Raw genomic sequence first — 55,272 nt, forward strand, 5'->3', positions numbered from 1 at the left:
CCATGCACAATTGCTGAAACTGATCGAGGCGGAAAAAAGCCGCTAAGGCCGCCCGCGCGACGACAGTGCGCCGCGCGGAAAACCTGAGCGCTTTAAGCCGCTTCAGCGGCGTGTTTTGAATAAAAACCCCGCCCTGTATCCGCCATCTGCCGCAGCATGGCCGGTGTCGTGAATCGCGGGCCAAAGCGTGCCGCCAGATCGTCACTGACAGAGGCTGCGAATTCAGCGCCCAGCATGTCCAGCCAGCTGAATGGCCCGCCCGACCACGGCGCAAAGCCCCAGCCCAGAATCGCGCCCACATCGCCTTCGCGGATATCGGTCAGAACACCCTGTTCCAGTGCGCGCACGGCTTCCAGCGCCTGTGCGAACATCAAACGATGCTGAACTGTCACCAGATCGGGCTGATCCTCTGCTTGGGGAAACTGCGATGACAGCCCTTCCCATAGCCCCTGACGTTTGCCCTTGTCGTCATAGCTGTAAAACCCGGCCTTGGCCTTGCGCCCCAAGCGCCCCTGCCCGACCATCCAGAACACCACCTCATCGACATCGCCATCGGGGTAATCGTCGCCCATCGCGGCGCGTGTCGCGCGCGCAATCTTGGCCCCCAGATCAAGCGAGGTTTCATCGACCAGTTGCAACGGCCCCAGCGGCATGCCCATCAGCCGCGCCGCATTCTCGACCAGCGCAGGCGCCACCCCTTCGCGCACCATCCGCATCCCCTCATTCAGATACGGGATAATGCAGCGATTGGCATAGAAAAACCGCGCGTCATTCACCACAATCGGCGTCTTGCGAATCTGGCGGACGAAATCCAGCGCCTTGGCAACGGCCCGCGCGCCTGTCTTGCGCCCTTTGATGATCTCAACCAGCAGCATCTTGTCCACAGGGCTGAAGAAATGGATGCCAATATAGTTTTCAGGCCGGTTTGACGCCTTGGCCAGTTCGGTAATCGGCAGGGTTGATGTGTTGGTGGCAAAAATCGCCTCTGCGCCCAACACGGCCTCGGCCTGTGCGGTGACATCGGCTTTCACCTTGGGGTCTTCAAACACAGCCTCGACCACCAGATCACAGTCGCGCAACGCGGCGTAATCGGTTGTCGGCGTAATCCGCCCCAAGACTTCGGCTTTCTTTTCTTCGCTGAGTTTGCCCCGCTTCATGCCCTTGTCGAGAATCCCTTCGGCATGGGCCTTGCCCTTCTCGGCAGAGGCAAGTTCTGCATCTATCAACACCACCTCAATGCCTGCATTGGCCGCGACATAGGCAATGCCCGCGCCCATCATGCCTGCGCCAAGCACGCCCAGCTTGCGCACTGTTTCATCTGCCACATCGGGACGGTTCGCGCCCTTTTCCAAGGCTTGCTTGTTAATGAACAGCGACCGGATCATGGCGCTGGATGTGGGGTTCATCAGCACATGCACAAACCAGCGCGCCTCGATCCTCAGCGCGGTGTCAAACGGCACCAAGGCCCCTTCATAGACCGCCGACAAAAGCGCCTTGGCCGCCGGATAGGCCCCTTGCGTCTTGCCGTTCACCATGGCCGATGCGCCCACAAAGGTCATGAAGCCTGCAGGGTGATAGGGCGCGCCGCCGGGCATTTTATAGCCCTTCGCATCCCACGGTTTAACCAGATCGGCATCTGTTGCGCCCAGCACCCACGCTTTCGCACGGGCCAGCAGGTCGTCAGCTGCAACAACCTCGTCAATGATCCCGGCCGATTTGGCCTTTTTCGGGTCGGACAGTTTGCCCTCCAGCAAGAAGGGGGCCGCACCCATCGCGCCCAGCTTGCGCGCAAGCCGCGTGGTGCCGCCTGCACCGGGGAATATGCCGACCAGAATCTCTGGCAGGCCAATCTTGGCCTTGGGGTTATCCGCCGCGATGATCCGGTGACAGGCCAACGGAATTTCCAGCCCGATCCCCAGCGCGGTGCCGGGCAGCGCTGCAACAATCGGCTTGCCCCCTTTCAGGGTCTTTGGGTCCATGCCCGCGCGTTCAATCTTGCGCAGGGTGTGGTGCATCGACATGATCCCCTCGAACAGGCCCTTTTCCGGCTGGTCGCCCGCCATTTCCTTCATGCGGGCTATGACATTCAAATCCATGCCACCTGCGAAATCGGCCTTGCCAGAGGTGATGATAACCCCTTTGACAGCATCATCGCCCAGCGCCGTTTCAATATGGGCATCCAGTTCGCGCAGCCCCTCCATCGACAGCACATTCATCGATTTGTTCGGAATGTCCCAAGTGATCGTCGCCACACCGTCTGCGTCTGTGGAATAATGAAAATCGCTCATATGTCCTGCTCCCTTTTACACGCGCTCGATGAGGGTTGCGGCCCCCATGCCGGATGCGACACACAGTGTCGCCAGCCCCGTGCCCTTGCCCGTGCGCTCCAACTCGTCCAGCAGCGTGCCGATGATCATGGCACCTGTCGCACCCAGCGGATGGCCCATTGCAATGGCTCCACCATTCACATTCACGCGGTCATCGCTGACATTGAACGCCTGCATGAAGCGCAAGACAACTGCGGCAAAAGCCTCATTCACCTCGAACAGGTCAATGTCGGAAATCTGCATGCCTGCCTCGCGCAGGATCTTCTCTGTCACAGGCACAGGGCCGGTCAGCATGATCGTGGGGTCGGTGCCGATCTTGGCGGTGGCACGAATGCGCGCCCTTGGTTTTAAACCATATTTTTCGCCAAACTCTTTACTGCCGATCAGCATGCCTGCTGCGCCATCAACAATGCCGGAAGAATTGCCCGCATGGTGGATATGTTCGATTTGTGCAAGATGCGGGTATTTCATCAGCGCGACTTTATCGAAGCCCGGCATCACCTCGCCCATATCCTTGAAGGCGGGTTTCAGCGCGCCAAGGCTTTGCATGTCAGTGCCGGGGCGCAGGTATTCGTCACGGTCCAGAATCGTCAACCCGTTGATATCGGTGACCGGCACGACCGAGTTCACAAAGCGCCCCTCGTCCCAAGCACGCGCCGCGCGGCGCTGGCTTTCAACGGCCAGTGCATCGGCCATCTCGCGGGTAAAGCCATATTCGGTTGCAATAATATCGGCGGCAATCCCTTGGGGCACAAAATGCCCTTCCATCGCAACGGATGGGTCAACCGCCACCGCCGCCCCGTCAGACCCCATGGCCACGCGGCTCATCATCTCGACCCCGCCTGCGACATAGGCCGCGCCAGAGCCGCCACGCACCTGATTGGCGGCGATATTCACCGCCTCCATGCCCGAGGCGCAAAAGCGGTTGATCGCAAGACCGGGCACCTGTTCGTCAAAGTCAGAGGCCATAACCGCCGTGCGCGCAAGGCATCCGCCCTGCTCGCCCACTTGGGTGACATTGCCCCAGATCACATCCTCAATCGCGCGCGTGTCCAGATCGTTGCGTGCTTTCAGTGCGTTCAGCATCAGCGCGGACAGGCGCACAGATGTCACTTCATGCAGGCTGCCATCGGCCCTGCCCTTGCCACGCGGTGTGCGAATGGCGTCGAATATATAAGCGTCTTGCATTGCTGCTCCTCCTCAGGTGCGGTCCGCGGGCGAACCGGGCATCAGGTCATAGGGGTGTTTCCAGCCGGGCAGACCTTCGATACGGTCCAGCCAGCGGTCAATCGCAGGCCATTCAGCGCGGTTGAATCCAAACGGCTCGGGGTAAAACAGATAGCCGCAACAGGCGAAATCCGCGAGGCTGGGGGCGGCCCCAACAATCCAGTCGCGCGCGCCAAGGTGTTGGTCAAGCACCTTGTAACTCGCCCCAAGCCGCGCCTGCTGAAAAGCGATCACAGCATCGGGGCGTTTGTGTTCGGGCAGGAAGTTCATCAGAAATCGGGTAGAGCCTGCAAGGGCCGACAACTTGTGATTGTCCCAAAACAGCCAGCGCAGAACCTCTTGGCGCTCTTGCGCCCTCTCGCCCAGAAACCGGCCTGTCCGCTCGGCACAATGAAGCTGGATGACAGCGGATTGGGTCAGGACAAGCCCCTCATCTTCCAGCACAGGCACCTCTCCCATCGGGTTGAGGGCGCGGAACTCGGGGCTGCGGGTTGCGCCACCGAAGAAATCCACCCAGACCGGCTGCCATGCAACCCCTGCCAACTCCAATGTCAAAGCCGCCTTATAGGCGTTTCCGCTTTCTCCGAAACAGTGCAATTTCATCGCGCATCCCTTCTGACGTGGCACCCGGCTTCATGCGGGGGAATTGAGTATTTTCAGCAAGAAAATGCCTGCATCCTTCATTCTCTCTTACCCCCCGCGCGTTAAGGTTAATGCACGGTACAGGCTGGAGAGCCGATGACCGTGCAAGGAAATGCCCCGCCTGCCGACCGCCCGGAAACGATGATTTCCAAGAGGGGCCGCCGGTCAGGCGGGGTACGCGCATGGTTGCATTTTCTTGCCTCAAATACTCCCGCCGGAGGCGGATTTGGTTATTTCTTCCGGTCTTCAAGGTCCGAATTGAACAGCCGCAGGCGGTGGCCCAGATTGTCGGCATCGGTCACAGACTCGAAATTCTCGAACAGGAAAGAGAGCGCCTCGCCCTCATCCAGCCCGGCGTCTTGTGCGAAGCGGCGCAGGCGGCGGTAGCCATCTTCGGTCATGGCAAGAGCGACACGGCGTGTCAGTCTGAACCGCTTTGGCATGGTCTGTTTCCTCTGGCAGCTATCAAAGGGGGGGCGGCATGCGCCGCGCCCCAGTGTTGACTTAGAAATGCGCAGCGTCCAGTGCCATGACCGTTTCCGCCCCGCTTTGGATGCGCGCCAGATGCAGTGCCGTGGCAGGCAGGTGACGTGCCATGTAATAGCGCCCTGTTGCGATCTTGGCGTCATAGAAATCGCGGTCAGATGTGGAGCTCTCCAGCGCCGCATAGGCCGCCTTTGCCATCCGCGCCCAGACCAGCCCAAGGCAGACATGCCCGAACAGATGCATGAAATCGGTCGAGCCTGCCAGCGCGTCATTGGGCGCTTTCATACCCCGCTGCATGAAGAACATGGCCGCCGCCTGAAGATCCTTGGACGCAGCTTTGAGGGGCACAAGGAAACCTTCCAGCCGCGCATCATTTTCGTTTTCCTTGATAAAGGTCTTCACGATCTCGAAAAACGCCATGACATGTTTGCCGCTGTCCTGCGCCAGTTTGCGCCCCACAAGGTCCAGCGCCTGCACGCCATTGGCCCCTTCATAGATCATGGCGATCCGCGCATCGCGGGCAAACTGGGACATGCCCCATTCCTCAATATAGCCATGCCCCCCGTAAACCTGTTGGGCCTGTATGCACATATCGAAGCCCTTATCAGTCAGGAACCCTTTGATGACCGGGGTCAGCAGCGAGATCAGGCCATCGGCGTCCTTGTCCTGCATCCGGTGGGCGCGGTCAATCAGGCTGGCCCCCCAGAGTGTGAAGGCGCGCGCCCCTTCGACAAAGCTTTTCTGGTCCATCAGCATGCGGCGCACATCGGGGTGCACGATCAGGGGGTCGGCGGGGCCATCGGGGTTTTTCGCGCCCGTGACATCGCGCCCCTGAAGGCGGTCCAGCGCATAGGCGCGCGCGTTATCATAGGCCACGGCCGCTTGGGCATAGCCTTGCAGGCCCACACCGATGCGGGCCTCGTTCATCATGGTGAACATGGCGCGCATGCCCTTGTGCAGATCACCGATCAGATAGCCGGTCGCCGCGTCGTAATTCATCACGCAGGTGGCATTGGCATGGATACCCATTTTCTCTTCAATGCTGCCCACGGATACGCCATTGCGTGCGCCAAGGCTGCCATCCTCGCCCACAAGGAATTTGGGCACGATAAACAGCGAGATGCCCTTTGTCCCCGCGCCCCCGCCCGGTGCCTTGGCCAGCACCAGATGGATCACGTTTTCGGCCATGTCGTGATCACCTGCCGAGATAAAGATTTTCTGCCCTGTAATCTTGTAGCTGCCATCGGCCTGCGGTTCGGCCTTGGTGCGCATCAGGCCCAGATCTGTGCCGCAATGCGGCTCTGTCAGGTTCATGGTGCCGGTCCAGTCCATAGACACCATTTTGGGCAGATATGTCGCCTTCTGGGCATCTGATCCATGCGCAAGAATGGCCGAGATCGCGCCATGGGTCAGCCCCTGATACATGTTCAGCGCCATATTGGCCGAGACGAAAATCTCACCCACAGCAGAGCCTATCAGATAGGGCAGGTTCTGGCCGCCAAAGTCTTCGGGCAGGTCCAGCCCGTTCCAGCCCCCTGCCTTGATCTGATCGAAAGCGTGTTTGAACCCCTTTGGCGTATAGACCATGCCGTTTTCCAGTCGGCACCCTTCGGCATCGCCGCTTGCGTTCAGCGGGGCCATGACATTTTGCCCGAGTTTCGCGGCTTCCTCCAGAATGGCAGAGGTAAAATCGGCATCCAGATCGGCATAGCCGGGCACATCGGATGTGCTGATCTGCAACAGATCATGCAGCACGAAATGCAGGTCTTTGGTGGGGGCAGTGTAGCTTGGCATGGGGGACTCCCGTTATTCAGCGGCCTTGGGGCTGTCTGCATTGCGCAGCACAGCGTCACCCCAGGCGAGTTCCTGTTTCAGATCGGCAATCGCCTCATCAAGTTCGGCGCGCTGGCGCTCCATATCGGCCAGTCTTTGGCAGGCAATGTCATAGGTTTTGCGCAACTGCTTGAGTTCGCTGTCATCGCGGTCATACATATCAAGAAGCTGGCGCAATTCTTCGAGGCTGAAGCCAAAGCGCTTGCCGCGTAAGATAAGCTTCAACCGCGCCTGATCGCGGCGGCCGAACAGCCGGTGTTGACCGTTGCGCTTGGGGAACAGCAGTTCCTTCGCCTCATAAAACCGCAAGGTACGGGGGGTTACACCGAAATCTGCGCACATCTGGCGGATGTTCTTATATTCCAACTCCATTCCAAACCTCCGAAACACTGCGCCACACCTGTGGTGGGCGGGTACATGAACATCGGTATACTGAAGTTGACGTGAACGTAAAGTTAAACGCTGCGTCACACAACCGCATGACGCGACGTCTTGCTATGGGGCGGGCAAAAGCTTCGCCGCATCAGCGCGCAGCTTTTCCAGATCATGGATGGTTTGGTGCAATTCCTCGGCCTGAAGGCGCAGGGCCACCAACTGGCGGTCGGCCATATCCAGCCATGCGCGCAATTGCGGCTCTGTGCCCTCTTTCTGGTAGATTTCCAGCCATTGGCGGATTTCTTCCAGACTGAAGCCAAAGCGCCTGCCGCGCATGATCAGCGTCATGCGCGCCACCTCGCGCGGGGTGTAGAAGCGGTTGCGCCCCTCTTTTTCGGGGTTAAGCAGCTCGATATATTCGTAATAGCGCAAGGTGCGCGGCGTCACATCAAATTGCGCGCACATCTCTTTGAAGCTCAATCGCGTCTCACTCGTCATAGCTGCACCCCTTGGCCTAGAGGGCCATGCTACGCGGCCTTCGGGGGAGATGCAATTTTGACACGCGCCCTTGCAAATCGGGCGCATTCAGGCGCAGAAAGGGGGGGCTTGGCAACAAGGTAGCCCCGAGATGAGCACGTCAAACCCGACAGATTTTATAAACGCCCTGCCCTTTGCCCGCGCGCTTGGCATGCAGCTTGACGATATTGGCAATGGACAGGCCCAAATCTCGATGCCATGGGACGCGCGCTTTGTTGGCGATCCGGCGACAAGGGTGATTCATGGCGGCGCGGTTTCGGCCCTGATGGACACCTGCGGGGGCGCGGCGGTCATGTCCTATCCCGGCGCGCTGACCACGGCGACGATTGACCTGCGAATTGACTATATGCGCGCGGCCACCCCCGGCCAGCGGATCACGGCGCGGGCGGAATGCTACCATGTCACGCGGCGCGTGGCCTTTGTGCGCGCCACCGCGCATGACGAGGATACGGACAACCCTGTGGCCACTGCCGCGGGGGCCTTTACCTTTGATCGCAAGGAAGGCCGCACATGAAACGCCCCGAACCTGTGCAGCAAGTCAAACACCGCCGCGACACGGCCCTGACCACTTTGGTGGGGGCCGTGCCCTATGCAGGCTTTCTGGGCATCGCGTTCGAGCGGCATGGCGATGAGCTGACCGCTGTTCTGCCCTATGATGAGAAACTGATCGGCAACCCTGTGCTGCCTGCGTTGCATGGCGGGGTGATTGCGTCTTTTCTGGAAGTGGCAGCAATTATCGAGTTGAGCTGGGCCATGCTATGGGATGAGTTGGAAACAGGTCGCCTATCGCCTGAAAGCATGGCGGAAAACCTGCCGCGCCTGCCCAAGACCATTGATTTCACAGTCGATTATCTGCGCACCGGCCTGCCGCGCGATGCTTACGCGCGCGCGCGCGTCAACCGCTCGGGGCGGCGCTATGCGTCGGTGCATGTGGAAGCGTGGCAGGACAACCGCGCTCGGCTGTTTGCGCAGGCGACAGGCCATTTCCTGATGCCACAACGCAGCGATGGCTAAGCCACAGGCGCTGTCTGACCGGCGCATTCTGAAAATCGCCATTCCCATTGTTCTGGCCAATCTGACTGTTCCCATTCTTGGCGCGGTAGATACTGGCGTGGTGGGCCAGATGGGGGCCGCAGCGCCCATTGGCGCGGTGGGGTTGGGGGCGATCATTCTGGCCTCGATCTATTGGGTTTTCGGCTTTCTGCGTATGGGCACGACAGGGCTGGTGGCGCAGGCCACGGGCGCGGGCGATCTGGCGGAAAGCGGTGCCATACTGACGCGCGGCATCATGATCGGGCTGGCGGCAGGCGCTGTGATGGTGCTGGGGCAAGTGCTGATCACGCAGGCCGCTTTTCGCATTGCCCCTGCCAGCGCCGAAGTGGAAGCACTCGCCCGCCAATACCTGAGCATTCGCATCTGGGGGGCACCTGCCACCATCGCCCTTTATGCCGTGAATGGCTGGCTGATTGCGACCGAGCGCACGCGCGGGGTGCTAATCCTGCAACTATGGATCAACGGGCTGAATATTGCGCTGGACCTGTGGTTTGTGCTGGGCTTGGGTTGGGGGGTGCAGGGCGTCGCGGTGGCGACCCTGATCGCCGAAGTGACAGGGCTGGCGCTGGGGCTGTGGCTGTGCCGCGCGGCTTTTTCGGGCGCGCAATGGCGCGACTGGGCGCGGGTGTTCGACCGTGTGCGGCTCAAGCGGATGTGGGTGGTCAATTCCGACATCATGCTGCGCACGGTTGCCTTGCAAGGGGCGATGACAGGGTTTTTGTTCACCTCGGCCGGGTTTGGCGATGTGGAATTGGCGGCAAACCAGATCCTGTGGCAATTCCTGATGATCACGGCCTATGCGCTGGACGGCTTCGCCTTTGCAGCCGAAGCGCTGGTGGGCCAAGCAGTGGGCGCGCGGTCGGTGGCGCTGATGCGGCGCGCAAGTTATCGCGCCTCGCTCTGGGCCTTTGGGGCGGCGCTGGTCATGGCGCTGGGGTTCTGGAGCTTTGGGCCTTGGGTGATCGACCTGATGGCAACCGACACCGATGTAAGGGCGGCAGCGCGGGTGTTCTTGCCCTATGTGGTGGTGCTGTCGGTGCTTGGGCTGGCCGCCTATATGCTGGACGGTATTTTCATCGGCGCAACCGGCACGCGCGAGATGCGCAATACCGTGATTCTGGCTGTGGCAATCTACGCGCTGGTCATCTGGCTTGCCGTGCCGGTTTTCGGCAATCATGGCCTGTGGATGGCGCTGATCGTGCTGAATGTCTTGCGCGGGGTATTTCTGGGTGCGCTCTACCCACGGTTGGAGCGGCGCGTGGCGGCCGAGGGCTAAGGCTTACAGCCACCTTTCGCGGTCAGTGCCGATGGCGTCGGAAATCTTGGCATATCCATCGCGCTCCAGCAGGTCTAACAGCCCGCGATTGATCTGCCCGACCAGTGAAAGCCCCTCATAAACCAGTGCGGAATAGAGCTGCACCGCGCAGGCCCCTGCGCGGATTTTCGCATAGGCCTGTTCAGCAGAACCAATGCCCCCAACCCCCACAAGCGGCATCTTTCCATTGGTCAGATGCGACAGAAGCGCCAGAACACGCGTGGACTTTTCGAACAAAGGCGCGCCGGAAAGCCCGCCTTTTTCTGCAGAACTTGCACTTTTCAAACCTTCGCGGGTGATTGTGGTGTTTGTGGCGATAATCGCATCCACACCAGCCGCCTGCGCCACCTGCGCAATCTCACCAATCTCGCCCTCATCCAGATCAGGGGCAATTTTCAGAAATATCGGGACTTTCCGGGCAAGCTCGCCGCGCGCCTGCATGACGCCTTGCAACAGGGCGGCAAGGGCTTCGGCCCCCTGCAAGTCGCGCAAGGATTCCGTGTTGGGGGACGAGACATTGACAGTTGCAAAATCCAGATGCGCGCCGCACAGGCGCAGCACTTGGGCGAAATCATCCGCGCGGTCGGCGCTGTCTTTATTGGCCCCAAGATTCAGCCCCAGCACCATGCCTTCGGGGCGCGCGGCCAGACGCTTTACAATAACCTCGGCCCCTTCATTGTTGAAGCCAAAGCGGTTGATGACGGCGCGATCCTCGGGCAGGCGAAACAGGCGCGGGCGCGGGTTGCCCGCCTGCGGACGCGGTGTTGCGGCCCCCACTTCGACAAAGCCGAACCCCGCGCGCGCAAGACCGGCCAGCGCTTGGGCGTTCTTGTCAAACCCTGCTGCCAAGCCGACAGGATTGGGCAAATCCAGCCCGGCAAGATGGACATGCAAACGCTGCGAACGGACGGGCGCAGGCACAGGGGCAAGCCCTGTTTGCAACGCTTTCAGGGCCAGACCATGCGCGGTTTCAGGATCGAAGCTGCGCAGAACGGACATGCCCACCTTCTCAAACAGGCTCATACCAGACTTTCCGGAAAAATATGGCCCGATACGCCCAAGGGCAGCGACGTGTCCCAAGCAATATCAGACTTTTGCAAAGGGCGATACAGATGCGGGAACAGCGCCCCCCCGCGCGAGGGTTCCCATTTCAGATCCGGCCCCAGTGTTGCGGCATCACATGCCACCAGAACCAGATCACTTTCGCCCGCAAAATGCTTGGCGGCGGTTTCCATGACCTGCTGCGCGGTCGAGAAATGGATATAGCCATCGGCCAGATCGACAGGCGCGCCAAGGGTCCGGCCTTGGGCGACCAGTTCATTCCATTCAGGACGTCGGAAGATTTTGTAAATAACCATAGCCCGTCTCTTGCCCAATGGCGCGGCCAAGGTCAATCACTCACAACGGGCCGGGCAGGCGTTCTTCGCTGAGCAGCACATTGGCATCCACCGCGCCCACGCCCGGAAGTGTCATGATCCGGCGGCGCAAGACACGCTCGAAATCCGACAGATCGCGCGCCACCACACGCAGGCGGTAATCATAGAGGCCCAGCACATGCTGCACAGTCTGCACTTCAGGAATGGCCGAGACCGCGCGTTCAAAATCAGCCAGACTGACGCGCCCCTTGGCCGCAAGGCTGATACCCAGAAACACTGTCACGCCAAAGCCCAAAGCCGGCAAATCCAGATCAAGACGCTCTCGCGCGATGGCGCCTTCTTCCCTCAGGCGTTTCAGGCGGCGCCATGCGGCAGGCTGGCTTAGGCCGAAGCGGCGGCCCAGCGCGCCCGCGCTTTGACTGGCATCTTGCGCCACTGCGCGCAACAAGGCGCGGTCTGTCTCGTCCAGAGTGATCATTTTGGGCCCTTCGCATGCAGGCGCGCAATCGGGCTGGCGGATGCGCATGTGGACAGGAAGATGAGTATTTTTAGCAAGAAAATGATCATACCGGCAGGCTTGTATCTGATTTGATGTCGGACAGATGCATCAGCGCCTCCAGATCGGCAATATGCGGCAGGGGCAGGATACGGTCGCGGTAAAGCTGCTGGTAATGGACCATGTCGCGCGCGATGACATTCAGGCGCACATCAACGCGCCCGAGGAATGTCTGGATTTCCAGCACTTCAGGGACCGTGCGGGCGGCGCTGATGAATTCGTCAAAGGCGCGCGGGTTGGTTTTGTCGAGGGTGATGCGCAAGCTGACTTCAACCTGCCAGCCCAGCGCACGCCAATTGATGACCGCGCGTTGCCCGCGCAGGATGCCGCGCGCGCGCAGGCGTTCCAGACGGCGCCAGCAAGTCGCCTCGGTCAGGCCGGCGCGCGCGGCCAATTGGGCCGTGCTGGCATCGGGCGCGGCCATAAGCTGGCGCAAAAGGCGGCGGTCGCTGTCGTCTAGCTGCATGTTTCTTTCAGTATTTTGAAAATGATGAATAGATTTTCTGCTTATATGGGAAATTGCGTGAGGAATGAAACGAAAAAAAGCCAATCCTCCCTATACTGCGCCGCATGAACACCAACCAAGGAGGGACGGCAGATGCGCGTCTATTATGATCGCGATTGCGATGTGAACCTGATCAAGGACAAGAAAGTTGCGATTCTGGGCTATGGCAGCCAAGGCCATGCCCATGCGCTGAACCTGCGCGATTCGGGGGCGAAGAATGTTGTTGTGGCCCTGCGCGAAGGATCGGCCAGCGCCAAGAAATGCGAAGCCGAGGGCCTGACCGTTATGGGCATCGCGGAAGCGGCGGCATGGTGTGATGTCATCATGTTTACCATGCCAGATGAGCTGCAAGCCGAAACCTATAAGAAATATGTGCATGACAACCTGCGCGAAGGGGCCGCGATTGCCTTCGCCCATGGCCTGAATGTGCATTTCGGATTGATCGAGCCGAAGCCCGGTGTTGACGTGATCATGATGGCCCCCAAAGGCCCAGGCCACACGGTGCGCGGCGAGTATACCAAAGGCGGCGGCGTGCCTTGCCTAGTGGCCGTACATCAGGATGCGACCGGCAAGGCGATGGAAATCGGCCTGTCCTATTGCTCGGCCATCGGTGGCGGGCGGTCCGGCATTATTGAAACCAACTTCCGTCAGGAATGCGAAACCGACCTGTTCGGCGAACAGGCCGTGCTGTGCGGTGGACTGGTCGAACTGATCCGCATGGGGTTCGAGACGCTGGTCGAGGCCGGGTATGAACCCGAAATGGCCTATTTCGAATGCCTGCACGAAGTGAAGCTGATTGTGGACCTGATCTATGAAGGCGGCATCGCCAACATGAACTATTCGATCAGCAACACCGCCGAATATGGTGAATATGTCTCTGGTCCGCGCATTCTGCCTTATGACGAGACGAAAGCACGCATGAAAGCCGTGCTGACCGACATTCAGCAAGGCAAATTCGTGCGTGACTTCATGCAGGAAAACGCAGTCGGCCAGCCTTTCTTCAAGGCCACGCGCCGCATCAATGACGAGCATCAGATCGAAAAAGTCGGCGCACAGCTGCGCGCGATGATGCCGTGGATTGGCGCATCGAAAATGGTCGATAAAGACCGCAACTGATTTGGGGTGATATCCCGAAGCAAAGGCCCCCTCTGCACTGGAGGGGGCCTTTTGCGTTTGCCTGCCGGTCACGGGCTGTGCCTGCGAAGTGCATCTGGCAAAAACCAGATGAAGCGGCCCCCAAGACCTGATACATCTGCGCGCATGTTTCGATTGTTTGACATGTTGGGCCGCTCCTCTGGGATAAGAGCCTTGGATGATGCGCTTCGCACAGTCGGAGTGCACCCGATGCTTGTGCCCGACCCTGTAAAGCTGACGCTCATACAGATGCACAAGAAAATGGCACGCGGCGCGCCAGAAGGCGGGTATATGCACACAGCCCATCTGCTGGCCTATTGCATTCTGGGCCATGACCAATTTTGGACAATAATGGCGCGGCGGATGCAGAGGCCCAAGACCACCGCGTGGAAGCAGCCCTTGCACAGGGCGACACGTTGGATGCAAAGATTATCCTGCTAAGCCTGCATTCCGGCCTGATTGCCCCTGAAATCGCCGACCGTATAGATATTGAAGACCTGTGAGCAGCCTGTAAGGCAGCTGAAACAACAATACCGAAGGCAGCGTTGGGTATAGTGGTGCGGGTGGAGGGACTTGAACCCCCACGCCTTGCGGCGCCAGAACCTAAATCTGGTGCGTCTGCCAATTTCGCCACACCCGCATCTGAGCGGCTAGGTAGCAAATGCCAGCGGCGGATGCGAGGGCAAAAATGCAGGTAGAAATATATATTCAGGCCATGTTTCTGCCCTGATTTGACCAAAATCGCCAGTCATTGTGCAAAATAACGAAACAGTATTACAAAACAGGCCGCGTTTACCTTGTTGTCACATTTCTTCGGCAAGGTTTTGGTCAAGGAGATTCGAGCGATGTTTGCAGATAGCATTTCACTTGCACCGGCATTGAAGACCCGCAGCACGGCAAAACCGGCGCGGACGCAATTCGGGCTTCAGGGGTTTGCGGGCGAAACGGTTGTGCGCACCATTTTCGGCCTGCGCCCTGTGTCGCGGCTGGTTGTGGGAGATATTTTGCTGGATACACGCAACCGCATGGTCAAATTGCGCAGCATTCGCACCCATCATGCTGCCGCCGCGGAAATTGTGCGGGTTGACCCTTCGGCCTTTGGTTTGGGGCTTGCACCGGGCAGGTTGGACCGCGCGCTTTTGGTCGGGGCCGGTCAGAAACTGGGGATCTGTGACTGGCGCACCGAAATTCTGTTCGCGGCCCCTACCCTGAGTGCCGCCGCAAGGTTGGTGGATGGTGTGAACCTGCACCGCGCCGACAGCCCCGCCACGCTGTATGAACTTGGGTTCCAGCAAGACACCATCATCACTGCGGATGGATGGACAACACTCATCAGCGGTTCAGGCACCTAAGCGGCGCAAAACCTGTGGCAACTGGTCTGGCAGGTCTTCGGCAAGCAGACCCGCGCCGAACTGGCGCGCCGCTTCGACATGCAGCCACGCGCCGGTGCAGGCGGAACTGCGCGGGGGAATGCCCCGCGCCAGAAGGCCGGTTATCAGCCCTGCCAGCACATCGCCTGTTCCTGCTGTAGCCAGCCATGGCGCGGCACGATCACGCAGTGCGACGTGAATTTCAGGAAAGCCGTCTGGCCCAGCAATAACAGTATCGGCCCCTTTGAACAGAACCACTGCGCCGATATCTTGCGCAGCGCGACATGTGGCTTTCAGTTTTGAGTGTTCGGATGTGCCCAAATCGGGCCAGAGGCGCGCAAACTCGCCCGCATGGGGCGTCAGCACACAATCCGCATGAACAAGGGCGCGCAGATCGGAGTTTTGGGCAATCAGGCTTAGCGCGTCTGCATCCAGCACGATGGGGCGTTTGCTGCGCAAGGCGGCAGCGACCAGCGCGCATTCGCGCCGCCCAAGGCCAAGTCCCGGCCCAAGGCACAGTGCGGTGATGCGCGGATCGGTCAGCGCATTGGTCAAGGCCACCTCATCCGCCACGGGACGAAGCATAATGGCATCCAGCCGCGCCGCATTCTCGATCAACGCCGCAGGCGGGCAGCAGAGCGTGACCAGCCCCGCGCCAACCCGCAGCGCCGCACGCGCCGCCAGCCGCGCCGCACCCCCGCGCCCGACACCGCCCGACAGAACCAGCGCATGGCCATAACTGTATTTGTGACCAGCCCCCTTGGTCAGAAGCGCCAGATCGGGCGGGGACACAGTTTGCGTGACCTGTTCCGCAGACGCGCCTGCGCGCAACTCCGCCATACGGCCCTTCAACCCGATATCGACCACCACCAACGCCCCTGTCATCGCCCCGCCGGGCAACAGCATGTGACCAAGCTTTGGCTCTTGGAAGGTGACCGTCAGATCGGCGGCCTGCACCGAATAGGCCCCATCCGCGCGGATCTGCCCGCTATCGGCGCAAATGCCCGAGAGGATATCAACCGCAACAAGCTTGGCACCCGCCTGCTGCGCCTGTGCGAGTGCAGACCAGAATTTTTCCGCCACAGGCCGCGTCAGACCAGTGCCAAACAACGCGTCAACAGCCACACAACCGGGCAGGCAGGCTGGGTCAAGGTGCTTCACCACCTGCCCCAATACCCCCCAACGCTGTGCGTTTGCCACCGCATCTGGCGTGGCAGGCGCAACAGGGGCCCAGACCAGAACCTGCCACCCCATTTCCGCCAGTTTGCGCGCGATCACATAGCCATCGCCCCCATTATTTCCCGGACCACAGAAGACGACGGCCTTGGCCGGTGCAGGCCAACGGGCGCAAATGGCATCCACCACGCCCTGCCCCGCAAGCTCCATCAAGGCCAGCCCTGTTGTGTCCCCCGACTCGATCTGGGCAGCCTCAATGGCGCGCATTTGTGCAGATGAGAGGATTTCAGTCATTTTTAAAAATTTACCGTTTTCATTTTGCATATTATTTATGCAGTTTGGTTATTTTTAAAGCACATCGCCTTTTTCCCTTGCGCTATGCCTGCCACAAACACCCTATCAGATTGTCGTACCGAGATGGAAATGATCTGAACGCAACTGACCGGCAGAGCGGCTGGCAGCAACGTGGGAGCGAGGGTATGAAGAAGATCGAGGCCATCATCAAGCCTTTCAAGCTGGATGAGGTGAAGGAAGCTCTGCAAGATATTGGCGTTCAGGGTCTGTCTGTCATCGAGGTCAAAGGCTTCGGGCGGCAAAAAGGACATACCGAGCTGTATCGTGGTGCTGAATATGTCGTCGACTTTCTGCCCAAAGTGAAGGTTGAAGTCGTCTTGCCTGACGAACAGGTGGATGACGCCATCGAAGCTATTGTCGCTGCTGCGCGCACCGACAAAATCGGCGATGGCAAGATCTTCGTCTCGACCGTCGAACAGGCGATCCGCATTCGCACAGGCGAAAGCGGCGATGAAGCTCTGTAAGCGCTAAGAATTCCGGGCAACAGCCCTGAGAGTACTGTTTCAAAACTAAGAGGAAAACAAACATGAGTTCAGCTGACGTTCTCAAACTGATGAAAGACGAAGATGTTGCCTATCTGGACATCCGTTTCGTCGACCCGCGCGGCCGCATGCTGCATGTGACGATCATCAATGATCTGGTCGATGAGGATTTTCTTGAAGAAGGCTTCATGTTCGACGGCTCTTCCGTTCCGGGTTGGAAAGGGATTGAAGCATCTGACATGAAACTGATTTTCGATCTGGACTCGGTCTATATCGACCCGTTCTATGCCGAACGCACCTTGGCCATTCACGCCTCGATCGTAGAGCCGGACACGAACGAGCCATATGAGCGCGACCCGCGCGGCACCGCAGAAAAGGCAGAAGCCTATCTGAAATCGACCGGCATTGGCGATGTGTCCTATTTCGGGCCGGAAGCTGAATTCTTTGTCTTCGACAATGTGAAATTCAGCGACAAGATCAACAAAGTCAGCTTCGAGGTGGATTCCGAGGAAGCGGCCTGGAACTCTGACACCGATTACGACACTGGCAACACTGGCCACCGTCCCGGCGTCAAGGGCCATTACTTCGCCATGAACCCGATGGATGCCAATCAGGACATGCGCTCGGAAATGCTGACGACCATGAAAGACATGGGCATGAAAGTGGACAAGCACCACACCGAGGTGGCGTCCGCACAGCATGAACTTGGCCTGATCTTCAGCTCGTTGACCAAGCAGGCTGACGAGATCATGAAATACAAATATGTCATCCGCAACGTGGCAGATGCGTATGGCAAAACCGCAACGTTCATGCCCAAGCCTGTCAAGGGCGACAACGGCACCGGCATGCATGTCAACATGTCGATCTGGAAAGACGGCAAGCCCCTGTTTGCAGGCGACAAATATGCCGACCTGAGCCAGGAAGCGCTGTGGTTCATCGGCGGCATTCTGAAGCATGCCAAGACGCTGAATGCCTTTACCAACCCGTCAACCAACAGCTACAAGCGCCTGATCCCCGGCTTTGAAGCCCCTGTGCTGCGCGCCTATTCGGCACGCAACCGCTCTGGCTGCATTCGCATTCCATGGACAGAAAGCCCCAAGGCAAAGCGCGTCGAAGCCCGCTTCCCAGACCCTTCGGCCAACCCCTACCTGTGCTTTGCAGCGCTGCTGATGGCTGGTCTTGACGGGATCAAGAACAAGATCGATCCGGGCCCTGCATCGGACAAAGACCTGTATGATCTGCCACCCGAAGAGTTGGAAGGCATCCCCACTGTCTGCGCATCGCTGCGCGAGGCGCTGGATTCGCTGGCTGCCGACCATGACTTCCTGCTGGCGGGTGACGTGTTCACCAAAGACCAGATCATGGCCTATATCAATCTGAAGTGGGAAGAGGTTTATGCCTATGAGCATACACCCCACCCGATTGAATATGCGATGTATTACAGCTGCTAAGTGCAGGTGAAAGCTATGAAAAAGCCCCCGTTTCGGGGGCTTTTTTAATGTCAGGGCGCAGGCGTGATTGACCAGACTTGGCGGGCTGCCACCCGCTAAACCAGCGGCTTCAAGGGGCGCGCATGGTCACTGGAGCCAATGGCGCGACACTGCCGCCCCTTTGAAAAACCCCATGCGTATTTTCGTAAGAAAAAGAAGCCCAGATCAGCGGCTAAGGCCCGCAGCAAGGGCAGGCTGGTCGAGAGAGGCGAAGCCGTAATGGCGCAGCCAGCGCAGATCGGATTCGAAGAACGCGCGCAGATCGGGGATGCCATATTTCAGCATGGCGATCCGGTCGATGCCAAGGCCGAAGGCAAAGCCCTGCCATTTGTCGGGATCAATGCCGCCTGCCTGCAAGACTTTGGGATGCACCATGCCAGAGCCAAGAATTTCAAGCCAATCCTTGCCCTCGCCAATCTTCAGCTGCCCCCCTTCCCATGAACAGCGGATATCCACTTCGGCAGAGGGTTCGGTAAAGGGGAAATGCGACGCGCGAAAGCGCAGTTCGACCTCGTCCACCTCGAAAAAGGCGCGGCAGAATTCTTCCAATGTCCATTTCAGTTGCGCCATCGAGATGTCGCGGTCAATCGCCAGCCCTTCGACCTGATGGAACATGGGTGTATGGGTCTGGTCCATATCCATACGGTAGACGCGGCCCGGCGCGATCACGCGGATGGGCGCGCCCTGATCCTGCATCGCGCGGATCTGCACAGGGCTGGTATGGGTGCGCAGCACATGGGGGGGGCGAGTGTCGCCATCTGCGCGGTGCATGAAGAATGTGTCATGTTCCTGACGCGCGGGGTGTTCAGGCGCGATATTGAGCGCGTCGAAATTATACCAGTCGGATTCGATCTGGGGCCCTTCGGCCACAGCAAAGCCCATATCGGCAAAGATGGCGGTCAATTCATCCATCACCTGACTGATCGGGTGGATCGTACCCATGGCGCGGGGACGGCCCGGCAAGGTGACATCCAGCCATTCCGCTTGTAGGCGCGCATCGAGGATCGCATCTTCCAGACCGGCGCGGCGCGCCTTGAGGGCGGCGTCAATTTCAGATTTCAGCCCGTTCAGGGCGGGGCCGACGCGCTGGCGCGCCTCTGCATCCATCTGGCCCAATTCGCGCATTTTCAGGCTTATCTCGCCCTTTTTGCCCAAGGCGGACAGGCGCACCGCTTCAAGCGCGTCCATATCGGCGACTGTGGCAATCTGGTCCAGATATTTGCCGCGAAGCTCTGCGATAGTATCCATGCCCTGCCTTTTATGCCGCGTGTTTCTGCGTGGGTCAGTTAGCCAATCCCCCATGGGATTGCAAGCCGGTCAAAGTTCCAGCAGGCGCGCCGCGATGTTGAAATAGATGATCACCCCCAAGACATCGGCAATCGAGGTGACCAGCGGGCCGGATGCGGCGGCGGGGTCACGGTCGATCTTGGCGAAGATGAACGGCAGGCACAAGCCAATCAACGCGCCCATCAGCACAATGGTAATCATGGCCAGCGCAACGACCATCGCGATCTCTGGCCCGCCCCGCCAGACCCCGATGACAGAGACAGCCAGCGCCATCGTCAGGCCCAGCGCCAGCGCGATCAGCACCTCGCGCGACAAAAGGCGCCCGAAATCGGCAGGCCGCACATCGCCCGTGGCCAATGCGCGCACCATCAGCGTGGCCGATTGCGTGCCCGCATTCCCCCCCGAAGCGATCAGCAGCGGCAGGAAGAACAGCAGCGACAGATGGGCGGCAATTGTTTCTTCAAAATAGGCAATACCCGCACCCGAAAAGATATTGCCGAACACCAGCAACACCAGCCAGAAAATCCTCGCGCGATACAACAGCGCAATCGAGGCATCGGCCACCGACATTTCCAGCGGTTGCACGATCGAGCTTTTGTAGAAATCCTCGGTCACCTCTTCCTCGGTGACATCCATCGCATCATCGGCCGTCACAATGCCCACAAGACGGTCGTTATTGTCCAGCACCGGCAGGGCAAGCAGGTCGTAGCGGGCGACAAGGCGCGCGGCCTCTTCCTGCTCGTCATCGGCGCGCACCCAGACGGGTTCGGTATCCATAATCTCGTCCACGCGCTGGCGGGGCCGCGCGGTCAGCAGGTCGCGCAGACTGATGACCCCGATAAGCGCGCGTGATTCGTCGATGATGTAGGAATCGTAAATCGTTTCTGCCTCGATCGCTTGCGCGCGCAAGGCCTCGATGGCCTGACTGGTGGTCATGTCGGGTTTCAACACTGCGTAATCCGAGGTCATGACCGACCCCACTGTCCATTCTTCATAGGCGGCAAGGCGGCGCAGGTCTTCGCGCTCGGCCTTGGACAGGGCGGGCAGGATGGCTTCCTGGGCTTCCTCATCCAGTTGCTTGAACAGGTCGGCGCGTTCGTCATGGCTCATGGCGGTCATCAGCGCCACCAGTTCGCGCCGCGGAATGCGGGTTGCCAGATCGACCTGCGCGCGCGGGCGCAGATAGCCCAGCATTTCGGCCTGATCATGCATGGGCAACAGGCGCAAAACACCCAGATCGTCGCCATCCTCCAACTCGTCAATCAGGGCGGCGACATCGGCCAGTTCCTGACTTTCGACAAATTCGCGGATGGCAGTTTCCTGCCCTTCATGCAGCAGGCGTGCCACTTCAACGGCGATGAAGGCAGCATCGAAGCCGGCACCTTCGGCTTCGGGGTCGAAACGGATTTCACTGAGCGATGTCTGCAATGTCATAGCCAACCCCTGTGCCGTGGCGCGAGGGGTCGACTGCGGGGCTAGGCCCGGCCCGCGGCTCGCATCTCGCGCTGTTTGTGTCTTGTCTGATATGTCGGACGCTGTGTGCGTAACCGACTGGAACCGCCGTCCATTTTATGTGCCGTTTCGTTGCGCCGACCAACCCTGCCGACAGACGCGCTGATAGGTGGATTGTCGAAAGAAGTCAATTTAGCGCAGGGCATATAACGGGCAACAGCGCGGTTTATAACCGCGCTGCGCCAAAGACCTGCCTGAATATGAAGCACCCCCCTGCCCTGTGGCGCGGCGCATCTTCAACGGGCGGGCTTGCGCGCATCCGGGCCTGCATGCGCCATCACGCAATTTCGCCCCTCTGCCTTGGCACGGTACAGCGCCAGATCGGCGGCTTTCATAATGTCTTCCAGCACGGTGCCATCGCGCCCGAATACCCCAAGCCCCGCCGATACCGTAATCGCAGGCAATGCCTGCCCCGAAGCGGATAAGGTACTTTCCGAAATCGCAATGCGCAGCTTTTCTGCCTGCGCATAGGCTGCGTTTTCGTCATGATCGGCGCAGAGCAACACAAACTCCTCTCCGCCAAGGCGGCAGGGCGCGACAGTCTTGCCTGCGGCCCGGGCCAGCACCTGCCCCACATCTTTCAGCACCATATCGCCTATCTCATGGCCGAACCTGTCATTGAATTGTTTGAAATGGTCCACATCCAGCGAGATAAGCGCCAGATCGCGCCCTTCGCGTTCCGCCATCGTAACCTCGCGCAAGGCATGCTCCATGAACCAGCGCCGGTTCCACAGCCCTGTCAGCGGGTCGCGCACGGATTTTTCCTGCAATTCCTGCCGCAGGCGCACATTGGCCACAGCAAGGCTGATCTGTTCTCCACATATAAGGGAAATGTCCCAACGGTTGCGCAGCACATCATTGCGCATATGCCGCGTCAGCCCCCCCTCCTCGAACCCGTCAAAGACGATATGCATCAGCCCGATGGTTTCACCATGGGCGATAATGGGCAGGCAGAAATAGGGCATGCCGGGTTTGTCGACATGGTCGCAGACAAATTCAATAGGCTTCAACCCATAGGCATAGGCCCTGCCCCGCCGCAACGCCCAGCATTCATCCGGCAGGATATGGCCCGCGAAAGCAGGCATCGTGCCCCAGGATGTGACAAGTTCCAGCATGGTGCGCGACGTGTCATAGATATACAGCGCGCCCTCTGCCTCGGGGATGAGGGTGTGCATGGCGCGTTTGATGACCATCAGCAATTCATCAAAGGATTTCGCGGAATACAGCCACTCGCTGGTCAGGGCCAGCAATTGCCGCTCTGACTGGCGCAAAGCCTCGGCATGGCGCATCTCCTCATTCTGGTCTTCCAGCATTTTGCGTTCGGTAATGTCGCGCATGGTCGAGATGAAATGCGTATGGCGACCGCCTGAATCGTAGACCGGCGTAACCTTCAGATCGACCCAGAAGGCCGCGCCGCTTTTGGTGTAGTTCAGAATATCGACCCGAATTTCGCGACGCTGGCGGCAGGCTGCCTCGATCTGGCGGCCTGTGGTCGCGTCTGTGTCGCGCCCTTGCAGAACGGACCCCGGCTCTTGCCCCGCAATTTCTTCCAGCCCGTAGCCGGTTTGCGCAATGAAGGCGGGGTTGACCCAGAGCGCCTTGCGGTCGGGATCAGAGATGATGACGCCGTCCGAGGAGTGGCGCATCACAAGATCGGCGTAGAATTGCTGCGTGTCGGTAACTGTCGCCTCACCCGCATCCATCCCTTGCCCTTTCACGCATCATAGAACCATGGCCCATTCTGGCAGATGACTGTTAAGAAATTCTTGATCGCCGCGCGCGCCGGGCATGCGTGACACAGGCCCTGAAACACGATACGCACACCCCAAGGGGACACAGCCCCACCCACGCTGCTTCGCGCGACTTTGGCGCGCAGGCACCTTCAAAAGCCAAGGAGCAAACATGCTGGATCATCACCCTACCGACTTGAAATCGCACCTGAAAGACCCGTCCTTGCTGGAAACCCGCGCCTATGTGGCAGGGGAATGGGTCGATGCCGATGACGGCGCGACATTCGATGTCATCAACCCCGCACGCGGCGATGTGATTGCCCAAGTGGCCGATCTGGGCCGCGCGGAAGCCGCGCGCGCAATTGCCGCCGCAGACAAGGCCCGCCATGGCTGGGCCGCGCGCACAGGCAAGGACCGCGCCGCCATTTTGCGCAAATGGTTCGATCTGATGATGGCAAATCAGGAGGATCTGGCGCTGATCCTGACTGCAGAAATGGGCAAGCCCTTGGCCGAGGCGCGCGGCGAAATCGCCTATGGTGCCAGCTTTGTCGAATGGTTCGGCGAGGAAGCCAAGCGCGTTTACGGCGAAACCATCCCCGGCCACCAGCCGGACAAGCGCATCACTGTAATCCGCCAGCCCATCGGGGTTGCGGCCTCTATCACACCGTGGAACTTTCCAAACGCGATGATCGCGCGCAAGGTCGCCCCCGCGCTGGCCGTAGGCTGCGGCTTTGTCGCGCGCCCAGCCGCCGAAACCCCGCTTTCCGCAATGGCGATGGCAGTTCTGGCGGAACGCGCAGGCGTGCCAAAGGGCGTTTTGTCCATCATCCCCTCCAGCCGCGCATCGGATATTGGCAAAGAGTTCTGCGAGAACCCGATTGTTCGGAAACTGACATTCACCGGCAGTACCGAAGTGGGCCGTATCCTGCTGCGCCAATCGGCAGATCAAGTGATGAAATGTTCAATGGAACTGGGGGGTAACGCGCCGTTCATCGTGTTTGATGACGCTGATCTGGATGCAGCGGTCAAAGGCGCGATGATGTCGAAATATCGCAACAATGGGCAGACCTGCGTCTGCGCCAATCGCATCTATGTGCAAGCCGGGGTCTATGATGCTTTTGCCGAAAAGCTGAAAGCAGCGGTCGAGCAGTTGAAAGTTGGCGACGGGTTGGCGGAAGGCATCGACCTTGGCCCGCTGATCAATGAAGAGGCAGTGACCAAGGTTGAAGACCATATCAGCGACATGCTGGCCCATGGCGGGCAGGTTCTGACCGGCGGGCGCAGGCATGGCAATGGCGGTACGTTTTTCGAGCCGACGATTGTCACAGGCGTGACACAGCACATGAAAGTGGCACAGGAAGAAACCTTTGGCCCGCTGGCCCCGCTGTTCAAATTCGACACCGAGGACGAGGTTATAGGCTATGCCAATGACACGATCTTCGGGCTGGCCGCCTATTTCTATGCCCGCGACATAGGCCGCATCACACGGGTGCAGGAACAGCTGGAATACGGGATTGTGGGGGTGAATACCGGCCTGATCTCGTCCGAGGTGGCCCCCTTTGGCGGGGTCAAGCAATCGGGGCTGGGCCGCGAAGGGTCGCATCACGGGACGGAAGATTACCTTGAGATGAAGTATATCTGCCTGAGCGTCTGAACCACACAGGCAGGGGCGCATGCGCCCCTGCCCCCCCATTAGCCCTGTGGCGCGGCCATCACTGCGCGCAGCCGTGCCTGCAAGTCTTCTGCGGCGTCAAACTCCAGCCGTACCGGCATGGTCAGCACTTTCATCCGGAATTTCGCAGGCAGGCGCACGGCGTCTTTTTCAGTTGTGACCAGCTGCGCGCCCAGCGCCTTTGCCTCCAGCTCCAACCGCGCCATCAGCGCATCGGTTAGCGGTTGGTGGTCGCTCAATGCCTCGGCGCGCAGCAGTTCGGCCCCTTCGGCGCGCAGGGTTGCAAAGAACTTTTCCGGCCTGCCGATGCCCGCAAAAGCAAGGACGCGCAGCCCCTGCCAACTCATCCCCATTTGCAGCGGGCGCAATTGCGCGCGCAACACAGGCAGGCCAACGAAATCTGTGGCCATGTCAAAGCGGCGCTGCATTTCTGATGCGCCTATGCTGACAATCATATCCGCACGCGCCAAGCCCACCGCAACAGGTTCGCGCAAAGGGCCAGCGGGCAGCACGCGGCCATTGCCAAAGCCTATGGCGGCATCGACCACGACCAGCGACACATCCTTGGCCAATGCAGGGTTCTGAAACCCGTCATCCATGACCAGCACATCTGCCCCAGCCTTTACAGCCTGCCGTGCACCAAGGGCGCGGTCCTGCGCCACCCAGACAGGCGCGAAGGCGGCCATCAACAACGGCTCGTCCCCCACATCGGCGGCTTTATGAGTGCGTTCATCCACGCGCACCGGGCCTGCAAGCCGCCCCCCATACCCGCGCGAGATGACTTGCGGCTTATGCCCCATGCCCTGCAACATCTGCACCAGCGCAATGACAGTCGGGGTCTTGCCAGTGCCGCCCGCATTCAGATTGCCCACGCAGATGACAGGAACAGGCGGGCGATACTGCGGGGCTTTCGCCACGCGACGCGCGGTTGCGCGGGCATAAAGTGCTGCCAAAGGGGCCAGCAGGCGCGCGCGCCATGCCGGACGGTCCGGCGGGGTGAACCAGAAGGCGGGCGCGCGCATCAGCCTGCCTCTGCTTTTGCAGCAGCGGCAAGGACGGCACCAATCACCGTCTCTGTTGCCTCGGAGCCGCCAGAAATGACCTGCCACGCCCGATGCGCCTGATTGGCAGCCTGTTCGGGCCGCAGCGCGGCGCAGATGGCCGACCCCAGCGCATCCGCACTCTGGATCATGCGGGTAGCGCGTGCTTCGCGCAGCATATCGAACGGTTCCGAAAAGCGGCCAAACATACGGCCATGCACAATGGCACAGCCCAGCCCGCCTGCCTCCATCGGGCTGAAACAGGCCCCCTCGCCACCAAGTGACCCGCCCAGAAAACACGCAACCGCCAAACGATACCACAACCCACGCTCGCCCTCGGTATCGGCGATATAGACCTGCGTTTCCGGTGTGATCAGATCATCCTCTGAGCGAAGCGCTGTCATAAACTGCCCCGCGAACATATCGCGCAGCACAGGGCCGCGCGTGGGGTCGGCGGGGTGCAGGATCAGGGCCAGACGATGGCTTTCGCGTAACGCCTCTCGATGTGCGGCCAGAACAGCCTCTTCTTCGCGCTCGGGCACACCAACGGCCAGCCAGACTGTGCGGTGGCGAAAACTCTCGGCCAGTTCCTCGCGCTCGGATTCGTTGCAGCCAAGGGCAACCGGCGTTGCAGACAGCCGCCCGCAGGGGATCAGCGCGGCATCTGCCAGACCCGCCTCTTGCCACGCGCCGCGCGCGGCATCGCTGGTCAGACACACTGTTGTCACATGCCCCAGAACCGTACGCGCAAAGCCCGGCACCCGCGCCCAACGCGAGGCAAAGCGCGGCGCATCAACTTCGGCCAGTATAACCGGAACAGAGCCGCGCCCCAGCGCCGTGATCATGGCCGCAGGAATATCTTGTGCCGCAATCAGCACCACCGAAGGCTCGTGCCGCGCCAGCAGCCAATGCGCCAATGCAGGCTCGTCTGCGGGCAAGGGAATGCACACACGCCCCGGCAGGTCGGGCGGCACATCGGCCCCTTCGGGCTGGGTTAGCAAAACACTGAAGCCGGGTGCCCGTTGCAGCAGCGTTTCAGACAGTGCCGCCAGCAATTGTGCAGCGCGCGGCTGGTCGCTATGCATCCAGACCAGCGGGGTGGCCAGCCGCTCCAGCGCGGCGGGCGCGACAAGGCCGCGACCACGCGAGAGCCGGAAAATCTGGTCGATCAACGGGGGGGACATGGCGCGGGGTCAGCCCTTGGTGCCCACAGCCACGACAGGCCCGCAGCACCCCTTGCACCCAGTGCAGGCAAATCTTTGGTCAAATCTCATTCAGCCCCCATTATTTTGCACCACCCCCTAGGGATACGGCAATTCCCACACAGAGAGGAGAGGGAATTTCCGCTCTCGGATTACCGCGCCCGCCTGCGATGCAGCAGACCTTCGTGCAAAACAGGCCCCGCAGCGATAATGCCATCCGAAAAGGGCTTGGGCGTGTTGAACTCTAGCGCAGCGCCTGAACCTGTGGTGACGACGCCGCCTGCCTCCTCGATCAGCAGCGCGCCTGCGGCACTATCCCAATGCCAAGTTGAGCGCAGATTGACCATGCCATCAAACTTGCCTTCGGCCACCAAGGCAAGCCGCCATGCCAGCGAAGGGCGAAAATGCCGGTCAATCGCGGGCACGCCGCCGGGCCAATGGTCTGCGGTCATTTGCGGGCGCGTTGCCAGAACCCGTGCGCCACAGGGCGCGGTCTGTGCTGTCACATTCAGGCGCTGTTTGCCCAGATATGCGCCCTGCCCCCGCGATGCGGCATAGGTCAGCCCCATCATGGGCAGATGGACGACCGCCGCCACTGGCCTGCCATGCTCGACAATGGCCAGCGCATGCGAAAAGCCGGTCTGCCCTTCGAGGAAGGCGCGCGTTCCGTCAATCGGGTCCACGATGAAAACCCGCGCGCAGGCCAGGCGGGCGGGGTTATCCGCAGTCTCCTCGGACAACCAGCCGTAATCGGGCCGCGCGCCCAGCAAGCATGCGCGCAGCATCGCGTCGATTTCCAGATCAGCCTCGGACACAGGGCCTTGGCCCGCAGCCTTTTCCCAAGATTTCGGCCCTTCGCCGAAATGGCGGCGGGCGATCTCTCCGGCGTCATGAGCTGCCGCAGTCAGAAGGGCCAGATCATCACTCTCCTGCAAGGGTCATCCCTTCGACCAGCAGCGACGGCACCACGCTGGACAGATGATCGCGCCCGTCATTGGCCGGAATGATCCGGCCCAGCATGTCGCGCAGATTGCCTGCGATGGTGCATTCATTGACAGGATAGGCGATTTGCCCGTTTTCCACCCAGAACCCGCTGGCCCCGCGCGAATAATCGCCCGTGGTGGAATTGATGGTCGAACCGATAAGCGAGGTGACCAGCAGGCCCGTGCCCATCTGGGCGATCAACCCCTCGCGCGATACGTCGCCCTGCGTCAGGATCAGGTTCGAGGTAGAGGGCGAGGGCGGCGCCGAGGTGCCGCGCACGGCATTTGCTGTGCTTTCCAGCCCCAGTTTGCGCGCGGTCGCCAGATCCAGCACCCAGGATTGCAGCACACCATCTGCAACCAGATCCTTGGCGCGGCTTTGCAGCCCTTCTGCGTCAAACGGGCGAGAGCCGGAACGGCGCAGGCGCACAGGATCTTCGCGCAAGCTCATGCCTTTGGGCAGAACCTGCGTGCCCATCGCATCGCGCAACCAGCTGGACCCGCGCGTGATCGCGCTGCCATTGATCGCGCCCAGCAAATGCCCGATCAGGCTAGAGGCGATGCGTTCATCATACAGCACCGGATAGGCGCCGGTTTTCGGCCTGCGCGCGCCGTGCCGCGCGACCGCACGCTCTGCGGCAAGCTGGCCAATCTCTTCGGGTGCGGGCAGATCGGCCTGAAAGATGCGCCCCTCACCGCACCAATCCCGCTCCATGCCCGTGCCCTCACCACTGATGGCCACGCAGGAAATATGGCGGGAACTGCGCGCGTAGCCGCCCTGAAAGCCATTGGTGGCCGCCATCCAGATGGCCTGCGACCCATAGGCGGCCGAGGCGGATTGCACCTGAGACACGCCCTTGACGGCCTGCGCCGCCGCTTCCGCGCGGCGGGCATCTTCTTGCAAGGTGGCGGGGTCCGGCTCTGGCGCGGGGTCGAACAATTCCAACCCATCGGCAGAGCGCAGCATGGCAAGCTGTGCTGTTTCCGCCAGCCCGGCATAAGGGTCTTCGGGCGCCTCGCGCGCCATGGCAACCGCGCGCGCGGCCATCGCCTCCAGCGTCTCGGGGCGGGTGTCGGATGATGAGATGCAGGCCTGCCGCTGCCCGACAAAGACACGCAGGCCGATATCGACCCCCTCGGACCGCTCTGCCTGCTCCAGCGTGCCTTTGCGCACATCAATCGAAATCGAGCGCCCCTCGATGGCAATGGCATCGGCGGCATCGGCCCCTGCGGCGCGGGCGGCCTTCAGCAGGGCATTGGCAACAGGCGCAAGCGCTTTGGTCAGATCGGTGTCATGCATGCGAAAACTCGGTATCCTTGGGCGTATCCGTCAGATCATCTAATGCGCGCGCGCCTGAAATGAAATGGCTTCGCGCGAAAAACGCGCACACCTTGGGCCTGCGCGCCGAAATGCAGGTGTCTGGGTAAGGATTACACTGAATTTAATGGGCGCCACACAGTCCCGGACTTGATCCGGGACCTCCGGGCCGGACCCGAGGCCCCGGATCAAGTCCGGGGCCACTGTCGCGCGGGTCTGAAAGCGCGGGCGCTTTACCCGTTAGAGGCCGCCAAAGTCAGATTGGCTTTCTGCCCGTCATCGCTTGTGGAATGGGCGTCCATGAAATCCATCACCAGCGGGCGGATATTGTTACGCCACGATTTGCCCGCGAAAATGCCGTAATGGCCCGCCCCCGGTTCCAGATGGCTGGCCTTCTGGTCGGGGTTCAACCCTGTCAGCAAATCCAGCGCCGCCAGACATTGCCCCGGCGCGCTGATATCGTCCTTTTCGCCCTCGACAACCTTGACCGCCACTTTGGTGATTTTCGAGAAATCCACCTTATGCCCGTCCACTACAAAGGCATTGCGCGCAATCTCGCGGTCTTTGAAGATCCGCTCGACCGTTGAGAGGTAGAATTCGGCAGTCATATCCATCACCGACAGATACTCGTCATAAAAGCGGTTGTGCTTGTCACGCTCCCCCCCCTCGCCGCGGGATTCTGCGGTGATCTTGTCAGCGAAAGCCTGAGCATGGCGTTCCATATTCATGGAAATGAACCCACCCAGTTGCAGCAGCCCCGGATAGACCAGACGCCCGACGCCCTTGTTCTTGAAGCCCACGCGCTGGATGGCCAGATGCTCCAGCTGCCCCATGGTGACGCGGCGGCCAAAATCGGTGACTTCGGTGGGCGCGGCATCAGGGTCGATGGGACCACCGATCAGGGTCAGGGTGCGGGGCTGTGCATCGGGGTCCTGCTCGGCCAGATAGGCTGTGGCCGCCAGCGCCAGCGGCACCGGCTGGCACACTGCAATCACATGTGTGTCCGGCCCCATATGGCGCATGAAATCCATCAGGTAGATGGAATAATCCTCAATATCGAATTTGCCTTCGGACACTGGAATGTCGCGCGCATTGTGCCAGTCTGTCACCCACACTTCGCAATCGGGCAGCAGGCTGGCCACGGTCGAGCGCAGCAAAGTGGCGTAATGCCCAGACATTGGGGCGCAGAGCAGCACGCGGCGCTGTTTTTCAGGGCGGCCATGCACCTTGAAGCGCAGCAAATCGCCAAAGGGGCGCGCCACTTCGACAACTTCTTCAACAATATGATCCCGCCCGTCTTCGCCAAGCACGCTGGTAATGCCCCAATCGGGCTTGATCACCATACGGGCAAAGCTGCGTTCGGCCACGCGGCCCCAGGCGGACATGACCTTGAACATCGGGTTGGGGGTCAGCCCCCAGACCGGATAAGAGGCGAACGCACGGGCTGACGCCCCCATCCATTCATTCGTATTTCGGATCGACTCCATCAAGTCGTAGGTCGCCATACCCTTCATGTCTGTCCCCATTCTGCGTTGACGACATATTCCTGAAAGAATCGCCGCTTTTATTCATACTCGTGCAGGGTTAAGATCGCGTGAGGAGATCTTTGCTGCACATGCGAAGAATAGGGGGGATTTCGATCTATGACAACTTCTGAATATGAAGATGACCAAAAAGTAGCACGGATGCGGGCAAATTTAGCGCGGATCGAAGAGCTGACACAGCGCCTGACCGAAGCACTTGCGCATCGGGACATGCCACGGCAAAGCCTGCAAGCCCCTGATTCGGACCTGTTGCTGCATGCCGCCACCGCCTATTGGACCGAAATGATCAAGCAACCCTCCAAAACGCTGGAACATCAGCTTGAATATTGGGGCAAGGCGCTGAAACATCATGTCGAGGCGCAGGAAGTCTTGCGCAAGGGCAAATTGCAAGCCCCCGAAGACAACACCCCAGATGACCGGCGCTTTGCCAACCCGCTGTGGAAATCCCACCCCTATTTCAACTATATCAAGCAGCAATACATGATTGCGACCGAAGCGATGCACACCACCGTGCAATCGCTCGATTCGATTCCAGATCGTGAGAAGCGGCGGCTGACCTATTTTACCCAACAGATCACCGACATGATGGCGCCTACGAATTTTCTGGCGACCAACCCGGATGCGCTGATGAAAGCCGTCGAGACAGAAGGCGAAAGCCTTGTGCGCGGGTTGGAAAACCTTGTGCGCGACATCGAGGCGCATAAGGGGGATCTGCTGGTGACGCTGGCAGACAAGGACGCGTTCACCGTGGGCGAAAACATTGCCACAACCCCGGGCAAGGTGGTGTTTCGCAATCGCATGTTCGAGTTGATCCAATATGCCCCCAGCACAGACACTGTACATCGCACGCCCCTGATCATCTTTCCGCCCTGGATCAACAAATTCTATGTCATGGACCTGAAACCACAAAACAGCCTGATCAAATGGATCGTCGATCAGGGCTATACGCTGTTTGTTGTGTCCTGGGTCAATCCCGACGCCTCTTATGCGGATGTGGGCCTCGATACCTATGTGGAAGAAGGGTATCTGGAAGCGATCCGCGTCGCGCGCGAAGTGACAGGCGAAAAGCAGGTCAATGTGATCGGCTATTGTATTGCAGGAACCACGCTGTCGCTGGTTCTGGCGCTGATGAACAAGCGCAAGGATAAATCGGTGCGCTGCGCCACATTCTTCACCACCCTGACCGATTTTTCCGATCAGGGCGAAGTGGGCGTGTTTCTGGAAGATGACTTTGTAAATGGCATCGAGGCCGAATGCGATGAAAAAGGGTATCTGGACAGTTTCTTCATGTCGAAGACATTTTCCTTCCTGCGCTCGAACGATCTGATCTATGGGCCAGCCATACGCAGCTATATGATGGGCGAAGCGCCGCCCGCCTTTGACCTGCTGTATTGGAATGGCGATGGCACGAACCTGCCCGGTCGCATGTGTGTGGAATACCTGCGCGGGCTGTGCCAGCAGGACCGCTTTGCAAGTGACAGTTTCCGCATCTGTGGCGAGGATGTCAGCCTGTCGGATGTCGCCCATCCGGTCTGCGCAATCGCCTGCGAGACGGACCATATCGCGGCATGGCGGTCCAGTTTTCGGGGCATCTCGAAGATGGGCAGCCGCGACAAGACGTTCGTTTTGTCGGAATCGGGGCATATCGCGGGCATCATCAACCCGCCCAGCAAAAAGAAATACGGCCATTACACAGGGGCCGCGCCCGCCGGCGTACCGGAAGAGTGGTTGCAAGAGGCCAGCTTCAATGAAGGAAGCTGGTGGCCGCATTGGGAAGCGTGGCTGAGCAAGCGCGCTGGCGCGCAGGTTCCGGCCCGAATTCCGGGCGATTCGGAGTATAAGGCCCTGTGCGATGCCCCCGGCACCTATGTGACCAGTTCTAAAAACAACGCTATGTCATAGGCTTGGGGTGTATCTTGAAAAAAATGCTGCGGTGCAGAAAAAATACTTGAAATGCTGCACCGCAGCATGCATATTGTTTGCAGAGGCAGAGAGCACAGAGCGATCTGCGGGAATTTAAACCAAGGAGAGCTGACATGGCTACTGCAAACAACGATTACACAAAAATGATGAAAGAAATGATGGGCGCGTTCCCAATGGACACAACTGCAATGCAGGACATGTTCAAGTCGCAAGCTGCGATGGCTGAAAAGATGAGCAAAGTTGCTCTCGAAGCCGCTGAAAAGTCGACCGAAGTTTCGACAAAATGGACAAAAGCAACGCTGGCCAAAGTTGGCGAAATGTCGACCGTCAAGGAAGACCCAGCGGATTACTCCAAGTCCATGACCGATTTCGCATCCGCTTCGGCAGAGATGGCCGCAGAGCATGTTGCAGCATTTGCTGAAATTGCGAAAAAAGTTCAGATGGACACAGTTGAGCTGATGATGGCTGCTGGCAAAGACATGCAGGAAGAAGCTTCTGCTGCTGTCAAGAAAGCAACCGACACAGCAACCAAAGCAGCAAAGACTGCTGCAACCAAGTAATCTGGTTCAGCGATACGGGTATCGTTTCCTCCCAATCGGTGCCTGATCAAAGGGCGAGCGCTTGACGCTCGCCCTTTCCTTTTGTGCAAACCTCGCCTAGTCTTGCCGCAATGCCATATTCATGGGCGAGGGGGAGATCCATGTCAGACACCGCAAAGCCGCTTTTGATCAAGCGCTATGCCAGCCGCCGCCTGTATAATACGGAAACCAGCGATTATGTGACGCTGGAAGATATTGCAGGCTTTATCCGCGACGGGCGCGAGGTTCAGATCGTCGATCTGAAATCTGGCGACAACCTGACACGGCAATATCTGCTGCAAATCATCGCCGAACATGAAAGTCGTGGCGAAAGCGTGTTGCCGATCGAGGTGCTGAACGATCTGGTGCGCAGCTATACCACGCAGGCGCAAAGCGTGGTGCCGCAATTTCTGGCCATGTCCTTTGAAATGCTGCGCGACGGGCAGTCCAAGATCGTCGAGAACATGACCCGCGCAAACCCCATGGCCACTATGCCGGGCTTTGAGGAAATGCAGCGCCAGCAACAGGCGTTCATGAAAACCATGATGACAGGCTGGCCCGGCATTCCGAAAACGGACGCAGCGCCCGCGTCGGACGGGGACGAACTGACCGAGATCAAAAAGCAACTTTCCGAATTGCAGCAAAAGCTGTCGACCCTGAACAAGTGACGCGCGCGGGGCGGCTGCGACAGGCCGCCCCGTCACATCCCGTCACACCCCAAGACGGTCGCGCAAGGAAAACCACGTCATCGCCAGCGCCAGCAGCGGGCTGCGCAATGCGCGCCCGCCCGGAAAGCTGGGCAGGCGCACGCGTGCCAGTGTATCGAACTGTTCCGACTGCCCTGCAACCGCTGCGGCCATGATCTTGCCTGCCATCGTGGCCAGCGCCACCCCATGCCCCGAATAGCCCGAGGCCGACAGGACGTTTGGCGCGATGCGCAGAAAGCACGGCAGCCGCGTCATGGTAATCGCAAGCGTACCGCCCCAGCTATAGTCTATCTTTGTGTCTTTCAGCTGCGGGAACACCTCCAGCATCGGCTTGCGCACGGTCTTGATGATATCGGGGAACCGGTAACCATAACTTTCACCGCCCCCGAACAACAAACGCCCATCTTCGGACAGGCGGAAATAGTTGATCACGAACTTGCTGTCAGCCACGGCCACATCGCGGGCGAGCACGGTGCCAGATGGCAGGGGTTCCGTCGCAATGATGAAATTGTTGATCGGCATAACCTTGGCCGCCACCTGCGGCACCAGCCCGCCCAAATAGCCATTGGCGGCCAGAAGCACATGGTCCGCCATGACATGGCCTGACTTGGTCTGCACTTTCACCTTTGCGCCCTGCTGGATGTCAACAACAAGCGAGCCCTCGAATATCTGCGCGCCTGCCGCCTGTGCCGCCCGCGCCAGCCCCAGCGCAAAGCGCAGCGGGTGCAGATGGCCCGCGCCATGGTCGATCACCCCGCCCTGATAGGCAGCTGTGTTGACGATCCCCTGCATCGCCGCGCGGTCCAGCGGTTCGATGTCGTGATAGTCATAATCGCGCGCCAGCTTTTCGGCATAGGCATGGGCATGGGGCACATCGCGCGCGGCCCAATCGGCATGGATCACACCCGGTTTGAACGGGCAGTCCATGTCGTGGCGCGCGATCAGATCGCGCACCAGATCGCGCGCCTCCAGCCCGATATCCCACAGTTTGCGCGCCTCATCGCGCCCGACCATCTTCTCGATCGCGTCCTGTTCAATCCGCTGGCCCGGCCCCACCTGCCCGCCATTGCGCCCCGACGCGCCAAAGCCAGCGCGATGTGCCTCCAGCACGACAACCGAATAGCCCCGCTCTGCCAGATGCAGGGCCGCAGACAGGCCAGTATAGCCCGCCCCGATAATGCACATATCGGCCTGCACCGCCCCTTTCAGCGCAGGGCAAGGTACCAGCGGCTGGGCGGTGGCGGCGTAATAGCTGGGCGGGTATTCGCCCGCGCGGTCATTGGCGAAAAGCAGGTTCATACGTTCAAAAGCAGATGTTCGCGTTCCCACGGGCTGATGACTTGCAGGAACTCGTTATATTCATCGCGCTTGACAGCGGCATATATCTTGCAAAATTCCGGCCCGAGGATCTCATGCAAGGGGCTGGCTTCCTCGAACATATCAACCGCCGCGCCCAGCGTCATGGGCAACTCGTTATCATCCATATAGGCATTGGTGCGGCATTCCTCGCGCGGGCCGCGCTGTTCTTTCAGGCCCAGATAGCCGCAAGCCAGCGAGGCCGCGATGCCAAGATAGGGGTTGCAATCCATCCCTGCCAGCCGGTTTTCAATGCGCCGCGCCGCGGGCGAGGAGATGGGAATGCGCAACCCTGTGGTGCGGTTGTCATAGCCCCATTCCAGATTGATGGGTGCGGCGAAATCCGGCACATAACGGCGATAGCTGTTCACATAAGGCGCGATCAATGCCACCGCTGACGGCAGGTGCCGCTGCAACCCGCCGATGAAATGCATGAAGGCCTCGGTGCTTTTCCCGTCATCGGTTGAGAACAGGTTGCGGCCGGTGGACGTATCCAGAACCGAATGGTGGATATGCATGGCACTGCCCGGCTCGCCCTCGATCGGTTTGGCCATGAAGGTGGCGAACATGTCATGGCGCAGCGCCGCTTCGCGGATCATGCGTTTGAAGAAAAACACCTGATCGGCCAGAATGATCGGGTCACCATGGGCCAGATTGATCTCGACCTGCCCTGCCCCGCCTTCTTGCAGGATGCCGTCAATCTCCAGCCCCATGGCCTCGGCGAAATCATAGATATCGTCGATGACCTTGCCATATTCATCGACCGCCGACATGGAATAGGCCTGCCGCGCCGCCGCGCGTCGCCCTGTCCGGCCCATGGGCGGGATGATCGGCATGTTGGGGTCGGTGTTGCGGGCAACGAAAAAGAATTCCATCTCGGGCGCGATGATGGGCTGCCAGCCTTCGGCATGATACAGCGCCAGCACCCGCTTCAGCACATTGCGCGGCGCGGTAGGGATGGGGTTGCCATCGGCATCTTCCGCGTCATGGATGATCTGCAAGGTCCAGTCCGCAGTCCATGGGGCCGCAGTGGCCGTGCTGAAATCGGGGCGCATGATCATGTCAGGTTCCAGATCGGCCCCATCGCGGAATTCGGCCCAACCGCCTGTGATTGTCTGCAAGAAGATCGAGGTGGGCAGATAATAGGTCGATGCCTCGTCGAATTTGAAAGCGGGCATGGCCTTGCCGCGTGCCACGCCTGCCATATCCGCGATGATACATTCGATTTCATCCAACCGCCTGCCAGACAGAAAGTCTTGTGCGGGCTGGGGTATCATGTCTTTCCAGTTGCTCATTGGCTCTCCGATCCGGCAGGTGCTGTGGCGAACTGCTTGAAATGCGCCGCAATGCGCTGTCCGATTGCAGAACTGTCGCGCGCCCCCCCCTGAGAGGCGCTGGCCGCCTGCAACAGCGCGTCCGGCACGACACCACGCCCGCGCGTGTCGATCAAGCCCTGAATGAAGCTGTCTTCAAATTCGGGATGCGCCTGCAACGACAAGCCCTGCCTGCCATAGGCCAGCGCGGCATGTGCGCAAAACGCGTTGCGCCCGATTGTGGCGGCACCCGCAGGCGGGGTGATTACCTGATCCTGATGCCATGCATTCAGCACCAGTCTTTCCCCCTCAATCTCGTAATCCTGCGCGCCCACGGCCCAGCCGCCCGCGAATTTCTCAACCTTGCCGCCCAAAGCCTGCGCCATGATCTGGTGACCAAAGCAAATGCCGACCACAGGCAGGCCCGTATCAAAGGCGTCGCGGATGAACTGTTCCAGCGGCGCGATGAAGGCATGATCTTCATAAACCCCATGGCGCGAGCCGGTGATCAGCCAGCCATCGGCCTCGCGCACCGAGGCGGGAAAGTCCATCCCCTCGACATGCCATGTCGCAAAGTCAAAGCTTTGCCCCGCCAGCAGGCGCGCGAATAAGGCGGGGTAATCGCCGATATGTGCGCGCAGTTCTTCAGGCGCCTGGCCTGCTTGCAGAATTCCGATTTTCATGCCGAAGCCACCTGTAATTTGATCAAAATCTACACATCCGCCCTGCCCCGCGCAAGGGCTTGCCCCGAGTTGCCTGCCCTTAGTCAGCTCTGTAGCTGATGTCAGACCGATTCCAGATACAGCTCTCTCGCGGCCTGTTCTGACATGGCCTCCAGCCCTGCCATTTCCTGACGCTTGGTGCGGCACATATTATCTATCAGCAGCGGATCAAAGATGCGCGCCATCACTTGCGAGTGTGCAAACGCCTGCAGCGCGTCAGGCCATGTGGCCGGAATTTGCGGCAAATCCAGCGCGTAAGCATCACCCGAGACGGGCGCGGGCGGTTGCGTCTGGTCTTCGATGCCCACCAGCATGGCCCCAAGGACTGCTGCCATCATCAGATAGGGGTTCACATCGCCGCCCGCTGTGCGGTGCTCCAACCTGCGGGCTTTGGGGGCGCCAAGCGGCACCCGAACCGAAGCCGTGCGGTTCTCATAGGCCCAACACACCCCTGTCGGCGCATGGGCATGGGGAACCAGCCGTTCATAACTGTTCAGATGCGGCGCAAACAGCAAGGTAGAGTCGGGCATGGCGGCCAACACCCCCCCGATTGCATGATGCAACATCTCGGACCCGTCAGCGCCACCATTGTCGAACACATTGCGCCCCGCGCCATCCAGCAGCGAGGCATGCATATGCAACCCGCTGCCAGAGAAACCAGCATAGGGCTTGGCCATGAAACTTGCCGCCATGCCATGCTGGCGCGCCAGTCTGCGCACCATTATTTTGAACAGCCATGTGTCATCGGCCATTTTCAGCGGGTCGGGGCCATGGTCAAGGTTGATCTCGAACTGGCCCGGTCCGGCTTCGGATGTGGCGGTGTCCGCCTCGATCCCCATCGCCTCGCACCCCGCATAAAGCGCGTCGAAAAAGGCGTTGAATTCGTCCAGCATCCGCATCGACAAGGTGGCCGCGCCCATGGCGCGGCGGCCTGAAATCGGGCTGGCGGGTGGCAGAAACTCTGGCCCGGAATCGTCGATCAGGTAGAATTCCAGCTCGGTCGCGGTGACAGGATACAGACCGCGCGCATTCAGGCGGCGCACGACAGCGGCCAGCGCATGGCGCGGGTCCCCTTCAAACGGGCGGCCATCCTCATGATACATCGACATGGGCAGCATCGCGGCCTCTGGCCCGATCCATGGCATGGGCAGCAGGCCGCGCTCGGTCGGGCGCAGGTATCCGTCGGCGTCGCCTGTGGCAAATACAAGCGGGCTGCCCTGAATGTCATTGCCCCATATGTCGAGGTTGAGGGCAGAAAGCGGCATTTTTGCCTCTCCGCGCATCATGCGGTCATATTGCGCGGCTGGCACACGCTTGGCACGCGCCTGCCCGTTCAAATCTGGCACAGCGATACGGATATTGTGCAACCCTTCAGGCCCCATGGTTCACCGGATATATTGTGGACGAAAGCGGATACGCTGGCGGCGCTCTTTCGGCAAATGCCGGTTCAGGCGGCGGTTGACCAACCCATAAAGCCCGATGATCGCAAGCGTCAGCAAAATGAAATAGGCCGCCACAATGGGATAGGCGACAAAGGGGTTAAAGGTCTGATCCACAAAATAGCGCGCATAATAAAACGCCTCGCCCGATTGCTGGCGGGCGGGAAAGGCCGACAGAAACACCAGCGTTGTCGAATGCGTCAGAAAGATCGCCTCATTGGTGTAGCTGGGCCATGCCAGCCGCAGCATGGATGGAAACACAACGCGGCGAAACTTGGTCAGCGCGTTCATGCCGTAAGCATCTGCCGCCTCCAGATCGCCCTTGGGGATAGAGCGCAGCGCCCCATGGAACAATTCCGCCGAATAGGCCGTGGTGTTCAGGATCAGCACAATCAACCCGCCCACCTGTGCCGTGGTCAGCGCCGAGGTGTCGAGCGTCAGCGTAACAAAGCCCAGCGGAATGTCGATGCCCGAGCGCGGCAACAGCACGAAGGCGGAATAGAAAAAGAAGAACTGGATGAACAGCGGAGAGCCGCGAAACACGAAGATGAACACGCTGGCTGGAATATTCAGCCACTTGTTCTGGCTGAATTTGGCCACCGCCATGCCGATGGCCAGAAAAAAGCCGAACAGAATTGCAACACCCGCGAAATAGACATTCCAGATCAACCCACTGGCAATCAGGAACATCTGGTCGCATAGGGTTATGTCCAGATTGCGGGGCAACAGCCGCTCGCCAAAGTCGCGCCCCAGCGCGCGCAGGATATAACCCTCGAAACTTTCCAGGCAGGTTCTCATGCAGCGGCCTTTCGCTGACGCTCGCCCGCCGCGGTGGCCTGCCCGCGCGAGAGCCGCTCATTCAGGCGCCCGAATGCAAATTCAGAAACCCAAGTCAGGAACAGGTAGAAGCACAAAAGCGCCAAGAAATACCACATGCGCCAGTCGTCATGCGGATAGGTGAAAAGCGAGGTTTTCTGCCCGCCCAATTCACGCGCCCAATAGACGATATCCTGTATGCCCAACAAAAACAGAAGCGGCGTGGCCTTGACCAGAATTTGCCAGATATTGGACAGGCCCGGTATGGCATAAACCCACATCTGCGGCAGCACGATCCGGCGAAACGCCTGTGCGCGGGTCATGCCATAAGCCTCTGCCGCTTCAACCTGCGCTTTGGGCACGGCCTGCATCGCCCCGTGCAAGGTATTTGCCACAAATGCCCCGAAGACCAGCGCAAAGGCCGTGACGGCCATGGCGAACGCATAAAGATCATAGACCCAGCGCGCGGAATTCAGCGGCGGAACCTTTGCGTCACGGCAGACAATGAAATCATTGCCTTGGCGGATGGGCTGGTCCCAATCGGGGCATTGGATATGGTGCATGACCCATTCGATCCCCTGCCCCAGTGCAATGGGCACGAACAGGAAGAACACCAGATCGGGCACGCCGCGCACGATATTGACATAGCCTTTGCCCAGCCAGTTCAGCGGCCAGATGCGCGAGCGCAGCGCCATAGCCCCCAGCATGCCCACCGCCAGCGCAACAGGGGCCGTGACCGCCAATAGCACAATCACCACGCCAAAGGCGCGGTAGAACTGGAAATGGGTCGCGTTGGTAAAGTAGCAGGCGAACCATTGCCAATCCGGCAACACAGAAGGGTCAGTGCAAAAGCTGAACATGGGGGGGCACAGGCGGGGTGAAAGCGTGCTTTCACCCCGCCCTGATCACTTAGAACTGCGGATGGTCCGCGCCGAACCACTTTTCGATCATCGCATTCAGCGACCCATCTGCCTTCATGTCTGCAATCACGCGATCAAGGGTTTCGCGCAACGCATCATCCGATTGGCGCACGCCCACCCCGATGCCACCGCCCAGCAGCACGTCATCGCCCAAAAACACCAACTCGCCATTGGAATCGGCCACATAGGGGGCAAGAAACGCCTTGTCGGCCAGAACGGCATCGGCTTCGCCATTGCGCAGCGCAGAGATCGTCTCATCCGGTGTCGGGAATTCCAGCAGATCGCCATCGCCTTCGGCGACCATGCCTGCCTGAATGGTGTTCGATTGCGCAGCAATCACACCTGTGTCGCGCACGCTTTCATCCGTGCCCGCCAAGGCGATAAAGGCAGACGGCTCTGGCAACAGGTAGTTCTGCGTGAAAGCAATCACTTCCTGCCGCGCTTCGGTAATGCTCATGCCCGCCATGATGGTGTCGTAATTGCCCGACACCAGATTGGGAATGATCGTGTCCCAGTCATTGATGACCCATTCACAGTTCAATTCCGCACGGCGGCAAAGTTCATCGCCCAATTCGCGCTCATAGCCGTCCAGCTCGCCCGTTGCGTCATTGATAAAGTTATACGGAGGGTAGGCCCCTTCGGACCCCATCCGCACGACGTCTTGCGCCAGCGCGCCTGACGCGGCAAAGGCAAGTGCGAGTGCCGCAAAAGCTGTCTTTTTCATTGGTATCTCCCCGAGATGTTAAGTGTGTGGTGTCCCTCAGTCCGCCATAGAGTGGCTGAGAAATTGTCGAAGCCGCGCGGATTGCGGTGATTTGAACAGCGAGTCCGGCGGCCCCTGCTCCTCGATCTGGCCATCATGCAGGAACACGACGTGATTGGAAACATCTGCCGCCAAGCGCATGTCATGCGTCACAATCAGCATGGTGCGCCCCTCGGCAGCAAGCGCCTTGATCACGCGGATCACTTCCTGTTCCAACTCGGGGTCCAGCGCCGAGGTGGGTTCGTCGAATAACAGCGCCTCTGGCTCCATGCACAAGGCGCGTGCGATGGCGGCGCGCTGCTGCTGGCCGCCCGACATCTGCGCAGGGTAGACATCGGCCTTGTCACCTATGCCCACCTTGTCCAGCAGCGCACGCGCGCGCGCCTCAACCTCGGCGCGGTCCTGTTTCAGCACATGCACGGGCGCTTCCATGACATTTTGCAACACGCTCAGATGGGCCCACAGATTGAAGCTTTGGAAGACCATTGACAGGTTGGTGCGAATGCGCGTGACCTGCGCGCGGTCGGCGGGCTGGCGGTTTCCGCCCTGCCCTTTCCAGCGCACCGGCTCGCCCTTGAACAAAATCTCGCCCTGCTGGCTGTCTTCCAGCAGGTTGCAGCACCGCAACAGCGTGGATTTCCCCGACCCCGAAGAGCCGATCAACGAGATTACATCGCCTTTTTGCGCATTGATGCTGACACCTTTGAGCACCTCAAGCGCCCCATAGGCCTTGTGCAGATCGCGTATCTCGATGACAGGCAGGGTTGGCATGACGGCCTTTTTGGTGATGTTTTCAGCATTAGGACCAACTGGACCGGATTTGACAAGCCTTGCAAGATGCAAAAACCACATTTCCGTTAGGGAAACTGACGATTGCGCAAGCCTTGCGCGCCACGCCCGCCCCTTGTAGGGAACATCAAACCCAATTCGCAGCGGAGAAGCAGCCATGGCGTCCTATCAATATGTCTATCACATGGATGGTGTGTCCAAAACCTATCCCGGTGGCAAGAAATGCTTTGAGAATATCCGCCTGTCCTTCCTTCCGGGGGTGAAAATCGGGGTTGTGGGCGTGAATGGCGCAGGCAAATCGACGCTTCTGCGCATCATGGCGGGCACCGACAAGGATTTCACCGGCGAGGCATGGGCCGCAAAGGGCGCGAAAGTGGGCTATCTGCCGCAAGAACCCGACCTTGACCCTGCCTTGGATGTGCGCGGCAATGTCATGCTGGGCGTGGCCGAGAAACAGGCCAAGCTGGACCGCTACAATGAATTGGCGATGAACTACTCGGACGAAACTGCCGATGAAATGGCCGCGCTGCAAGACCAGATCGACGCGGAAAACCTGTGGGATCTGGACAGCCAGATCGATGTCGCCATGGAGGCACTGCGCTGCCCGCCCGATACGGCGAATGTCGAAACCCTGTCCGGCGGCGAGAAACGCCGTGTCGCGCTGTGCAAGCTGCTGCTCGAAGCGCCCGACATGCTGCTGCTGGACGAACCGACCAACCACTTGGACGCCGAAACCATCGCATGGCTGCAAAAGCACCTGATCGAGTATAAGGGCACAATCCTGATTGTTACCCATGACCGCTATTTCCTCGATGACATTACCAGCTGGATTCTGGAACTCGACCGTGGGCGCGGCATTCCCTATGAAGGGAACTATTCCGCATGGCTGGAGCAGAAGGCCAAACGCCTCGCCCATGAATCACGCGAAGACAAGGCCCGCCAGAAATCTTTGGAGCGGGAACTGGAATGGATCAGAGCGGGCGCGAAAGCACGCCAGACCAAATCCAAGGCCCGCATTCAGGCCTATGAAGAAAAGGCCAGCCAGTCAGAGCGTGAAAAGGTGGGCCGCGCCCAGATCATCATCCCCAATGGCCCGCGTCTGGGGGCCAAGGTCATCGAGATCGAGGGCCTGCGCAAAGGCTATGGCGACCAGTTGCTGATCGAAGACCTGAGCTTCGCGCTGCCCCCCGGTGGGATTGTCGGCGTGATCGGCCCCAACGGGGCGGGCAAATCCACCTTGTTCCGCATGCTGACCGGACATGAACAGCCCGATGCAGGCACGATCGAATTCGGCGACACAGTGAAGCTGTCCTATGTCGACCAGTCGCGCGACGCGCTGGATGCGAAAAAGACAGTGTGGGAAGAAATCTCGGACGGGCTGGATGTGATCGTGCTGGGCGACGCGGAAGTGAACAGCCGCGTCTATGTGGGCGCGTTCAACTTCAAGGGCGGCGACCAGCAGAAAAAAGTCGGGCTTTTGTCGGGGGGCGAACGCAACCGCGTGCATATGGCCAAACTGCTGCGCGCAGGCGGCAATGTGCTGCTGCTCGATGAGCCGACCAACGATCTGGACGTGGAAACCCTGCAAGCACTGGAAGCCGCACTGGAAGATTTCGCTGGCTGCGCGGTGATCATTTCGCACGACCGCTTCTTCCTTGACCGGCTGTGCACGCATATTCTGGCCTTTGAAGGCGAGGCGCATGTGGAATGGTTCGAGGGCAACTTCGCAGCCTATGAAGAAGACAAGAAGCGGCGCCTTGGCCCGGATGCGCTGGAGCCGAAGCGGGTGAAGTATAAGAAATTTACGAGGTGAGGGGTGAGAACACGCACGCTTTGATGAACCGTCTCAACCATTGATTAGTTGCTCAGTGCTATATATCTTCTAAGACATGCATGTTGCGTGAGTGCCATGTGAACCAACTCTGGAGCCACAATGCTGAGTCGCGGTACAAAAACGAAGCGGAACGTTGAAAAAAAGGGGCGTGCTGACCTCGCTTCACCGAGGCGTTCCGGCGAGTCCACCCGCGAAAGTGACGTTGTCGATGAAACCTTTGCTGATGATAGCATTGCCTACGGTGCCGTGACCGAGGACCTCACGAGGATTTTCGAGAGGTACGCTGCTATCATGAATGCAACCGCCGAAATGAATGCGATGAACAAGGCATTAGCAGAAATTGGTGCGATTCCCAAACTTCAAGCTCTTCAAAATGTTGTGGATGCAAACAGTTCACAGCACTTCAAAGAGCTTACGCGCTTTGCAGATATTCTCACAGAACTTTATGATAACTCCATAGATATAAACCTTCATATTCCAGCGTCTGGTCTTCGGGGCGCAATCGAAGATCGAAAGAATATTGAAAGTTATTTTTCAAATTCAGTTAGAAAGGTCACAGATATTGGCAAAAAGTGAGCAGGTCGAAAGCATAAAGAAAAAAGATACTGTCGCGAACGCAATTAACGACGCTGAGGATGATCAGAGTGAACTTGCGGGCGAGGTGGTAGACGAGGATACAGATAGCACATCACTTCAGCGGTTCGTACAGTCGGCGATGTATGCGGGTCCTTTACCACCCCCGCAAATGCTGCGTGAATACGAAAATATCCTGCCTGGAATGGCCAATAGAATCATGACGATGGCTGAAGAAGAACAGGGGATACGCTCACGTGACAACTGGTGGTTGGTATTTAACGATTTCGCACGAATTTCTGGATCAGTGATCGTGTCTTTGGGATTAGTTGCAGGTGCTATTTACTGCGCGATCATTGATCAACCCGCTGTAGCAATCGCGCTCGCTGCGTCTGGGCTTATTCCACAAATTATCAAGTTTTTTAACGGAAAGCGAGAAAAGTAGTATAAAGAGGTCGCCCGATATGCCGACGCCTTCCCCCAAAACCGTCCCCGTCCTGACCACTGACAAGGACGCCGAGGACTTCCTCGATCAAGACCTCTCCGCACTCGATTTCACGCAGTTCAAACCCATGCGTTTTGAAGCGCTGCCGAAGTCTGCGCGCGTGACCATGCGTCTACCAGAGCCGCTTATCACCGCTCTGAAAGCGCAAGCCAAGGCGCGCGGCATCCCTTATCAACGCCTCATCCGCGAAGCGCTGGAACGCGTGCTGGCAGAGGACACCAAGCGCTAATCCAATGCCACCCCAATGCAGGCTTCATCCCTGAATCTAAGTCTTCATATTTCCGCGTGCATCCCTCGCCCTTATGCCGCAAGATGCCCCGAACCAGAGGGAGCATTGCCGCTATGTCACTTTACCGCATCATCTATTCCTCGCGCCCGTTTGGCTATGACAGCAGCATGCTAAACGGCATCCTGATGCAGGCCCGCCGCGCGAATGAACGCGATGACATTACCGGCGCGCTGATCTGCCGCGAGGATATTTTCCTGCAACTTCTCGAAGGCCCCGAAGACAAGGTGAAAGACGCGGTCGCGCGGATCAAACGCGATGACCGGCATATAGAAGTGCGCATGCATGTGGAAAAACATGTGTCTGACCGCATGTTCGGCCAATGGGCCATGCTGCATGACCCTGTTGCCACATGGATCTGGACGCAGGCGGAAATTGATGATGACGTGATCGAGCGCGCGACCGAGGAGGAGGTGGAAGGCTTTTTCCAGCGCCTGCGCGATGAGGCCGAAGCCGTCTGAGGGCAGCTACTCCGCGAATACCCGCAGGCGCACCAGTTGCGTCAGCGGCTGCCCAAGGCTGTTGAAGGCCGATAGCGACAACTGGCTGCCCGCCCCCGCTTCTGCGCCCGAGGGGCGCAACTCCACTCGCAGCGAGGCGCTGCCATCGGGCAGTTCCACCCGCCCCTGCGTCACGCTTGTGACCAAACCTGTGCGCAGCCACAGCCCCGTTTGCGCAGGGCTACCAAGGGCTGCCAGCGTCTCGCCCAGTGGCTGGGTGCTGGCACTTGCGGGGGCCAGTGCTGCGGCGCGTTCTTCTGCGCTGACCTGATCAAGCGCTTCGGGGCGCAGGCCCGTCTGGCCAAGGCTGGCAACCTGTGTACCGGGTTGGCGCGCCTGTGGTCTGGTTGTGTCGGCTTGCGGTGCCCGTACCGCGACATCCTCGGGCACGCCGCCTTGTCCGATTCCAGAAAACGGCCCGCACGCCGCCAGAGCGGGCAGCAACAGGGCAAGAACGCAGACAGGTGTTTTGTATGACATGCACCAATGCTAACGCGAAAGAAGCGGGCCGACAATGCTCTTGCCCCTTGCCGCCGTGCTTTGTGATGGCTAGGTTCTTGCGCATGACAACACCGTTGATCGACCCCTTCGCCCGCCCCATCTCTTACCTGCGCGTCTCGGTGACGGACCGCTGCGATTTTCGCTGCGTCTATTGCATGGCCGAGAATATGACCTTTCTGCCCAAGAAAGAGCTTCTGACGCTGGAAGAGCTGGACCGCATCAGCAGCACCTTCATCCGGCTGGGGGTAGAGAAACTGCGCATCACCGGCGGAGAACCTTTGGTGCGCAAGGGAATCATGACCTATTTTCAGGCAATGCGCCGGCATCTGGACTCGGGCGCGCTGAAGGAATTGACAGTGACCACCAATGGCAGCCAGTTACGCCGCTATGCGCGCGAACTGGCCGATTGCGGGGTGCGGCGGATCAATGTCTCGCTCGATACGCTGGATGACAAGAAATTCGCCGATATCACCCGCTGGGGCAGGCTGGCACAGGTGCTGGACGGGATCGAGGCCGCACAGGAAGCGGGCCTTCGCGTCAAGATCAATGCTGTCGCGCTCAAGGGGTTCAACGAAGATGAATTGTTCACCCTGCAAGACTGGTGCGCCACACGCGGCATGGACCTGACCTTTATCGAGGTTATGCCTATGGGGGATTTGGGCAATGAAGACCGGCTGGACCAATACTGGTCGCTGAAGGATTTGCGCGCACGGCTGGCAGAGCGGTTCAGCCTGACCGATCTGGCAGAGCGCACGGGCGGGCCTGCGCGCTATGTCCGGCTGGAAGAGACGGGCCAGAAAATCGGCTTCATCACACCCATGACCCATAATTTCTGCGAAAGCTGCAACCGCGTACGCCTGACCTGCACGGGCGAATTATATATGTGTCTGGGGCAGGAAGACATGGCCGACCTGCGAGCGCCCCTGCGCGCCGACCCTGACAATGCCTTGCTGGAACAAGCGATCCGCGACGCGATTCTGCGCAAGCCCAAGGGCCATGATTTCGACTATTCCCGCCAGCAGGTTGATGGGCAGGTGTCGCGCCACATGAGCCATACCGGCGGCTAGGTTTCGTCCGCCTCGCGTGTTGGCTGAAATATGCGCAGCGCGGCCCTATGCGCTTACAGCCCGTTGGCCTGTAGGCTGCGCCCTGTGTTGCAGCTATGCCGATGCCCACAGCCCGCGAAATCTGGCATCCAGCACCCCCGTCCCTGCAATCCTGATTGGCTATGAATGGCTCTGCATGCCTTGCTCTGCACCGCCATCGCACCGCGCGCAAAACAACGCATAAGCGCGGCACAGTGCGCGATCACCACTTTGACTTGTCCTCATCCACGAAAACCGAAAGCGCTGTATCGGGGCGTGCGCCCTTCACAAGCATTTGTCTTTTGTGAGGAGTCACGAGCGTTGGCCTCTGTAGCTTTGTAAGTTATTGTTTTCATGACACTCACATCAGGAATGAATCGTCTCAGTGGACGCTGGAATCAAAGTTCTTGTCCATCGCCAACTAGGCAACAAAAAACCGGCCTGATGTAGGGCCGGTTACATAACATTGCTTCAGAAATGCGGCTAATACTACAGTTGCGTATTCGGTTGGGTTCTGATTCACTTGCGCCATCAGATTGGAGAGATGGGCATGTCTGTATCGGATTGGGCTGGCAGCTTTGGAAATTGGCGCAGCGCGCTTGATGAACTGAAAGTATTTATCGGGCCTGCGTTCAAGCGCTCAGAGCAGCAGCTTTCGGCGGGCGCATTCATTGATGGGTTGCTGTCAGGTGCGGAGCGCAAGACAGGGTGGATGCTGGCCGAAGAAGCCGGGTTGGCTCGGCCCTATCGCATTCAGTCCTTACTGGGGCGATCAAGTTGGTCCGCAGATAGCCTGTGCGGGCAGGTGCGTAACTATGCTGTCGATGCGCTCGCCGATCCGGATGGCGTCCTTGTGATTGATGAGACAGGGTTTTTGAAGAAAGGCACCCATTCGGTTGGTGTGGCGCGCCAATATTCCGGCACAGCCGGGCGGATCGAGAATTGCCAGATCGGTGTCTTTGCTGCTTATGCCAGCCGCTGGGGCCACGCCTTGGTTGACCGTCAACTCTACCTGCCCAAAACTTGGGCTGACAATCCGGAGCGTCTGGGAAAGGCGCAGGTGCCAGAAGAGATCACCTTTGCCACCAAACCCGCCATGGCCTGCGCCATGGTCTCAAAACTTCTGGACGAGGGCATGCCATGCGCCTTCGTTCTTGCAGATTCTGTCTATGGATCGGACAGGCGCTTCAGACGGATGCTGGAGGCCCGTGATCAGGCATATGTTTTGGCAGTGCGCTCCAATCACACACTCCGATTTTTTACTGAAAGCGGCCTCATGCAGACGGATCCTGCCATGATGTTTGATGACCTGAAGCCCGAGGCATGGCACGCGCTCCCCGCGGGCGAAGGCACCAAAGGGCTCCGGCTCTACGACTGGGCGCGCATTCCGTTGGGCCAAACATCACAAAGAGGTTTCGCGCGCTGGGTTCTCGCCCGTCGCACGCTTCGTGATCCCGGAAATATCTCCTACTATTTCGCGCATGCGCCTTCGGAAACACCCCTATCCGAACTGGCCTCTGCCGCCGGATTGCGCTGGACCGTCGAAGAATGCTTCCTGCGTGCCAAGGATGATCTGGGGTTAGATCACTGCGAGGCGCGTTCATGGCATGGCTGGCATCGCCACATCAGCCTTGTCATGGCAGCAGCGGCATTCCTGGCAAAGCTCGTGGCAGATCAGAGAAAAACGGTTCTTCAAAAACAGAACGAAACGAGTCCACGCATGTCGCCGGTCACCACCTCATCGAACGCCTTCAACGCTGCATGACAACATCAGAGATCCGAAAACTCATTTGCCGTTTGCTGCTGACCACAATCTTTGATCTTGATGTCATCTGGGACTGGTCAAGATGGCGACGCCAGCATCAGCTCAATGCCGCCATCGCACATCGGAAAATTCGACATTATCCGCAACTGTAGTATTAAGCTTCGATTGTCGAACGAAGATATAGCTTACTGTACTCCGACGGAAGATCGACCGGGAAGATGTTGTCTCTCGCCAACCTGGCGGCAACCCAGTTCGCTTGAATCCCTTCCTTTTTCGCAAGTTCACCCAGCGAGACATATTCCGCCAAGAACTTGTCCACTTCGGATCTCTTTACAACGCGCCTTGGCCGCCGACTTCGAGTGTGCCGGCTCACGGTCGATTTAAGTCTATTGCTATCAATCAACATTTTGACCGTTGGGGCGTTCACACACAGCGCCGACCTCACTTCATTTTTTGTTAGGTCAGCGATTGGTTCAACCTCGAGAGCATCTCGTACATCTTCAAGCTTGAACCGTAGCGCCCCCGGTCCAGTTTCGGTTTCAACCCACTCCGCTTCTTTCAGATTTCCCGCCAGCACTTGGGTTAAAACCTCATCTGTAAAGCAGGCGGCTGCACTACATACAGTTTTCAGATCCAGCGCGCCTTTGGAAAGCACAGAAACTAATGTGGTGTTCTCTCGAGCACTGGACATAAAACTATCAATTTCGTCCGGGTCGTATAACGGCGCAACATTTGGGAGGTCATACTTCGGTTGAATGAACTTGCGCTGGACAAGTCGATCAAAAAGAGATCCTGCGATTCCAAGCCGACGAATGCACTGAATGCGTGGCATGCACCGGAGCAGATCTGGAAGAGCTTCCTTTGCATCTTCAGCACGAAAAATACGATCTTTCCCGGGTCTTTTTTCTCCAAGGCCCAATGCCTCAACTATCTTTGACATCCGTTGGGCAGTTCCACCAAACTCTTCAGCTGCGCTGCTACAGTTGTGCCATTTACGCTCTGTGCAAACTCGTCCATAAATCGTGTCGCCCGCCGCAACAGGATAGTTTTCAAAGGCGAACTGGGTGAACACGTCGATCATCGGCGCGTAGCGCTCATCTTCAGAAACTCTGGCGCACCATCTCGAAAACAACCCGAAATCGGTAAAAAAACCTTGAGCCTTGCTCGGCGATTTTTCATAGATGCTGGCCATGGCTGAGGTGATTTTACCCACGCCTTCAGATGTTGCCAGAAAGCCTGCGTGGCAAGCTTGTGAAAGCTCCATTTGGCTAAGTTCCGCCTCTCTTGCGCTCGATCCGTGTGTCAGCAATATACCAAAATTCTGAACGATCCTCATCGCAGCATCCAAGTCAAACTGATCGATCCATCTGTGACCAATTATTCCAGACAACCGCTCGAGGAGATAGAACTCCCAGATGGACGATTGGCTTACGCTTGATCCGCTCAGTTGACCATCTATCTGCTTACTGCTTCCCTCGCACCTGCGGAAAAAGTCGGCCGGGTGGTGCGGGAAAACGGCGGCTGGTAACGTGACCAACTGGCAGCTGTGAGTCGGACAAATACGGAACGACGTAAGCATCCATTCCCGTCGACCAAACACTCCAAACGTTCCGCTGCAATCTTTATCTTCTTGTACGCAAACCGGGCAGAGCTTTTGTTCGCTCCGCAGAAAACTGCGCGAACCCATCAGTTGTCCATGCAAAAGGCAGCGCCGCCGATCAATTTCAACCAAGGCCATCGGCATCAACTCACTTTCGTTGATGCCCGTGAGAGTTGCCAATCGACTTAACTCATCCTTGTCAGAATAGATTAATTTTCGCCAGTTTAGTCGTAACCGCCCGATTGTTACCGCCTGCCGGGAGGCGGGCTGATAGCCTAAGACACGTGCATAGCGACGTCGCAAATGACGTCTCTTATGCGCGGAGGGGTCATGCGGGGCGAAATTCTGGGGGTCGAGCGGCGCCGTTATTGGGGTGACGACGAGAAGCTGGCGATCGTGAGCGCGGTCGGTGTGGGCGGCGCGACGGTGACGCAGATCGCGCAGCGCTACGAGGTGACCCGGCAACAGATTTATGCGTGGCGTCATGAGCTGAAGCGGAAAGGCCTCTGGTCACCGGATGCAGGGGCGCTGTTCCTGCGAGTTGACGCGCCATCCATTCCGGATCTGCCTGCAGTGACCAATCCTGCGCCTTCTGTCTGGGTGGAGCTTCGTCTGGCGAGGGGGCGCATGCTGCGGTTCGAGAGCGATATTGCCGAAACAGCGCTTACGAGATTGATCCGCGCGGTGGACGAGGCATGATCGGGCCGGGCACGGGCGTTCGGGTCTATCTGGCCTGTGGCGCGACAGACATGCGCAAGGGGATAACGGGTTTAGCGGCGCTGGCGCAGGATGTGCTGCGCCAGAAGCCGACGGGTGGCGCGGTGTTTGCGTTTCGAGGCCGCAAGGGCGACCGTTTGAAGCTTCTCTATTGGGATGGGCAGGGGTTTTGCCTTTATTACAAGGTGCTCCAGCGTGGGCGCTTTCCCTGGCCCAACACTTCCTCCGGGGCGGCACGTCTGACCTCCGCGCAACTGGCCATGCTGTGGGAAGGGATCGACTGGCGCAGGCCGGATTGGGGCGCGCCACCGGCGCGTGTTGGCTGATTTATCTGGCTGAAACGCCTTGTTTTTATGGTGCTTCCTGATCGGCTGTGATAGTCAGCGGCATGCAAAATGATGCCGCAATCCTTCCCGAAGACCCTGCACTTTTGAAGGCGATGATCGCTGCGTTGCAGGCAGAGAATGCACGGATGTCGGCGACAATCCGGGCCCATGATCAGCTGATCCAGACCCTTCGGCTGCGTATCGCGAAACTGAAGAAACAGGCTTTCGGCAAATCCTCGGAGAAGGTCGAGCGCGAGATTGAACAGCTGGAACTGGCGCTGGAAGACCTGCTGATCGCAGCCGCCGAAAGCGCCACCGCCCCTGCAGATGATGCGCCCGCATCCGCCGGTGACGATACGATTGAACGCAAACCCCGCCGTCGCCCCCGTGTGTCTGACACCACGCCACGCGAGCGCCGCGAGCTTGACCCCGGGACCTGCTGCCCGGATTGCGGTGGCGATCTGCGTCTTGTGGGTGAGGATGTCAGCGACATGCTGGACCTGGTCGCGGCACAGCTCAAGGTCCTGCAGATCGCGCGGCTGAAGAAGTCCTGCCGTCGTTGCGAGAAGATGGTGCAGGAACCTGCGCCCAGCAGACCGATCCCTGGCAGCATGGCGAGTACAGCGCTGCTGGCCTACATTCTGGTTTCGAAATTCGACGATCATATTCCGCTGTATCGCCTGAACGAAATCTTCGCGCGCATGGGGGCTGACATTCCAGACAGCACACTGGTCGACTGGTGCGGGCGCGCGATGAAAGTGCTGGCCCCGCTGATCGAGAGGATCGAGGCCGATATCATGGCCAGTGATCTGCTGCATGCCGACGACACCCCGATCCGGGTTCTGGACAAATCCTTGCGCGACAGGGGCCTTGGTAAGGGCGTGAAGAAGGGCCGGATCTGGGCCTATGTCCGGGATCAACGGCCTTGGGCGGGTGCCGCGCCCCCCGGCGCTGTCTACACCTTCGCCCCGGATTGGAAGGAAGAACACGTCCATCGCCATCTGGCCAACACGCGCGGCATCCTGCAAGCGGATGGCTATAAAGGGTATGCCAAGCTCTATAGTCCAGATCCTGACGGAACGCCCCGCCTGCGCGAGGCAGCGTGCTGGGCGCATCTGCGGCGTGATTTCCATGACGAATTGAGCAAAACCAAATCCGCCATCGCCCGCGAGGCGCTGGATCGCATCGGCGCGCTTTATGACATCGAGCGCGAAATCACCGGCCAGCCCGCCGATATCCGCCTTGCGGCCCGTCAGAAATACAGCGCCCCCAAGGTCGACGCCTTCTTCGCATGGGCGGAAAGCCAGCTTGCGCTGATCCCCGGCAAGGGTGATCTGGCCAAGGCCTTCCGCTATGGCCTCAGCCGACGCGCCGCGTTCAGCCTATTCCTCGAAGACGGTCGGGTGGCCATTGATAACAATCCGGCTGAACGGGCCCTCAGACCCATTGGAATCGGCAGAAAGAATTGGTTATTCGCCGGGGCCGACACTGGCGCCGAGACTCTAGCGCGGGCAATGACAGTGATCGAAACCGCCAAGATGAACGGCCTCGACCCTCATGCCTACCTGGCTGACATCTTGGCCCGCATACACGATCACAAGATCAATCGCCTCGACGAACTGCTCCCGTGGAATTGGTCGCCGCTCGCCGTCCCAAACGCAGAGGCCGCTTGATGCCAAAAGTCACACAGGTCTACGCCCTTGAACGCGTTGCACAGATGCTGGGTGCAGACCTAGAGATGCTGGAAGCAATCGTAAGCAACGATGACAACCTAAGCTACGGAAACATCATCAGCGTCGATACAGCCACTGATGAAAACACCAAGCTAATCACCGCCCATGGCATTGAAGAACTGCGCGAAATGCTCAGCGATGCGAGGCGATCCAAGGAGCACTGGCGCGACTTCCTCGATGACTTCGTCAACGATCCAGAGATCATCGCGCGTGTGAAGGAAAATGGACCGCGGTAACTATCGGGCGGTTACTCTCCGTCAGCCCCTGACAGACTCTGACAGTTTCGCCGGTCGTTGGCGCGGCTCCTTTCATGATTTCAGCGAACCGCTCTACGCTGATCGCTCCATGGCTGACCGAGCCATGGGCAGCGTAGGCCTGCAAGGTCGTCATCCGGCAGCGGGGAAGCGGTGGCATGTCGGCGGCTCCGGGATGGTTGTTTCACTACTGAAAACAGATAGTGGCACCAAGGCGTTCTCCGCAAGCGCGAAGGTTGGCAAGACATTTATCGCAAGGGGATGTGTGGATCGCACCGCGGAGTGTCCCTCGAAAGTCTAAATCATCGGAGCGCCTTGCGACGATCGATCGCTTCTCTTGCGTCCCACTCTTTTTCTTCATTCTCGAGAATAATCGAATGTACTTCATTCCAGAGATCCTGTGCTGACCTGCAGCCTTCGTCATACTGAGATCTTACGCACACTCCCTTATGCGTTGGCTTTGCAGGATTTGCCTCGGGGGGTTCGATGGTGAACAGATGCCCGGATTCTGGTTGTCGTTTGAATATTGGGACATTTGGCAGATAGGTTTGTAAAACGGGAAATCCGGCAAAAGCCCTCGTCGCCAGCACGTAGTCATCGTCGGTTTCGATGGCTGTCGCCAAGCCATGGATCAGCTGCTTCTTTCTAAGATGCTTCGCCAGCCATCTACTTGTCAGGGCCGCTTCTGACGCATTCTTGAACGGCGCGATGATATTGGGTCGAGGCTCAGCGTGGTCTGCGAGAGAAATACGCGAATGAGGCCGAGCTTACATGCGATGTTCGGGATGCAGCAATTCGGCGGATTATTGAAATTGACCAAAGTGCTCGTGTCAGAGCAAACCTGACCCCCCAAGGCTTATCGACCGAGCAGATCAAGCACCTAGAGCAGACCCTGTCGAGTGGGACGACATTTTGGCAGGCCGAAGTTGCAACTCAATCTTCAAGCGACGGACTGTTTGGCAACGAAGTTGTTCCATGGTCACAAAAGCAGATCAGTGAAAGCTCTGTGGGAGAGACACAGGTGCCGGAGATCGATGACTGGCAGGATCAAAGCGAAAACTGGCGTGTGGAGGAATAGAGATGGCTGACCCACACAAAAATGTAAGCGAAACCATAACGCGGTTGCGTGGCATGTTTATCCGGCATGATCGATACTCGATTCTCGAATCCGAATTTGACAGACTGCTTTACCAGCGTCGTGCGGCCATGGAGGCGGGTATTGTTTCAGAAGCACCTGGTCTTGCACTTATTGGTGGCTCCGGATCAGGTAAGTCCACGGCGTTGCGCTGGTTGTTTGCCCGCCACAAAGCCCTGCGACCGCTCAGCTCAGATTACGAGCACGCGGACGTTGCGAGTTTTCTGGTGCCATCCCCAGCGACACTCAAACAAGTAGGTACGTCCTGCCTGCATGGGCTTGGGTATCCCCTACGGCGAAGTGCAACAGCTGGCTATATTTGGAGCCTTGTTCAAAATTCCCTCTGCCAGCGGCGGGTGCTTTTTCTGCACCTTGATGAAGCTCAGGACTTGCACATCAATCAGAACCGACCGGAGCGACAAGCAGTTGTAAACACATTAAAGTCCCTCATGCAGAACGCGGAATGGCCGACTGGCCTGATTCTCAGCGGAATGCCGTCACTCAAGTATCCGTCTTAGTCAAGGGCGTTGTGGTTGCCAATCTCGTCCTTCGCGTAGCAATGTGTTTGCCAGAACAATAATGCGACGCATGATGGCAGTGATAGCG

The 55,272-nt window shown here is 59.1% G+C and carries 56 protein-coding genes and 1 tRNA gene (1 of these 57 cut by a window edge); 25 read left to right on the forward strand and 32 right to left on the reverse strand.

Translation table 11 applies throughout. From position 1 onward, the window contains the following. Positions 1-46 carry the 3' end of a Hint domain-containing protein gene (locus BG455_RS13665; RefSeq protein ID WP_084386414.1) on the forward strand. The gene continues 617 nt to the left of window position 1, outside the view, so only the last 46 of its 663 coding nucleotides appear in the window; its start codon lies off the left edge, out of view; it ends in the stop codon at positions 44-46. Between the two features lie 46 nt (positions 47-92). Here BG455_RS13665 and BG455_RS13670 read toward each other — a convergent pair whose 3' ends face one another. The 7 genes from BG455_RS13670 to BG455_RS13700 form a co-directional block, all read right to left on the reverse strand. Continuing rightward, entirely contained in the window at positions 93-2,288 is a 2,196-nt protein-coding gene (locus BG455_RS13670) for a 3-hydroxyacyl-CoA dehydrogenase NAD-binding domain-containing protein (RefSeq protein WP_071470529.1), read from the reverse strand. A 15-nt stretch (positions 2,289-2,303) separates the two neighbouring features. Beyond that, the gene (locus BG455_RS13675; RefSeq protein ID WP_071470530.1) at positions 2,304-3,515 is read right to left on the reverse strand and encodes an acetyl-CoA C-acetyltransferase; all 1,212 of its coding nucleotides are present in this window, start codon (positions 3,513-3,515) and stop codon (positions 2,304-2,306) included. Between the two features lie 12 nt (positions 3,516-3,527). Next, the gene (locus BG455_RS13680; protein ID WP_071470531.1) at positions 3,528-4,157 is read right to left on the reverse strand and encodes a glutathione S-transferase family protein; all 630 of its coding nucleotides are present in this window, start codon (positions 4,155-4,157) and stop codon (positions 3,528-3,530) included. Positions 4,158-4,426: 269 nt separating this feature from the next. Beyond that, a complete protein-coding gene (locus tag BG455_RS13685) occupies positions 4,427-4,639 on the reverse strand; it encodes a hypothetical protein (protein ID WP_071470532.1) in 213 nt (70 codons plus the stop codon). Between the two features lie 61 nt (positions 4,640-4,700). Continuing rightward, positions 4,701-6,476 carry an acyl-CoA dehydrogenase C-terminal domain-containing protein gene (locus tag BG455_RS13690; protein ID WP_071470533.1) on the reverse strand — a complete coding sequence of 592 codons (1,776 nt, stop codon included), beginning with the start codon at positions 6,474-6,476 and terminating at the stop codon, positions 4,701-4,703. Between the two features lie 12 nt (positions 6,477-6,488). Next, the gene (locus tag BG455_RS13695) at positions 6,489-6,887 is read right to left on the reverse strand and encodes a MerR family transcriptional regulator (protein ID WP_071470534.1); all 399 of its coding nucleotides are present in this window, start codon (positions 6,885-6,887) and stop codon (positions 6,489-6,491) included. 123 nt (positions 6,888-7,010) lie between these two features. Then, entirely contained in the window at positions 7,011-7,388 is a 378-nt protein-coding gene (locus BG455_RS13700) for a MerR family transcriptional regulator (protein ID WP_071470535.1), read from the reverse strand. 130 nt (positions 7,389-7,518) lie between these two features. Between BG455_RS13700 and BG455_RS13705 the strand changes: the two genes are divergently transcribed. Genes BG455_RS13705 through BG455_RS13715 form a run of 3 tightly spaced genes read left to right on the forward strand, consistent with a single transcriptional unit; the run spans position 7,519 to position 9,756 of the window. After that, positions 7,519-7,941: a PaaI family thioesterase gene (locus BG455_RS13705; RefSeq protein ID WP_071470536.1), complete on the forward strand. Its 423-nt coding sequence runs from the start codon at positions 7,519-7,521 to the stop codon at positions 7,939-7,941. Further along, positions 7,938-8,441 (forward strand): PaaI family thioesterase, encoded by a 504-nt coding sequence (locus BG455_RS13710; protein WP_071470537.1) that lies wholly within the window; start codon positions 7,938-7,940, stop codon positions 8,439-8,441. Before BG455_RS13705 ends, BG455_RS13710 begins: the two co-directional genes overlap by 4 nt. After that, positions 8,434-9,756: an MATE family efflux transporter gene (locus tag BG455_RS13715; RefSeq protein ID WP_071470538.1), complete on the forward strand. Its 1,323-nt coding sequence runs from the start codon at positions 8,434-8,436 to the stop codon at positions 9,754-9,756. The genes BG455_RS13710 and BG455_RS13715 overlap by 8 nt, the downstream gene beginning before the upstream one ends. A gap of 3 nt (positions 9,757-9,759) precedes the next feature. Here BG455_RS13715 and BG455_RS13720 read toward each other — a convergent pair whose 3' ends face one another. The 4 genes from BG455_RS13720 to BG455_RS13735 all read right to left on the reverse strand — a co-directional run bounded on the left by BG455_RS13720 (position 9,760) and on the right by BG455_RS13735 (position 12,193). Then, entirely contained in the window at positions 9,760-10,818 is a 1,059-nt protein-coding gene (locus tag BG455_RS13720; RefSeq protein ID WP_071470539.1) for a quinone-dependent dihydroorotate dehydrogenase, read from the reverse strand. Continuing rightward, on the reverse strand, positions 10,815-11,153 hold the full coding sequence (locus tag BG455_RS13725; RefSeq protein WP_071470540.1) for a DUF952 domain-containing protein: 339 nt from the start codon (positions 11,151-11,153) through the stop codon (positions 10,815-10,817). The genes BG455_RS13720 and BG455_RS13725 overlap by 4 nt, the downstream gene beginning before the upstream one ends. 40 nt (positions 11,154-11,193) lie before the next feature. Continuing rightward, positions 11,194-11,649 carry an Lrp/AsnC family transcriptional regulator gene (locus BG455_RS13730; protein WP_071470622.1) on the reverse strand — a complete coding sequence of 152 codons (456 nt, stop codon included), beginning with the start codon at positions 11,647-11,649 and terminating at the stop codon, positions 11,194-11,196. 85 nt (positions 11,650-11,734) lie between these two features. Continuing rightward, the gene (locus BG455_RS13735) at positions 11,735-12,193 is read right to left on the reverse strand and encodes an Lrp/AsnC family transcriptional regulator (protein ID WP_071470541.1); all 459 of its coding nucleotides are present in this window, start codon (positions 12,191-12,193) and stop codon (positions 11,735-11,737) included. A gap of 132 nt (positions 12,194-12,325) precedes the next feature. Between BG455_RS13735 and ilvC the strand changes: the two genes are divergently transcribed. Together ilvC and BG455_RS17375 are read left to right on the forward strand one after the other, a co-directional pair. Beyond that, complete coding sequence (ilvC, locus tag BG455_RS13740; protein ID WP_071470542.1) at positions 12,326-13,348, forward strand: ketol-acid reductoisomerase; 1,023 nt, start codon at positions 12,326-12,328, stop codon at positions 13,346-13,348. A 359-nt stretch (positions 13,349-13,707) separates the two neighbouring features. Next, the gene (locus tag BG455_RS17375; protein ID WP_170124695.1) at positions 13,708-13,869 is read left to right on the forward strand and encodes a hypothetical protein; all 162 of its coding nucleotides are present in this window, start codon (positions 13,708-13,710) and stop codon (positions 13,867-13,869) included. 52 nt (positions 13,870-13,921) lie between these two features. Here BG455_RS17375 and BG455_RS13750 read toward each other — a convergent pair. After that, positions 13,922-14,006: transfer RNA gene (locus BG455_RS13750), tRNA-Leu, on the reverse strand. A 205-nt stretch (positions 14,007-14,211) separates the two neighbouring features. On the opposite strand from BG455_RS13750, the gene BG455_RS13755 reads away from it, so the two are divergent. After that, the gene (locus BG455_RS13755) at positions 14,212-14,718 is read left to right on the forward strand and encodes a Hint domain-containing protein (RefSeq protein WP_071470543.1); all 507 of its coding nucleotides are present in this window, start codon (positions 14,212-14,214) and stop codon (positions 14,716-14,718) included. Here the strand turns inward: BG455_RS13755 and BG455_RS13760 are convergent. Then, the gene (locus BG455_RS13760) at positions 14,707-16,206 is read right to left on the reverse strand and encodes an NAD(P)H-hydrate dehydratase (RefSeq protein ID WP_071470544.1); all 1,500 of its coding nucleotides are present in this window, start codon (positions 16,204-16,206) and stop codon (positions 14,707-14,709) included. The genes BG455_RS13755 and BG455_RS13760 overlap by 12 nt on opposite strands. Positions 16,207-16,391: 185 nt before the next feature. Between BG455_RS13760 and BG455_RS13765 the strand changes: the two genes are divergently transcribed. Together BG455_RS13765 and glnA are read left to right on the forward strand one after the other, a co-directional pair. Continuing rightward, positions 16,392-16,730, forward strand: coding sequence for a P-II family nitrogen regulator (locus BG455_RS13765; RefSeq protein ID WP_071470545.1), 339 nt, complete (start codon positions 16,392-16,394; stop codon positions 16,728-16,730). Between the two features lie 62 nt (positions 16,731-16,792). Continuing rightward, a complete protein-coding gene (gene glnA, locus BG455_RS13770; RefSeq protein ID WP_071470546.1) occupies positions 16,793-18,199 on the forward strand; it encodes a type I glutamate--ammonia ligase in 1,407 nt (468 codons plus the stop codon). A 204-nt stretch (positions 18,200-18,403) separates the two neighbouring features. On the opposite strand, the gene pheS is transcribed toward glnA, so the two are convergent. The 3 genes from pheS to BG455_RS13785 all read right to left on the reverse strand — a co-directional run bounded on the left by pheS (position 18,404) and on the right by BG455_RS13785 (position 22,740). After that, complete coding sequence (pheS, locus tag BG455_RS13775) at positions 18,404-19,486, reverse strand: phenylalanine--tRNA ligase subunit alpha (protein WP_071470547.1); 1,083 nt, start codon at positions 19,484-19,486, stop codon at positions 18,404-18,406. A gap of 69 nt (positions 19,487-19,555) precedes the next feature. Then, positions 19,556-20,959 carry a magnesium transporter gene (mgtE, locus tag BG455_RS13780; protein WP_071470548.1) on the reverse strand — a complete coding sequence of 468 codons (1,404 nt, stop codon included), beginning with the start codon at positions 20,957-20,959 and terminating at the stop codon, positions 19,556-19,558. Positions 20,960-21,273: 314 nt separating this feature from the next. Beyond that, positions 21,274-22,740 (reverse strand): bifunctional diguanylate cyclase/phosphodiesterase, encoded by a 1,467-nt coding sequence (locus BG455_RS13785; RefSeq protein WP_071470549.1) that lies wholly within the window; start codon positions 22,738-22,740, stop codon positions 21,274-21,276. Positions 22,741-22,939: 199 nt separating this feature from the next. On the opposite strand from BG455_RS13785, the gene BG455_RS13790 reads away from it, so the two are divergent. Next, positions 22,940-24,421: an NAD-dependent succinate-semialdehyde dehydrogenase gene (locus BG455_RS13790; RefSeq protein ID WP_071470550.1), complete on the forward strand. Its 1,482-nt coding sequence runs from the start codon at positions 22,940-22,942 to the stop codon at positions 24,419-24,421. A 38-nt stretch (positions 24,422-24,459) separates the two neighbouring features. Here BG455_RS13790 and lpxK read toward each other — a convergent pair whose 3' ends face one another. The 5 genes from lpxK to phaZ form a co-directional block, all read right to left on the reverse strand. After that, complete coding sequence (gene lpxK, locus BG455_RS13795; RefSeq protein ID WP_071470551.1) at positions 24,460-25,461, reverse strand: tetraacyldisaccharide 4'-kinase; 1,002 nt, start codon at positions 25,459-25,461, stop codon at positions 24,460-24,462. Further along, positions 25,461-26,663, reverse strand: a complete 1,203-nt coding sequence (locus BG455_RS13800) for a 3-deoxy-D-manno-octulosonic acid transferase (RefSeq protein ID WP_071470552.1) — start codon at positions 26,661-26,663, stop codon at positions 25,461-25,463. The genes lpxK and BG455_RS13800 overlap by 1 nt, the downstream gene beginning before the upstream one ends. A 170-nt stretch (positions 26,664-26,833) precedes the next feature. Next, a complete protein-coding gene (locus tag BG455_RS13805; protein ID WP_071470553.1) occupies positions 26,834-27,616 on the reverse strand; it encodes an inositol monophosphatase family protein in 783 nt (260 codons plus the stop codon). Continuing rightward, entirely contained in the window at positions 27,603-28,964 is a 1,362-nt protein-coding gene (locus BG455_RS13810) for a TldD/PmbA family protein (protein WP_425438761.1), read from the reverse strand. The genes BG455_RS13805 and BG455_RS13810 overlap by 14 nt, the downstream gene beginning before the upstream one ends. Before the next feature lie 251 nt (positions 28,965-29,215). Then, positions 29,216-30,496: a polyhydroxyalkanoate depolymerase gene (phaZ, locus tag BG455_RS13815; protein WP_071470554.1), complete on the reverse strand. Its 1,281-nt coding sequence runs from the start codon at positions 30,494-30,496 to the stop codon at positions 29,216-29,218. A gap of 129 nt (positions 30,497-30,625) precedes the next feature. Here phaZ and BG455_RS13820 point away from each other — a divergent pair, with 129 nt between their 5' ends. The 3 genes from BG455_RS13820 to phaR all read left to right on the forward strand — a co-directional run bounded on the left by BG455_RS13820 (position 30,626) and on the right by phaR (position 33,695). Then, positions 30,626-32,428 carry a PHA/PHB synthase family protein gene (locus BG455_RS13820; RefSeq protein WP_071470555.1) on the forward strand — a complete coding sequence of 601 codons (1,803 nt, stop codon included), beginning with the start codon at positions 30,626-30,628 and terminating at the stop codon, positions 32,426-32,428. 134 nt (positions 32,429-32,562) lie between these two features. Further along, positions 32,563-33,009, forward strand: coding sequence for a Phasin (locus tag BG455_RS13825; protein WP_071470556.1), 447 nt, complete (start codon positions 32,563-32,565; stop codon positions 33,007-33,009). 140 nt (positions 33,010-33,149) lie between these two features. Next, a complete protein-coding gene (gene phaR / locus BG455_RS13830; protein WP_071470557.1) occupies positions 33,150-33,695 on the forward strand; it encodes a polyhydroxyalkanoate synthesis repressor PhaR in 546 nt (181 codons plus the stop codon). A gap of 42 nt (positions 33,696-33,737) precedes the next feature. On the opposite strand, the gene BG455_RS13835 is transcribed toward phaR, so the two are convergent. The 8 genes from BG455_RS13835 to BG455_RS13870 all read right to left on the reverse strand — a co-directional run bounded on the left by BG455_RS13835 (position 33,738) and on the right by BG455_RS13870 (position 41,834). After that, a complete protein-coding gene (locus tag BG455_RS13835) occupies positions 33,738-35,033 on the reverse strand; it encodes an NAD(P)/FAD-dependent oxidoreductase (protein ID WP_071470558.1) in 1,296 nt (431 codons plus the stop codon). Continuing rightward, the gene (locus BG455_RS13840) at positions 35,030-36,385 is read right to left on the reverse strand and encodes a glutamine synthetase family protein (protein ID WP_071470559.1); all 1,356 of its coding nucleotides are present in this window, start codon (positions 36,383-36,385) and stop codon (positions 35,030-35,032) included. Before BG455_RS13840 ends, BG455_RS13835 begins: the two co-directional genes overlap by 4 nt. Beyond that, positions 36,382-37,086: a type 1 glutamine amidotransferase gene (locus BG455_RS13845; RefSeq protein WP_071470560.1), complete on the reverse strand. Its 705-nt coding sequence runs from the start codon at positions 37,084-37,086 to the stop codon at positions 36,382-36,384. The genes BG455_RS13840 and BG455_RS13845 overlap by 4 nt, the downstream gene beginning before the upstream one ends. A 101-nt stretch (positions 37,087-37,187) precedes the next feature. Continuing rightward, entirely contained in the window at positions 37,188-38,507 is a 1,320-nt protein-coding gene (locus BG455_RS13850; protein WP_071470561.1) for a glutamine synthetase family protein, read from the reverse strand. 3 nt (positions 38,508-38,510) lie between these two features. After that, positions 38,511-39,362, reverse strand: a complete 852-nt coding sequence (locus BG455_RS13855; RefSeq protein ID WP_071470562.1) for an ABC transporter permease — start codon at positions 39,360-39,362, stop codon at positions 38,511-38,513. After that, complete coding sequence (locus BG455_RS13860) at positions 39,359-40,240, reverse strand: ABC transporter permease (RefSeq protein ID WP_071470563.1); 882 nt, start codon at positions 40,238-40,240, stop codon at positions 39,359-39,361. The genes BG455_RS13855 and BG455_RS13860 overlap by 4 nt, the downstream gene beginning before the upstream one ends. Positions 40,241-40,289: 49 nt before the next feature. Next, a complete protein-coding gene (locus BG455_RS13865; RefSeq protein ID WP_071470564.1) occupies positions 40,290-41,024 on the reverse strand; it encodes a transporter substrate-binding domain-containing protein in 735 nt (244 codons plus the stop codon). Between the two features lie 36 nt (positions 41,025-41,060). Then, positions 41,061-41,834, reverse strand: a complete 774-nt coding sequence (locus BG455_RS13870) for an ABC transporter ATP-binding protein (RefSeq protein WP_071470624.1) — start codon at positions 41,832-41,834, stop codon at positions 41,061-41,063. 175 nt (positions 41,835-42,009) lie between these two features. Between BG455_RS13870 and ettA the strand changes: the two genes are divergently transcribed. From ettA to BG455_RS13895, 5 genes are all read left to right on the forward strand, one after another. Beyond that, on the forward strand, positions 42,010-43,665 hold the full coding sequence (gene ettA, locus BG455_RS13875; protein WP_071470565.1) for an energy-dependent translational throttle protein EttA: 1,656 nt from the start codon (positions 42,010-42,012) through the stop codon (positions 43,663-43,665). 120 nt (positions 43,666-43,785) lie between these two features. Then, on the forward strand, positions 43,786-44,262 hold the full coding sequence (locus tag BG455_RS13880) for a hypothetical protein (protein WP_071470566.1): 477 nt from the start codon (positions 43,786-43,788) through the stop codon (positions 44,260-44,262). Next, a complete protein-coding gene (locus tag BG455_RS13885; protein WP_071470567.1) occupies positions 44,249-44,704 on the forward strand; it encodes a DUF2335 domain-containing protein in 456 nt (151 codons plus the stop codon). Before BG455_RS13880 ends, BG455_RS13885 begins: the two co-directional genes overlap by 14 nt. A 19-nt stretch (positions 44,705-44,723) precedes the next feature. Beyond that, positions 44,724-44,993 (forward strand): CopG family antitoxin, encoded by a 270-nt coding sequence (locus tag BG455_RS13890; RefSeq protein WP_071470568.1) that lies wholly within the window; start codon positions 44,724-44,726, stop codon positions 44,991-44,993. 113 nt (positions 44,994-45,106) lie between these two features. Then, positions 45,107-45,511: a BLUF domain-containing protein gene (locus BG455_RS13895; RefSeq protein WP_071470569.1), complete on the forward strand. Its 405-nt coding sequence runs from the start codon at positions 45,107-45,109 to the stop codon at positions 45,509-45,511. Positions 45,512-45,517: 6 nt separating this feature from the next. Here BG455_RS13895 and BG455_RS13900 read toward each other — a convergent pair whose 3' ends face one another. After that, positions 45,518-46,030, reverse strand: a complete 513-nt coding sequence (locus BG455_RS13900) for a D-galactarate dehydratase (protein WP_111361120.1) — start codon at positions 46,028-46,030, stop codon at positions 45,518-45,520. A gap of 83 nt (positions 46,031-46,113) precedes the next feature. Here BG455_RS13900 and moaA point away from each other — a divergent pair, with 83 nt between their 5' ends. Together moaA and BG455_RS13910 are read left to right on the forward strand one after the other, a co-directional pair. Beyond that, complete coding sequence (moaA, locus tag BG455_RS13905) at positions 46,114-47,118, forward strand: GTP 3',8-cyclase MoaA (protein ID WP_071470571.1); 1,005 nt, start codon at positions 46,114-46,116, stop codon at positions 47,116-47,118. Between the two features lie 568 nt (positions 47,119-47,686). Further along, on the forward strand, positions 47,687-48,901 hold the full coding sequence (locus BG455_RS13910) for an IS701 family transposase (protein ID WP_071470625.1): 1,215 nt from the start codon (positions 47,687-47,689) through the stop codon (positions 48,899-48,901). Positions 48,902-49,055: 154 nt separating this feature from the next. Here BG455_RS13910 and BG455_RS13915 read toward each other — a convergent pair whose 3' ends face one another. Beyond that, entirely contained in the window at positions 49,056-50,804 is a 1,749-nt protein-coding gene (locus BG455_RS13915; RefSeq protein ID WP_146257698.1) for a TniQ family protein, read from the reverse strand. 27 nt (positions 50,805-50,831) lie between these two features. Here BG455_RS13915 and tnpA point away from each other — a divergent pair, with 27 nt between their 5' ends. From tnpA to BG455_RS13935, 4 genes are all read left to right on the forward strand, one after another. Next, on the forward strand, positions 50,832-51,200 hold the full coding sequence (gene tnpA / locus BG455_RS13920) for an IS66-like element accessory protein TnpA (protein WP_071470626.1): 369 nt from the start codon (positions 50,832-50,834) through the stop codon (positions 51,198-51,200). Then, positions 51,197-51,544: an IS66 family insertion sequence element accessory protein TnpB gene (gene tnpB, locus BG455_RS13925; protein WP_071470573.1), complete on the forward strand. Its 348-nt coding sequence runs from the start codon at positions 51,197-51,199 to the stop codon at positions 51,542-51,544. The genes tnpA and tnpB overlap by 4 nt, the downstream gene beginning before the upstream one ends. 62 nt (positions 51,545-51,606) lie before the next feature. After that, on the forward strand, positions 51,607-53,217 hold the full coding sequence (gene tnpC / locus BG455_RS13930; RefSeq protein ID WP_071470574.1) for an IS66 family transposase: 1,611 nt from the start codon (positions 51,607-51,609) through the stop codon (positions 53,215-53,217). Beyond that, a complete protein-coding gene (locus tag BG455_RS13935) occupies positions 53,217-53,513 on the forward strand; it encodes a hypothetical protein (protein ID WP_071470575.1) in 297 nt (98 codons plus the stop codon). Before tnpC ends, BG455_RS13935 begins: the two co-directional genes overlap by 1 nt. Positions 53,514-53,833: 320 nt before the next feature. Here BG455_RS13935 and BG455_RS17185 read toward each other — a convergent pair whose 3' ends face one another. Next, positions 53,834-54,154: a hypothetical protein gene (locus BG455_RS17185; protein WP_143079939.1), complete on the reverse strand. Its 321-nt coding sequence runs from the start codon at positions 54,152-54,154 to the stop codon at positions 53,834-53,836. Between the two features lie 457 nt (positions 54,155-54,611). Between BG455_RS17185 and BG455_RS16970 the strand changes: the two genes are divergently transcribed. Then, positions 54,612-55,184: an ATP-binding protein gene (locus BG455_RS16970; protein WP_084386416.1), complete on the forward strand. Its 573-nt coding sequence runs from the start codon at positions 54,612-54,614 to the stop codon at positions 55,182-55,184. Positions 55,185-55,272: the final 88 nt, after the last annotated feature.

Source organism: Roseinatronobacter thiooxidans (assembly GCF_001870675.1).
GTDB lineage: Bacteria > Pseudomonadota > Alphaproteobacteria > Rhodobacterales > Rhodobacteraceae > Roseinatronobacter > Roseinatronobacter thiooxidans.

What these genes read in the sequence shown, in the direction of transcription:
- BG455_RS13800 (WP_071470552.1), bottom strand. Translation starts at nt 26,663, where the DNA reads ATGTCCCCCCCGTTGATCGACCAGATTTTCCGGCTCTCGCGTGGTCGC.
- BG455_RS13860 (WP_071470563.1), bottom strand. Translation starts at nt 40,240, where the DNA reads ATGTTCAGCTTTTGCACTGACCCTTCTGTGTTGCCGGATTGGCAATGG.
- BG455_RS13935 (WP_071470575.1), top strand. Translation starts at nt 53,217, where the DNA reads ATGCCAAAAGTCACACAGGTCTACGCCCTTGAACGCGTTGCACAGATG.
- BG455_RS13685 (WP_071470532.1), bottom strand. Translation starts at nt 4,639, where the DNA reads ATGCCAAAGCGGTTCAGACTGACACGCCGTGTCGCTCTTGCCATGACC.
- lpxK (WP_071470551.1), bottom strand. Translation starts at nt 25,461, where the DNA reads ATGCGCGCGCCCGCCTTCTGGTTCACCCCGCCGGACCGTCCGGCATGG.
- ettA (WP_071470565.1), top strand. Translation starts at nt 42,010, where the DNA reads ATGGCGTCCTATCAATATGTCTATCACATGGATGGTGTGTCCAAAACC.
- BG455_RS13900 (WP_111361120.1), bottom strand. Translation starts at nt 46,030, where the DNA reads ATGTCATACAAAACACCTGTCTGCGTTCTTGCCCTGTTGCTGCCCGCT.
- BG455_RS16970 (WP_084386416.1), top strand. Translation starts at nt 54,612, where the DNA reads ATGGCTGACCCACACAAAAATGTAAGCGAAACCATAACGCGGTTGCGT.
- BG455_RS13760 (WP_071470544.1), bottom strand. Translation starts at nt 16,206, where the DNA reads ATGACTGAAATCCTCTCATCTGCACAAATGCGCGCCATTGAGGCTGCC.
- BG455_RS13675 (WP_071470530.1), bottom strand. Translation starts at nt 3,515, where the DNA reads ATGCAAGACGCTTATATATTCGACGCCATTCGCACACCGCGTGGCAAG.
- moaA (WP_071470571.1), top strand. Translation starts at nt 46,114, where the DNA reads ATGACAACACCGTTGATCGACCCCTTCGCCCGCCCCATCTCTTACCTG.
- BG455_RS13865 (WP_071470564.1), bottom strand. Translation starts at nt 41,024, where the DNA reads ATGAAAAAGACAGCTTTTGCGGCACTCGCACTTGCCTTTGCCGCGTCA.
- tnpA (WP_071470626.1), top strand. Translation starts at nt 50,832, where the DNA reads ATGCGGGGCGAAATTCTGGGGGTCGAGCGGCGCCGTTATTGGGGTGAC.
- BG455_RS13765 (WP_071470545.1), top strand. Translation starts at nt 16,392, where the DNA reads ATGAAGAAGATCGAGGCCATCATCAAGCCTTTCAAGCTGGATGAGGTG.
- glnA (WP_071470546.1), top strand. Translation starts at nt 16,793, where the DNA reads ATGAGTTCAGCTGACGTTCTCAAACTGATGAAAGACGAAGATGTTGCC.
- BG455_RS13700 (WP_071470535.1), bottom strand. Translation starts at nt 7,388, where the DNA reads ATGACGAGTGAGACGCGATTGAGCTTCAAAGAGATGTGCGCGCAATTT.
- BG455_RS13810 (WP_425438761.1), bottom strand. Translation starts at nt 28,964, where the DNA reads ATGCATGACACCGATCTGACCAAAGCGCTTGCGCCTGTTGCCAATGCC.
- BG455_RS13735 (WP_071470541.1), bottom strand. Translation starts at nt 12,193, where the DNA reads ATGCAGCTAGACGACAGCGACCGCCGCCTTTTGCGCCAGCTTATGGCC.
- BG455_RS13870 (WP_071470624.1), bottom strand. Translation starts at nt 41,834, where the DNA reads ATGCCAACCCTGCCTGTCATCGAGATACGCGATCTGCACAAGGCCTAT.
- BG455_RS13840 (WP_071470559.1), bottom strand. Translation starts at nt 36,385, where the DNA reads ATGAGCAACTGGAAAGACATGATACCCCAGCCCGCACAAGACTTTCTG.
- BG455_RS13890 (WP_071470568.1), top strand. Translation starts at nt 44,724, where the DNA reads ATGCCGACGCCTTCCCCCAAAACCGTCCCCGTCCTGACCACTGACAAG.
- BG455_RS13710 (WP_071470537.1), top strand. Translation starts at nt 7,938, where the DNA reads ATGAAACGCCCCGAACCTGTGCAGCAAGTCAAACACCGCCGCGACACG.
- BG455_RS13695 (WP_071470534.1), bottom strand. Translation starts at nt 6,887, where the DNA reads ATGGAGTTGGAATATAAGAACATCCGCCAGATGTGCGCAGATTTCGGT.
- BG455_RS13670 (WP_071470529.1), bottom strand. Translation starts at nt 2,288, where the DNA reads ATGAGCGATTTTCATTATTCCACAGACGCAGACGGTGTGGCGACGATC.
- BG455_RS13715 (WP_071470538.1), top strand. Translation starts at nt 8,434, where the DNA reads ATGGCTAAGCCACAGGCGCTGTCTGACCGGCGCATTCTGAAAATCGCC.
- ilvC (WP_071470542.1), top strand. Translation starts at nt 12,326, where the DNA reads ATGCGCGTCTATTATGATCGCGATTGCGATGTGAACCTGATCAAGGAC.
- BG455_RS13895 (WP_071470569.1), top strand. Translation starts at nt 45,107, where the DNA reads ATGTCACTTTACCGCATCATCTATTCCTCGCGCCCGTTTGGCTATGAC.
- BG455_RS13850 (WP_071470561.1), bottom strand. Translation starts at nt 38,507, where the DNA reads ATGGGGCCTGAAGGGTTGCACAATATCCGTATCGCTGTGCCAGATTTG.
- BG455_RS13845 (WP_071470560.1), bottom strand. Translation starts at nt 37,086, where the DNA reads ATGAAAATCGGAATTCTGCAAGCAGGCCAGGCGCCTGAAGAACTGCGC.
- pheS (WP_071470547.1), bottom strand. Translation starts at nt 19,486, where the DNA reads ATGGATACTATCGCAGAGCTTCGCGGCAAATATCTGGACCAGATTGCC.
- BG455_RS13725 (WP_071470540.1), bottom strand. Translation starts at nt 11,153, where the DNA reads ATGGTTATTTACAAAATCTTCCGACGTCCTGAATGGAATGAACTGGTC.
- BG455_RS13855 (WP_071470562.1), bottom strand. Translation starts at nt 39,362, where the DNA reads ATGAGAACCTGCCTGGAAAGTTTCGAGGGTTATATCCTGCGCGCGCTG.
- BG455_RS13880 (WP_071470566.1), top strand. Translation starts at nt 43,786, where the DNA reads ATGCTGAGTCGCGGTACAAAAACGAAGCGGAACGTTGAAAAAAAGGGG.
- phaR (WP_071470557.1), top strand. Translation starts at nt 33,150, where the DNA reads ATGTCAGACACCGCAAAGCCGCTTTTGATCAAGCGCTATGCCAGCCGC.
- BG455_RS13720 (WP_071470539.1), bottom strand. Translation starts at nt 10,818, where the DNA reads ATGAGCCTGTTTGAGAAGGTGGGCATGTCCGTTCTGCGCAGCTTCGAT.
- BG455_RS13820 (WP_071470555.1), top strand. Translation starts at nt 30,626, where the DNA reads ATGACAACTTCTGAATATGAAGATGACCAAAAAGTAGCACGGATGCGG.
- BG455_RS13755 (WP_071470543.1), top strand. Translation starts at nt 14,212, where the DNA reads ATGTTTGCAGATAGCATTTCACTTGCACCGGCATTGAAGACCCGCAGC.
- BG455_RS13785 (WP_071470549.1), bottom strand. Translation starts at nt 22,740, where the DNA reads ATGGATGCGGGTGAGGCGACAGTTACCGACACGCAGCAATTCTACGCC.
- phaZ (WP_071470554.1), bottom strand. Translation starts at nt 30,496, where the DNA reads ATGAAGGGTATGGCGACCTACGACTTGATGGAGTCGATCCGAAATACG.
- BG455_RS13730 (WP_071470622.1), bottom strand. Translation starts at nt 11,649, where the DNA reads ATGATCACTCTGGACGAGACAGACCGCGCCTTGTTGCGCGCAGTGGCG.
- BG455_RS13910 (WP_071470625.1), top strand. Translation starts at nt 47,687, where the DNA reads ATGTCTGTATCGGATTGGGCTGGCAGCTTTGGAAATTGGCGCAGCGCG.
- BG455_RS13705 (WP_071470536.1), top strand. Translation starts at nt 7,519, where the DNA reads ATGAGCACGTCAAACCCGACAGATTTTATAAACGCCCTGCCCTTTGCC.
- BG455_RS13790 (WP_071470550.1), top strand. Translation starts at nt 22,940, where the DNA reads ATGCTGGATCATCACCCTACCGACTTGAAATCGCACCTGAAAGACCCG.
- BG455_RS13680 (WP_071470531.1), bottom strand. Translation starts at nt 4,157, where the DNA reads ATGAAATTGCACTGTTTCGGAGAAAGCGGAAACGCCTATAAGGCGGCT.
- tnpB (WP_071470573.1), top strand. Translation starts at nt 51,197, where the DNA reads ATGATCGGGCCGGGCACGGGCGTTCGGGTCTATCTGGCCTGTGGCGCG.
- tnpC (WP_071470574.1), top strand. Translation starts at nt 51,607, where the DNA reads ATGCAAAATGATGCCGCAATCCTTCCCGAAGACCCTGCACTTTTGAAG.
- BG455_RS13690 (WP_071470533.1), bottom strand. Translation starts at nt 6,476, where the DNA reads ATGCCAAGCTACACTGCCCCCACCAAAGACCTGCATTTCGTGCTGCAT.
- BG455_RS13835 (WP_071470558.1), bottom strand. Translation starts at nt 35,033, where the DNA reads ATGAACCTGCTTTTCGCCAATGACCGCGCGGGCGAATACCCGCCCAGC.
- mgtE (WP_071470548.1), bottom strand. Translation starts at nt 20,959, where the DNA reads ATGACATTGCAGACATCGCTCAGTGAAATCCGTTTCGACCCCGAAGCC.
- BG455_RS13825 (WP_071470556.1), top strand. Translation starts at nt 32,563, where the DNA reads ATGGCTACTGCAAACAACGATTACACAAAAATGATGAAAGAAATGATG.